The sequence below is a fragment of the Serratia sp. BIGb0234 genome, assembly GCF_024809915.1.
Lineage (GTDB): Bacteria > Pseudomonadota > Gammaproteobacteria > Enterobacterales > Enterobacteriaceae > Serratia > Serratia liquefaciens.
In genome coordinates this window covers 288119-345789 of record NZ_JANUEI010000004.1, presented here as the reverse complement: position 1 = coordinate 345789, position 57671 = coordinate 288119, and the positions used below count along the sequence as shown (strand labels likewise).

Here is a 57671-nt window from a genome sequence, read left to right as displayed (position 1 = left end):
TTGCAGGTCAAGGCGGGCGAAATCGTCGGCGTGGTGGGCGAGTCCGGCTCCGGCAAGTCGGTTACTGCGATGATGACATTACGGCTGTTGGCGGAAGAGGGTTACCGCGTGACCGGCGGTTCGCTGGAGATGCTGGGCACCGACGTGCTTAACGCCAGCGAGCGGCAAATGCGCCAGTTGCGCGGTGCGCGGGTGTCGATGATTTTTCAGGAGCCCATGAGCGCGCTTAATCCAACGCGCAAGATCGGCCGCCAGATGTGCGAGGTGATCCGCCTGCACCAGCGACTTTCCGCCTCGGCGGCTCGCGACAAGGCGATTCAGCTGTTACAGGAAATGCAGATTGCCGATGCACAGCGGGTGATGGAGAGATATCCGTTTGAGCTGTCCGGCGGTATGCGCCAACGGGTGCTGATTGCCATGGCGTTTTCCTGCGAACCGGAACTGATCATCGCTGACGAACCCACCACTGCGCTGGACGTCACGGTCCAGCGTCAGGTGTTGCGTTTGCTACAGCAGAAGGCGCGAGCCAGCGGCACGGCGGTGCTATTTATCACTCACGATATGGCTGTGGTGTCGCAACTGTGCGACCGGGTGTATGTGATGTACGCAGGACACGTGATTGAGAGTGGCGCAACCGCCAATGTGATTGAGCATCCCAGTCATCCGTACTCCATTGGGTTATTGCTGGCGGCGCCGGAGCGTGCCGACCCGCGCAGCCTGCTGCAGGCTATCCCCGGTACGGTGCCCAACCTGAGCGCGTTACCGCCAGGTTGCGCTTTCAGCAACCGTTGCCGCCATGCTGACGCTCAGTGTCGGCATACGCCAAGACTTACGCCATTGGTGGCAGAGCCGAGCCAAAGGGTAGCCTGTTGGCATCCGCAGTCTGTCGATTTGGAGGTGCAAAATGAACGTTGAGGCCCTGCTGGAACTGCGCGACGTGCGATTACGTTTCCCCGCCAGCTATAACTGGCGCGGCAAGCCGCGAGAGTATGTTCATGCGCTCAATGGGTTGGATCTGAACATTATGCGCGGCGAAACCTTGGGCATCGTTGGCGAGTCCGGCTGCGGCAAAAGCACCCTGGCGCAGTTGCTGATGGGGTTGTTGAAGCCCAGCAGCGGCGAGCTGCTGCGGGCGCGCAATGCCGGCTCCTGGTTTGGTAGCGGCATGCAAATGGTGTTTCAGGATCCGCAGTCATCGCTCGATCCGCGCCTGCCGGTATGGCGAATTATCACCGAGCCGGTGTACGTGCAGCAACACAACAGCGTGGCGGAACGACGGGCTCAGGCGGCGGAGTTGGCTCAGCAGGTGGGACTGCGGCCGGAGGCGATTGACCGGTTGCCGCACGAGTTCTCCGGCGGACAGCGACAGCGTATTTCCATTGCACGCGCACTGTCGTCGCAGCCGGACATCATCGTGCTGGACGAACCTACTTCGGCGCTGGATATTTCGGTGCAGGCGCAGATCCTCAATTTACTGGTGGAACTGCAACGCCAGCGCAACCTGACTTATGTGCTGATCTCGCATAACGTCTCGGTGATCCAGCACATGAGCGATCGGGTAGCGGTGATGTATCTGGGGCAGATTGTCGAATTGGGGCCGACCGCACAGGTGTTGCGCCAGCCGCAGCACCCTTACACCCGGTTGCTGCTGGATTCGGTGCCCCGTACCGGCCGTTCACTGAGCGACAGCGCAATTGAAGACCGCAAAGGGGAATTACCGGGCAACCGTCAGTTGCCGCAGGGCTGCTTTTTTCGCGAACGTTGCCCTTACGCCGGCGAGGGGTGCCAGCGACCGCAAAGTTTGAGAGTCAATTTGGGCGGCACGGCGGTGCGTTGCCATAAGGTAGGATGACGGCGATACGCTCAGCGGATAATGCCGCGCGTCGAGCGTGTGAAGAAGTCGAGGAACAGGCGTAGCAATGGGTATTCCACGCTCAGGTGGATAACCTCTTGCCGTACATCCTCCAACGCCATCGACCGGTGATACAGCATGTCGTAGAGAGCGTGAATAACTCGCTGTTGTTGCGGATCGGCGGCCAGAAAAGCCGGCGCTGCCAGATGCAGGCCGTCAGGTTTGGCGCGATGGCCGCCGGCCTGAACAAAGGGCGGCAGATCCTGCACCAGCAGGGCACCGTCGGCAACTTTTGCATGGGCACCGATAATGCAAAATTGGTGTACCGCGCACCGGGCGCCGACCCATGCAGCATCGCCCATCTCAACATGCCCGGCCAGGCCGCTGTGCTCGCCGACGTAAGCACCGTTCCCGATGACGCAGTCGTGGGCAACATGCACATTATCCCGCAGGTGATTGTCGTTACCGATGACGGTGCGCTGGCGCCCCTGTACCGTGCCGCGATGTAGGGTGGCGTAATGGCCTATACGGTTACGATCGCCAATGATTAACGAGGTCGGTTCATCGGCATACTTCAAATCCTGGCCGGCTTCGCCGATCGAAGAAAACGAGCCGAAAACGTTGTCGCGGCCGATACGGGTCAGGCCGTTAATTACCGAGTGCGAGGCAACAGTGGTGCCTTTTCCTATCTCAACCCCGGCGGAGATGACGCAAAAAGGCCCGATACGCACGTGCGCACCGATCATCGCGCCGGGCGCGATCAGGCTGTTGTCTGCAATAAGGGCAGAGGGAGAAATCATCACGTTTCCTGATGGCGGCGCGTGGCTATCCATCAGCCAGGCCAGTCATCGGTTAATTATTAAGCCGGATTCTGGATTAATTGGGGGAAACAGGAACGCGTGGGCAGGAAGTTTGCCTTCCGGTCGGTGTGACAAGGTTTGTCTGCGGCCAGCATAAGCCGGTATTTGCCTCAGACCGCTACCTTATATTTTATTTATTTTGTGAACCTTTGGGTAATAACGGGATGTTACCACCGGCGATTTCAACCCTTTGCTCTGCAGGGCTGAAAATGGTCAGGCTGACAACGGTCAATTCCGTCGCCAGCGAATGCCATAACTCAGGGCAGTGGCCAATCGGTAGGGGTGTTACTGACGACCTCGACATACATGTCCCAGGCGTGGGACCAGAATTGCGTAAAGCCTTCCTGACTGAAGCTAATGCCCATCAGGCCCATCACGAACCAGCAGGTGGTGAACAACCCGAGGCTGCTGAACATAAATGCCATGCCGTTGCGGCTGGTCTTACGGCAAACGACGTTTAGCTGGCTGGCCATAAACATCATAACGGCGCTAAGTAACTCCCAGCGCATCATAATAAAACCTGTGGCAATGGCACTCATCGAACGGGATCCTTGGTGATAAAGCTGCTCCCGGCGAGCGGCCGGAAGGTCAGGGCAATGGGTGAAATAGTGTGATCTGCGTCACATTGTAGCACTGGGGGAAATCGCTGCTCAATCCCTGAGCGGGAGAAAAATCGGCATTTGGTAACATTCCAACATGCTGAAACATTTATGCCATTTCATTAGCAACCTTTTAATGGGGAGCGCAAACCAATAACGCTATGCTTGCCGACTTTTCACTGCCCTGATTTATCTTGGGAAAATGTGACGTCTGACAGGTAACTCGCCACGTATGGCCCTATTAAAAGATAAAATTCGCGACCATTCCGCCGAAGAAATGTTGTTTATACGCCGCGCCGGCGTGGCAATGGTGTTGGTTGTCGCCTGTTTTGGCGTGTTGATCCTCAACCTGTACCGCCTGCAGGTAAAACAGCATGCGTTCTACCAGACGCGATCCAATCAAAACGACATCAAGATGGTGCCGATTGCCCCCAGTCGCGGGCTGATTTTCGACCGCAACGGCATTCCGCTGGTGCGTAACATTACGCTGTATCAGATCCAGATTATCCCCAGCAAAATCGACAATATGACCGCGCTGCTGCAGGCGCTGACGCCGATTGTCGATCTGACCTCCGAAGACATCGCCGCTTTTCGCGATGACATGCACCACAATGGCCGCTACAAGCCGGTTACCTTGAAAAGCGGGCTGACGGAAACCGAGGTGGCGCGCTTCGCGGTCAATCAATACCGTTTTGACGGGGTGACGATTGACACCTATCAGCAGCGGGAATATCCCTACGGTGCCGAACTGGCCCACGTGGTGGGTTACGTGTCGAAAATCAACGATGGCGATTTGAAGCGGCTGGACAAGGCGGGCCTCAGCGAGAACTATGCCGCCGACCACAATATCGGCAAGCAGGGCATCGAGGCTTATTATGAGTCAGAGTTGCATGGCACCACCGGTTATCAGGAAGTCGAAGTGGATAACCACGGTCGCGTGATACGCCTGCTGAAAGAACAACCGCCACAGGCGGGCAAAAACATTTACCTGACGCTCGATCTGCCGCTGCAGCAATATATCGAATCGGTGCTTAAAGGGCAGCGGGCGGCAGTGGTGGTGGAAGACCCGCGCGACGGTGGCATTTTGGCCATGGTCTCCAGCCCCAGTTACGATCCCAACCCTTTTGTGAAGGGCATCAGCTACCCCGCGTATAAAGCTCTGCTGAGCAACCCCGATTTGCCGCTGATTAACCGCGTCACGCAAGGGCTCTACCCACCGGCATCCACGGTTAAGCCTTACATGGCCACGTCCGCGCTGTTTGCCGGAGTGATCACCCCCAACACCACCTTCTTTGGCGCGCCGACCTGGACCTTACCGGGCACCCAGCGCCGTTATCGTGACTGGCTTAAAACCGGGCATGGCATGCTGAACGTGACCAAGGCGATAGAGGAGTCCGCCGATACCTTCTTTTATCAGGTGGCGTTTGAAATGGGCATTGACCGTATTCACAGCTGGCTAAGCCAGTTTGGTTATGGTCAGGCGACCGGGATTGACCTTAACGAAGAGTATCGCGGCGTGCTGCCAAGCCGCGAATGGAAACAGCGGGTGCATAAAAAAGCCTGGTATCAGGGGGACACCATCTCGGTAGGCATCGGCCAGGGATATTGGGTGGCTACGCCGATCCAGATGGTGAAGGCGTTAACGACGCTGATCAACAACGGCAAGGTGAAAACGCCCCATTTGTTGTATTCCATGCGGCAGGGCAACCTGGTGAGTCGCTACCAGCCACCGGTAGAGAGTGCACAGATTGGTGATGCCAAATCGCCGTACTGGGGCATCGTTCGCAATGGCATGTACGGCATGGCCAATCTGCCAAACGGCACCGGTTATAAGCTGTTCCATACTGCGCCGTATCAGATTGCCGCCAAGTCCGGGACTTCACAGGTGTTTGGTCTGAAAGAGAATCAGACTTATAACGCCAAAATGATCCCGGTACGGCTGCGTGACCATATTTTCTATACGTTGTTCGCGCCTTATAAAAATCCGCGGGTGGCGATGGCATTAATTCTGGAAAACGGCGGCGGTGACGGTGTGGTCGCAGGGCCGACGGCGCGGGCGATCCTCGACCATATTTTTGACCCGGCCAACGCCCCGCAGCCTGAGGATAACCAGAAAGTTAAACCGGAGTTAAACGACAGCGCGGATGTGCAACAGTAAACGCGTTTGTTTTTACTTTCTTACAAACTGCAATCTTCTAACTATTTCTATCAGGGTAGACTGAAATAATCACATAACTTTAATAAAAACGCAGGGTTAACAGTGGCGCCATTAACAAAAAAAAGCGGTAAAAATTATTCGACCCTTCGCTTTGGTTGGATTTGCGGCGGGATCCTGGTTTGCTTTTTCCTGCTGGCCTTTCGGGTCGGCTATTTGCAGTTGCTGGAGCATCAGCAGTTGGCGGATCAGGCCGATCAGCGTTCGATTCGCACCCAGGTGCTGCCCACCAACCGGGGGATGATCACCGACCGTAACGGCGAGGCCTTGGCCGTCAGCGTGTCATCGAAAGATATTGTGTTGGATCCCAAGCATATTCTCGACACCCATACCGATATCGGCAATGAACGCTGGCAGAGCCTGGCCAACGTGCTGAAAATGCCGCTAACCGAGGTGCAAAAGCTGATCCAGGCTAATGCCCACAAGCGTTTTGTCTATCTGGCGCGCAAAGTCGAAGATGATAATGCCGATTACATCAGCAAGCTGCGTTTGACCGGCGTCAGTACCCTGCAGGACTTCAGCCGTTTCTACCCGATGAGCCAGGATGCCGCCGGGCTCATCGGCATTGTCGGGCAGGACAATCAGGGTCTTGAAGGTATCGAGTTGGGCTTTAACCACCTGCTGCAAGGCAAGAATGGCCTGCGGGTTTACCAGAAGGACGGCAGCGGGGCGGTGATTGGCGTGATCAAGAACGTCGATCCCGTGCCGCCGCCGAATGTCACGCTGAGTATTGATAAATTCATCCAGTACGTGCTGTACGCGCAAATTCGCGACGGCGTGGTGGCAAACCAGGCCGATTCCGGCTGTGCGGTGCTGGTAAAAGTGAATACCGGTGAAGTGCTGGGGATGGCCAGCTACCCGTCATTCAACCCGAACAACTACGCCAATACCCCGGCCAAAGATATCCGCAACGTGTGCAGCAGCGACAGTTTCGAACCGGGTTCTACCGTGAAGCCGGTGGTGGTGATGGTCGGGCTGGAACACCGGTTGATTAAGCCGGATACCGTACTGGACACCACGCCTTACCGGGTCAATGGTCATTTGATCAAGGACGTAGGCCACTGGTCGAAATTGACCATTACCGGCGTGCTGCAAAAATCCAGCGACATCGCCGTTTCACATATTGCGCTGGCGCTGCCCGCCACCGTACTGCCTGCGGTTTACAAGAGCTTTGGCTTGGGCAGACCGACCGACCTGGGCATCGGCAACGAAAGCAGCGGTTATTTGCCGCAGCACCGCGAACGCTGGGCTGATATCGAACGCGCAACCTTCTCGTTTGGTTATGGTTTGCGTGTGACCCCGTTACAGATGGCGCGTGAATACGCGGCTATCGGCTCCTATGGCGTTTATCGGCCATTGTCGATCACCCGAGTGACGCCACCGGTGATGGGGCAGCGCATTCTGCCGGAAGATACGGTAAAAACCGTGGTGCATATGATGGAAAGCGATGCCTTACCGGGGGGCAGCGGGGTCAGCGCTGCGGTACCAGGTTACCGTTTGGCGATTAAAACCGGTACCGCAGAGAAAATGGGCACCAACGGCAAATACGACGGTGGTTACATTAACTACACCGCCGGCGTGGCGCCCGCCAGCGATCCGCAGGTGGCGCTGGTGGTGATGGTCAACAACCCGAAAGCAGGCAAGCACTTCGGTGGTTCGGTGGCTGGCCCGGTGTTCGGCAAGATCATGGCGCAGGTATTGGAACATATGAATATCTTGCCTGATGCCCAGCCGTTGAACGTCGTTTCGCAGGTTAAAGGCTAACCTGATGTTCCCCCTCTGTGGAGGGGGAACCAGTCACTTTTTCAACGTCGCAAGGTGGGCCTGTGCCCATTCGACATCACGAGTGAAGTTAAGATAAATCTGGCGGTTTTATTAAAAAGGGGAATATTTTTTAAGCGTCGATACTTTGTATGGGCGGGAATATTTATAGATAAGACAATCTGATTAATTCTATAAAATAAAAAGAATCTGACGCACCAATGCGTGGCGAATAAAATAAATTCGGCCGGGTATTTTCAATTGAAAACAACCCGGCCTAAAAATATTAACGGCTGGTTTGGTGGCCGATGATACCGCCCAGCGCTGCGCCGCCCAAGGTACCCAGCGTACTGCCGTCGGTCAATACTGCGCCACCCAGGGCGCCAACGCCGGCACCGATAGCGGTGTTGCGATCGCGGTGAGACATATTCCCACATGCGGTGACAGAAAGTGTTGCCATGATGATAACCATCACGCCTGCGGCACGTTTAAGGTTCATAAGAGTTTCCTGATAAATTGCCTAATTAACAGACAAAGAAAGCACTGATTAATCGGCCGGTAGAAGTTGAGATGAATGTATTCTGCCGAAAGAAAATAGAACAGGTAAATATTCTTAATTTTGTGCCATCGGATTTTATTTAATCGCCATTTTACTTTTGGGTGATGATTAAATCGCCAGCCTGTTATCTCTTGGGGCAGGTTGGATAATCCTTAAAACGCGTTAAAAATCCTAAGGCCCAGGGTTATGGGCTATGACGCGTTCCGGCCTGCATTGGCGTACGGATACCGCTGGGTGTTGGCGCCACTGCTTCTGGTGCTGGTTGTCCCTGACAGAGAGCATTTTTTTGCATTGCGGTAATGCAACTGTGTAAGTTACATTAGCGACATTGAGTTGTGATCTGCATCACAGATTGAAATCAAGCAAAAATAACCTTAAGAAATTCCAGGGAAATTTTCCTTTCTGGGCAGGCTTTTTGCTGCTTAAAAACCAGGAGACAACGATGTTAGAAATACTAGAGAGTTTGGCCACCGTGGTGATCATGGTGCCGGTAATGATTGCCTTGTTGCTTGGCTCGATTTATGGCTTGGGTGAGCTGTTTAATCTGTTTTCTGCCGTTGGCGGGAAAAAGAGCTGACGCTGAAATAATGTTCGAGGGGCGCAATGCCCCCCGATGCAGGCTTAAAGTACCGTTGCCAGGAAATCCCGCGTTCTTTGATGTACCGGCTCATCCAGCACCTGTTTTGCCGTCCCCGTTTCTACCACTTTTCCTTGATCCATAAAGATGATTTGGTCCGCCACTTCGCGGGCAAAACCGATTTCATGCGTCACCACCACCATGGTCATGCCAGAGTGCGCCAGGCCTTTCATCACCTGCAGCACTTCGCCAACCAATTCGGGATCGAGCGCAGAAGTGGGCTCATCGAACAGTAGTACCTCTGGCGTCATCGCCAGGGCGCGGGCGATCGCCACTCGCTGTTGCTGTCCACCAGAAAGCTCGCGTGGCCAGGCGTGAATGCGATGTTCCAGCCCGACGCGGGCCAGCAGCGCTTTTGCCCGTTCCACCACCAGACTTTTCTTTTCCTTTTTGACCAGCAGCGGAGCTTCAGTGACGTTCTCCAGCACTGTGCGGTGCGGGAATAAATTGAACTGTTGGAACACCATACCGATGCTTTTACGCTGTTCGGCCACTTCGCGTTCCTTCAGTTCATACAGCTGGTTGCCTTTTTGACGGTAACCGATGAGTTGCTCGCCCACCCGAATGGTTCCACCGTCGAGTTTTTCCAGGTGATTGATGCAGCGCAGCAAGGTCGACTTCCCCGAACCGGAAGGGCCGAGGATCACCGTTACCGAGCCTGCCGGGATCTGCAGGCTGATATTTTTCAACACTTCGGTGCCGGAAAATGACTTGCGCACCTGGTTGATCTGAATGGCGGCGCTCATGATTGTGCCTCCTGTGACGGACTGGATGCGGCTTTGCGGGGACGGAACAGCCAGTTGCTGCGCACCGCTTGGCTACCTCGACCAAAATAGCGCTCAACATAGTACTGGCCGATCGACAAAATCGAGGTCATCACCAGATACCACAACGTGGCGACCAACAGCAGCGGGATCACCTCGTAGGTGCGCTGATAGATGATCTGCGCCGAATAGAGCACGTCCTGCAGGGCGATCACTGAAACCACCGCAGTGGTTTTAAGCTGCCCGATCACCTCATTGCCGGCAGGGGGCAAAATGGTCCGCATGGCCTGCGGTAAAACTACGCGCCACAGGATTTGTCCACGGCGATACCCCAAGGCCTTGGCGGCCTCCAGCTGGCCACTGCCGACGCTTTGGATACCGGCGCGTACAATCTCCGCCGCATAAGCCGACTGATGCATCACCAGGGCGATCACCGCCGCGCTGAAGGTACTGATGATGGTGTTGGTCGGGGCGCTGGCCACTTCACCCAGGAAGGGGATCCACAGACTGATGCGCGGGTAGAGTGCGGCGATGTTGTACCACAGGAAAAGCTGCACCAGCATCGGCACCGCGCGGAAGAACCAGGTATAAAACCAGCTCACCGCCACCAGCACCGGGTTGGCCGACAGACGCATCAACGCCAGCAGCACGCCCCCGGCGAAGCCGAAGATCACCGAAATCACGGTGAGCTTCAGCGTCATGATCACGCCATTGATAATCGACGCTTCGGTAAAGTTTTCAGCCACCACCGCCCATTCGAAGCGCGGGTTATGCAGCATCGAATTGGCGATAATGCCGACGATCAGCAGCACCAACAGGGCGCTGAACCAGCGCCCATAATGCCGATGACCGACGATGCGCAGTTCGGCATCACCGGTCGCTTGTGGCCCATTCATTTTGCAATCTCTTCATTGATGCCAGCGGTTTTCACCGCGCCGAAGCCGATATCCCAACCGTCGAGGATTTTCTGGTAGCTGCCGTCGGCAATCAGCGAGTTAAGCGCCGCCTGCACCGGTTTCACCAGGTCGGAACCTTTCGGCAAGGCGATGGCGACCGTGGTGCCTTCAATGTTGATGTCGCCTGCCAGCGCCAGCGGTTTAACATGGGTAGCCTGATAACGCAGGCCTTCATACGGACCAAAGAACATCGGCACGCGTCCGCTGATTACGGCCTGAACACCGGCTGGACGATCGGGGAAAATCGGAATGGTGATCGCCGGTTTTCCGCCGCTGACGCAGCTGTCGCTGGCCTGCTGCAAGCGGGTGATTTGTGAAGTGCCCGCCCCGGCGCCGACGGTTTGTCCACAAAGCTGCGCCAGCTCGGTGTAAGGGCCGAGGGCGGCATCTTTACGGGCGATCAGCGCCAGCTTGGACGCGTTGTAATAGCCGACAAAATCGACCTGTTGGAAGCGCTTCTTGTTGGCGTCGATATTGGCCAGGGCAACGTCATAACGGCCGGATTTCAGGCCGGGGATGATATTGTCGAAGCCGCCGGTATCCTTCCAGTGGATTGCCACGCCGAGGCGATCGGCGATGGCGCTCATCACGTCGATTTCACGCCCGGCCAGCGTTTTGTTGTCCGCTTCATAGAAGGTGGTCGGGGGCGTATTGGGGTTGGTGCCCGCCACGATGTAACCGGCTTTTTTTATTGCTTCCGGCAGGCTGTCGTGCAGTGCGGGATCGGCGCTGGCTTTTACCGCGGCGCGGAAGGGCACATCGCCTTCAGCGGCATAACCGACGGCCAGCGGAGCCAAGGTAGCGCCAGCCAGCAGCAGGGAGAGTACGGTGCGTTTGAGGTTGGTTTTCATCATGTTCCCCTGCGAATTAAGCCGATTTTACGTTAGCGAAGTTGATTGCCGGTTGCGGCAGGCCCAGGTTTTCACGCAGGGTTGAATACTGATATTCCTCGCGGAACAGGCCGCGACGGCGTAGCTCCGGGATCACCAGTTCGACGAACAGTTCCAACTGATTCGGCAATACCGCAGGCATGATGTTAAAGCCGTCGGCACCTTGCTGTTCCAGCCACAGCTGGAAGTCATCGGCGATCTCTTCGGCGGTTCCCACCACCACGCGATGCCCGCGCGAACCGGCAGCAACCGCCGCCAGTTCACGCAGCGTCAGGTTTTCGCGTGCCGCCAGATCGGTCAGCAGCTTCACCCGGCTTTGGCCGCCTTCGGTCGCGCCGACGTCCGGTACCGGGCCATCGAGCGGGAAGCCGCTAAGATCGAAGCCGAAGCGGGCGGAAAGCTTTTCGATGCCGTTATCGATATCCACCAGTTGATTGAGCTGATACCAGGTTTCCTGCGCCTCGGCTTTGGTGCGTCCCACGATCGGCATCACGCCCGGCAGGATCAGCAGGTGATCCGGGTTGCGGCCGGCATCGGCGACAAATTTCTTCTGGCTGCGATAGAAGGCCTGGCCTTCTTCCAGCGTGGCGGCGGCGGTAAACACCACCTCGGCGGTTTCTGCGGCCAGCTGTTGTCCGGCCGGCGAAGAACCGGCTTCGATGATCACCGGGCGCCCCTGTGGCGAACGGGCAATGTTCAGCGGGCCTTGCACCGAGAAGTGCTTGCCTTGGTGGTTGGCCGCGTGGATTTTCTCGTCAATGGCATACACGCCACTTTGCTTGTCACGTACGATAGCCCCTTCCTCCCAGCCGTCCCACAGCTTGTAGCTGGCTTCGAGAAACTCTCGTGCCACTTCATAACGCTCGGCGTGCGAAGGCAGATCGTCACGGCTGAAGTTACGTGCCGCGTCACTGGAGAATGACGTCACCACGTTCCAGGCGGCGCGGCCGTGGCTGATGTGATCGATAGAGGCCATGGCGCGCGCCAGGTGGAAAGGCTGGTCGAAAGTGGTGGAGGCGGTGGCCGCCAGGCCGATGTGTCGAGTTCTGACCGCCAGCGCCGCCAGCAGCGTCAGCGGCTCCAGGCGGGACAGGGTGGAAGGCAGACGGTGCACGCTGGTCGCCAGCGCATCGCCGACGAAGAACATATCAAAGGTGCCTTCTTCGGCCTTTTGGGCGATCCAGGTGAACCAGTCAATGTCCGTAGGCGAGCCGCTGGCCCCTTCGGCACGCCAGCCGCCGACGTGATGGCCCAGAGCCTGAACAAACAGGCCGAGACGTAATTGACGCGATGGTGTTGAAGGTGAAGTACTCATAATTATTCCTATATTTATTATTGGTTTAATAATTCGATTAAACGGCTCAGCGCGGCGGGCTGCGTTAGCGCGCAGTCCTCGATCACGCGGTCACCGTTCAAATGCGGCAGCAATAGCAGGATGCTGCGCAGTTTCGCACCGACGTCGGTCTGTCGGGCGGCGGTTTGCTTTCTTGTGACGATGTCACTTAATTGACGGCCGTCGTGCAGCGTTAGCGTGACGCGGTGGAAGCGTAACTCCGCATCCAGCTCGTCTGGCGGTGCCGTCAGGTCGGCATGGCGTTCAACCCGTGCCGCCAGGGCTGAAATATTTGGGTCAACGGGGGCCTCACCGTAGTGCATTAGCGGCACGCTGCCGCTGTACAACGCATCGGCGATGACGTATTCCAGGCTAAAACGCGCCTCAACGCCGTTTGACGGGCGGCGAATATAGGGAGCGGTATCGGCACCGGGTGGAAAACTGACCTGGATCTTGGCGATGGCAGCGGAAATATCCTCGACGGCAATGCCTTGTTCGAGCAGGCGTTCGCGCAGGATAAATGCGGCCTCCGCAGCGCTGTGGGTACCGCCGCAGGTGGGATAGCGTTTAAATTCCAGCCCCGGTTGCAGGATACGCCACGGCGCCCCCCAATCGGCCGTCAACAATTCGGGCCGCTGCCGTCCGTCGCCATGCGAGCTCAACAGGCTGTCTATCACGCCTTCCGGCTGCCCGGCAAAACCCAGCTGCGCCAGCAGCACGGCATTGACTGCCGCCCGAGCGGCGATCCCTGCGTGCAACGGCTTGGCGGCTGACCCGAACTGACTGCGCAGCCCAGCTGCCTGGGTGGCCGCCAGCCCAAGGGCGATCTGCGTTTGGTGCAGCGTGAGGTGTAAATAGCGTGCTGCCGCCGCAGTGGCGGCAACGGCGCCAAGGGTGGCAGTGCTGTGAAATCCCAACTGATAGTGCTGAGTACCGGCAGCCAGCCCCAGTCGCCCGGCTGCCTCTACGCCAATGACATAGGCGGCCAGTAGCGCGTCAACGTCGGGGTTATCGTCGGTCAATGCCAGCAGCGCAGAGAGCACCACCGTGCTGGGGTGCCCGCGCAGCGCGGGGTGATAATCGTCAAAATCCAGCGAATGGCTGATATAGCCGAAATAGAGCGCACGGTTCTCGGCACTGGCAGGCGGGAACACTTTTTTTACCGCTGCCAGGCCGCTGTCGGTGAGTACGCCCTGGGCGATCGGCAACGCGCAGGCAAAATAATCTATCAGCCCCAGGCGGGCGGCCGACAGGGCTGATGCTTCGGGCCGGCTATCCAGCACCAAATGGGCAAATTGAGCGGTTATGAGCGATGACAAGATATAAAACCTGATTTTTTATGCGGTTATGCGCCGGCCTGCGATTCAGATTTCATTGTGTGGCGATTTCATTAGCCCCGAAAGAACGAACGGAAATTTCATATTTCAAAATGGAATATGGTAGATGCCGATCCCGGCAATAAAGCTGGCTCAATACCGCGGGGCATCTGGCTTAGTCATTTTAAGGCAAAGCAAAGTCGCCATTTGGCTTAAGAAAAAAGGGCGCTAAAGCGGGAAAAGTTGTTCACTCAGCAGATCGATAAACACCCGCAGTCGGGGCGTCAGGTGCTTGCTGGAGGGCCAGAGAATTTTAAAGCTGCCAGTGTGCCGGCAATGCGCACCGAGCAGTTGCTGAAGGCGTTGCTCAGCCAGCGACTGCTTTACCGCAAAGTCGGGCAGGCAGGCAATGCCCTGGCCCTGTTCTGCCAAATAGATCAGCGTATCGACGCTGTTGCACACTGCGCTTGCATGCAGACCGTCGCCGAGCATTTTATCCCAGTCCATTACCGGCCAGGCTTCGACTTTGCCGGTGGTGGGGAATTTGTACAGCAAGCAGGCGTGCTGACGCAGATCGTCCGGGCATTGTGGTGTGCCGGCCTGACGCAAATAGGCGGGCGAAGCGACCAGTTGCAGATGAAAACTGCCCAGTAGGCGGCTCATTAATCTTGAGTCTTCCGTTTCCCCAACGCGGATCACCGCGTCGAATCCTTCCTCGATTACCTCAACACGACGGTCGGAAAAGTCCAGTTCAAGTTCAATTTCGGGATATCGACGAATAAACGTCGCCAGCACCGGGTTGAGCAGTCCGCCGACCAGGGGCAAGCTGACGCGAAGTTTGCCACGCGGGGCGCTGCGAGTGTCGCTGAGTTCCTGTTCCGCCGCTGCCATTTCTCCGAGTATCCGCTGGCAACGCTGCAAGAAAAGCCGACCTTCGGCCGTCAAAGTCATGCTGCGGGTACTGCGATGGAACAATCGCACGCCCAGACGGGCCTCCAATCGGGCAACGCTTTTACCGATTGCCGAAGCGGATACGCCCAACAGGCGTCCGGCCTCGACAAAACTGAGCGCTTCTGCCGCCTGAACGAAGGCGGAGACCCCGGCCAGATTATCCATCTCGTGCCCCTTATTGCGGACGTTAATGTCCGTTATGAAGGGAAATCTAGCCTGTTTTTCTTCTTTTCGCCACAACCTATCCTCGGGGTTGAAAGAATTCGCTGTCAACCTGAGGTATGTCTAATGAATAAATACAAACTTGATGCCAAGGCTATTGATAAGGCCATCGCTCTGGCGCTGGAACAAAAACGGCTGGTGGGTGCAGTGGTGTTGGTGGCGTTGGGCGGCGAGCAGGTCTATCGTCGTGCGGCCGGTATGGCGGATCGAGAGGCGTGCAAACCGATGCGCATCGATGCGCTGTTTCGCTTGGCTTCGGTCTCCAAACCGATCCTGTCCACGGCGGCGCTGGTGCTGATGGCTCAAGGGAGTTTACGGCTTGAAGACCCGGTGGTGCGCTGGCTGCCGTCGTTCCGGCCGCGTACGCCGGACGGCCAGCAACCCTTAGTGACCGTACGTCATCTGATGACCCATACCGCAGGGCTGAGTTACCGCTTTTTCCAACCTGAGCATGGATCCTATGCGCAGGCGGGAGTATCCGACGGTATGGATGACGATCCACTCAGCCTGGCGGAAAATGTGCGTCGTATTGCCTTGGCTCCTCTGCAGGCAGCACCAGGAACCGAATGGCGCTACTCGATTGCCACCGATGTGCTGGGTGCGGTGATTGAACAAGCCAGTGGTTTGCCGTTGGCACAAGCGGTGGCACATCTGGTGACCGGACCGATAGCGATGCGAGATACCGGGTTCAGTACCCACGATGCGCAGCGGCTGACAGTGGCTTACGCTAACCATTATCCCGAGCCCCGGCCTCTGCAACAACCGGATCGCATCGAGTTTATTGACGGCACCGCCGGCTTTAAGCTTTCACCTGCCAGGGCGCTGGATGCCAGCGCCTATGCGTCAGGCGGGGCCGGCATGGTAGGTTCGGCGGAAGATTTTCTGCGTTTGCTGGAAACCCTGCGTCGGGGCGGCGCACCATTGCTGCCCGAAGAGTGGGTAACGGCCATGACCAGCAACCAGATCGGCGATTTGCCGATGCCATTCTGGCCGGGGCGCGGTTTTGGGCTGGGGATCACCGTATTGAAAGATCCGCGGGCGGCCCAGACGGCGGAATCGGTAGGTACCTGGCGTATGGGCGGGACGTACGGCCATTCCTGGTTTGTCGATCCGGCCCGGCAGCTCAGCGTAGTGGCTTTTACCAATACCGCGCTGGAGGGGATGGCGGGAGCATTTGTCGGGGAACTCTGCCAGGCGGTATATGACGGATTACCGCTTCTCGCAGGAGACCAATGCTGATGAAGATCCTGTCGCCGATTTTTTTCATTGCCCTGGGGCTGTTCGGTGTGTACTGCATCGAATTTGGCGTGGTGGGCATATTACCGCTGATCATGGAACGTTACGCAATTTCAGCCTCGCAGGCAGGGTGGCTGGTGGGGGTTTTCGCGATAACGATTGCTTTGCTGGGGCCACTGTTGGTGCTGTTGGCCTCACGGTGTAACCGTAAGCGCATGCTGCTGATTTCACTGGCCGTATTTGTCGTGACCAGTGTGCTCTCGGCTTATGCGGCCAGTTTCGGCTCCCTGCTGGTGTTGCGCATTTTGCCGGCGCTGTTCCACCCGATATATTTCGCGCTGGCGATGGTGGCGGCGGCTTCGTTGTATCCCCAACAGCAGGTGACGCGGGCGACGGCTTATGCTTTTGTCGGCACCAGTATGGGCATGGTGCTGGGGATCCCCTTGACGCATTGGATCGCCGGGCAGTTCAGCTATGAGGCCTCTTTCCTGTTTTGTGCCCTGGTTAACCTGCTGGCGGGTATCGGCTTATTTTTCTGCCTGCCTGATAGTGCCCCCCAGCGAATGGGATATGGCAAGCAGTTGGCAATATTGCGCAGCGGTGCGCTGTGGCTGAATATTCTTGCCTGTGTGCTGATCTTCGCTGCGATGTTTTCCGTTTATGCCTATGCCACCGAATACCTGAGTGGTGAAATCGGCATCAGTGGACCAAGGGTTGGCTTGCTACTGGTGATTTTTGGCTTGGGCGGCGTGTCCGGCAATCTGCTGGCGGGGAAATTACTGAACCGTCACCGGTTCGCGGCCACCTTATTGCACCCAGTGGTGCTGGCGCTGGCTTATGGGTTGCTGTATCTGTACGGCAGCACCCATCTGGGCACGATGATCGTTCTTTGCCTGTTTTGGGGGGCGGCGCATACCAGCGGTTTGATAGTGACACAAATGTGGCTGACGGCCGAAGCGCCGCAGGCACCGGAATTCGCCACCGGGCTGTATATTGCCTTTATCAATCTGGGGGTGGCGTTGGGTTCGGTGGTCAGCGGCGGCTTTATTGATGCCGTGGGGCTGCAGGGTATCATGCTCTCCGGTGGGGTGTTCGCGGCGCTGGCGACGGTGACGATCGCGTTTAAAATCAGGCTCTACCCTCGAATCGGCGCCGCAGTGACTCACGGCGTCACTTAATCATTGCCATAACGCGTTGGAACAGGATGCTGTTGGGGTTGGCCAACTCGTTAACCAGCGTGAAATGGTTGTTGTGCCGATCTTCCAGCAGCGCCACATTTAGCCCTTTTTCTCGGCAGGCGGCGAAGTAAGCCAGCGTCTGGTTTCTGAACCCCTGGGTTTCTTTGGCGCCGACGTCGAGCAGGATCTGCGGCGCATGTGCCTTTTACGGCAGCATAAACAGCGGGCTGAGGGTTGCCGCCTGCTCAGGCGACAGGCGCATCCAGTCATTGATGTAGATATCGCACAGCGGTCGTATGTCGTACAGGCCGCTCAGCGCCAGCGCCCCTTTGATCACGTTGACGGGCACCTGATACAGGTGCTGCCAGTCATCGGCGATCAGCATGCCGCACAGGTGGCCGCCGGCCGAGCTGCCGCTGACGAAGATGCGTTCTGGGTCGATGCCGTACTGGCCGGCGTGGTGGTAAAGCCAGGCTATTGCGCTACGAACCTCGCGGACGATTTCTGCCAGCGTGGCTTCAGGTTGCAAGGTGTATTCCAACGTAGCGACCGCTACGCCATGCTGGGTGAAATTTGCCGCCATCGAACAGGCTTCTTCCTTACGCTGGGAGTGCCAATAACCGCCGTGAATAAACACCAACAGCGGTGACGGTTGTCTGGCGGCAGGGAACAAGTCCAGGCGCTCGGCGACGCCCATCCCGTAGTGGATATCGTAAATCCCCGGCGTCTGCGCTTTGGCCTGCGCGGCCAGTTGTTCATATTGCGCCATACAGGCGTCAAAATCCTCTACCGAGGCACGGGCGTTGTACTGCACGGCGCGCATCGACAGATCGTCAAACAGCAGGTCGATTTTCATTATCTATCTCTCCTTGAGGGGGTGCCCTCATCATCTACCTGAAGCCGTTTAGACGTTTGCTTCTTAATGCGGGTACAGGTCCGCCGTGACATGGCGCCTGGTGCACTAATAAACTGCATTTGCTGCGCCTTCCGCCTGTTCTCTGGACGGCATAGGCTACTGACAGGTTCTTTCAGGAGTCAGCAACATGAAGTCAATAACCCAACACGCCAGCCCGCCAGTCAATTTGCGTGGGATCCTTGCCAGCCTTTGTTTATCGATGCTGGTTTCCTCGCTGGGCGCCAGCATTGCCAACGTGGGCTTGCCGACGCTGGCGCAGGCGTTCAACAGCTCTTTTCAGGCGGTACAATGGGTCGTTATCGTCTACCTGCTGGCCGTTACCACGTCGATTATTGCCATGGGCCGCTTGGGGGACAGGATGGGGCGCCGCCGCCTGTTGCTGACGGGGATTGCTCTGTTCACCCTGGCGTCCGGATTGTGTGCTATTGCGCCGGACATCTGGCTATTGTTGGCGGCGCGCGTTGCTCAAGGTTTGGGAGCGGCCGTCATGATGGCAATGACCATGGCGCTGGTTGGTGAGACGGTGGGTAAAGAAAATACCGGCCGTGCCATGGGATTGCTGGGCAGCATGTCGGCCATTGGCACGGCGCTTGGCCCTTCGCTGGGGGGCGCACTGATATTGGGTTTCGGCTGGCGGGCGATATTTCTGGTCAACATACCGGTGGGCGTAGTGGCTTTTCTGCTGGTTTATTGCTCCCTGCCGCAGGAACAGCGGCAACGGCAAAAAGAACGCGGTCGGTTTGACTGGGCAGGGACCTTACTGCTTGGGGTGACGCTGGCCTGCTATGCGCTGTCGATGACGTTGGGACGCGGTGACTTTGGCGTCGTTAACCTGACGTTGTTGTTGGGCGCGGCGCTGGGGATGGGGTTATTTGTCCGGTTGCAAAAGCGCACGGCGCTTCCCCTGATCCAGTTGGCGTTGTTCCGCCAACCGGGTCTGAGCGTCGGGTTGGCGATGAGTGCGCTGGTCATGACCATCATGATGACGACGCTGGTGGTAGGGCCATTTTATCTGACGCATGGGCTGGGTTTGGCGGTTGGGCAAGCGGGACTGGCGATGTCGGCGGGGCCGATAGTGGCCGCGTTGCTCGGGGTACCGGCCGGTCGGTGGGTGGATCGCTTCGGGGCGCAAAGGATCACTTTGATGGGGCTGACGACCATGGCTGTTGGGGCAGGCATCATGTCGATGATGTCGCTGAATCAGGGCGTGTTCGGCTACGTGGCACCGCTGTGCCTGATGACGCTGGGTTATGCGCTCTTTCAGGTCGCCAACAATACGGCCTTGATGAAGCATGCCGCCCCCGAGCAGCGTGGGGTGATCTCGGGCATGATCAACCTCTCGCGCAACCTTGGGTTGATCACCGGCGCTTCGGCCATGGGGGCGTTATTTATGCTGGCAACCCACACCGGCGATATCAAGTTGGCTTCGTCGCACGCCGTTGCAAATGGCATGCAGATAACCTACCTGGTCGCCGGTGCGCTGGCGGCGTTTGCGCTGGTGATGGCTGCCAGAAACGGTGGCGTCCGCCCGCACGAGGATGATTACAGCAGGTCGCCCCGGTAGGCGATATGAATTTTGTTGCCGTCCGGATCGCGTAGATAAGCGCCAAAATATCCCTTGCCGTAATGGGTCCGCTCGCCGGCTTCACCTTCCGATGTGCCGCCCGCAGCCAGCCCGGCGGCATAAGCTTGCCGAACCTGTTGTTCATTCTGGGCGGTGAACGCCACCATACTGCCGTTACCGGCACTGGCCGGCTGTCGGTTATAAGGTTGGTAGGCGTAAAAACGCGGCAATGTCCGGTCAGGCAATACCCAGCAACGAGCCCCGGGGCCGCCATCGGGCGTGACCGGGCGTTGCTTGAGTCCCAGTGGCAGCAAAATCGCATCGTAAAATGCGGCGGCTTTGTCCAGATCGCTGACGCCTACGGTGATATGACTAAACATAGTTTCCCTTATTTGTCCCTGCTTACACGTTCCTTCAGCTTAGGCCTAATAGCCCCAAAAGGAACGACGCGGCGCTGAATTTTCAGCCCAGATATTCAATGATCGACAAACCGCCGTTGTAATCCGTGCTGTAAATGATCCCCTGAGCGTCGACAAATACGTCGCACGACTGAATAACCTGCGGACGATCGGGGCGTGTGTCCATCATCCTCTGCGGCGCAGCGGGAACCAAAGCGCCGGTTTCCTTCGGTTGATAAGGGTTGCTGATGTCGTAAGCGCGAACGCCGGCATTTTGGTAAGTGGCGAAAATCAGCGTCGAACTGATAAAGCTGCCAGGACGGTTCTCATGCAGATTATGGGGGCCGAAGTGTGCGCCTTTGCTGACGTAATCGCGTTCATCCGGCTGTGGGAAGGTCGCGATGCTCACCGGGTTGGTCGGTTGGCGAATATCAAACAGCCAGATCAACTTTTCGCCGTCCTGCTGGTTGTCGAGCACCGCCTCATCCAATACTACCAGCAGGTCCCGATCCGGTAGCGGCAGTGCGGTGTGGGTGCCGCCGCCAAACGGCGGGCTCCAGTTGCGATGGGCAATTAACTGCGGTTGACTGCGGTCCTTGATATCCAACAGGGTTAGCCCCCCGTCGCGCCAGCTGGCATAGGCGGTATCGCCGCTGATGATCGCATGGTGCAAAGCGTAGCGCTTGCCCTCCGGCCAGTTGGGCGTTTCACCCCCGGCGCTGTGCATACCCGGTAGCCACCAACGCCCGGCGATTTGCGGATGACAAGGGTCGGCAAGATCGACGGTCAAAAAAATGTAGTCGCTGTAGCCGTCGATCAGCGCCGAAACGTAAGCCCAGCGCCCGCCCACGTACCAGATGCGGTGTACGCCGATCCCTTCCAGCGCCAGAAAACCAATCTCCCGTGGCCGGTCCGGGGCGGAAATATCGAAAATACGCATCCCGGCGCTCCAGCCGCGGAGATCGCTGCTCGATACCGTCTGGCTGATGGCGCGGGTGTAATAGACTTTTTCATCGGCAAAGCGGACGTCGGCAAATAAATCCCGGGCGTTAATCACCAGCAGCAAATCGTCATGCGCCTGTAAATGCACATTCCAGGTGCCGGGTGGCGCAGGGACAAAGCCGGCGGGTTTCGGATCCTTCGCATCGCGTACGTCGACGATGGAAAAGCCCTGCGAAACCATGTGGCCGATATAGGCATAGCCCCGATGAACCATCACCTGTACGCCGTCCGGCCTGCCGCCCTGATCGCTGTGACCGATCAGCCGCATATTGCGGCTGTATTCGGGCTGCACAAGGGGTTGCGTTGCCATCACCGCTCCTTATTTCTTAGCCTGTTGCGCTTCAAGCGTGGCGAACCAGGGGGCGATGAAATCGTCTGATTTACCCCAGTTCGGGATCACTTTCGCCAGCGAGGCGACGTTGGTGGCCGCCGGATGGCTGAGCAACAGGGCCTGCGGGATTGCCGCAGCTTTAAATTCATAGGTTGCCGGGGTTTTCTCGCCGCCAATTTTATTGGCCACCAGGCGCAGGTTAACGGCGCCGATCAGCTTGGGATCCACCGCCACGCTGAGCTTCCAGGCGCTGTCTTTAGCGCGCATCAGCGCCAGATCCTGGTTGGAGATATCGATACTGTAGAGTTTGATTTCGGTACGGCCATTCTCCTGCAAGGCCTTGTAGGCCCCCTGGCTAAACGCATCCCAGGTGCCCCAAATGGCATCGATTTTGCCTTTTGGGTATTTGGCCAGGATCGCGCCAATTTTGTTGGCCGTATCGCCCTGAACGTCGGAGGACACCGCACCGATGGATTCCAGCTCTTTGATGCCGGGCTGTTGTTTAAGCAGTTTCTGGTACTGCGCCTGACGTCGCTCCATGGGCGGGAACCCCGCGACCCATAGCTTGATGATATTCGCCTGACCGTTGAAATCTTTTACCAGTTGGCCAAACGAAAGATCGGTCAACGAAGCGTCGTCCTGCTGGGTAATGGTCACGCCCGGGATTTCGCCCTGCACGGCGGTATCAAAGGCGGCCACCGCGATGCCGCTGTCGGCGATGCGTTTGAGCAGGGCGGTTGAGTAAGGATCGCGCCCCTGAGACAGAATAATGCCGTCGTACTTCTGGCTGATGGCCTGATTGACGAAGTCCTGGAATTTGGCGTCGTCGCCGTTGGTCAGGAAGGTATTGACCTGAAAGCCGAGCTTGCGGCCTTCCTGCACCGCCCCGGATACGAACTGCGTGGTATTGTCGTCAGAACCCAAATTGCGGATCACCGCAATGCGGATCGGTCCCTGATGATTCGCTATCGCTGCCGGGATTGGGGCGGCAGTGGGGGCGGATAGTGCCGGAAACACGGCGAACAGGCTGAGCGCCAGAAGTGAGGTGTTGAACAATTTCATTGAGTTTTACCCTGCATGGTTAAGCATCATTAAAAAGCGAGAGGACAATTCATCGTCACCATTGGGATGGCTTTTTATTGAAAGGATGAATTGAGGCAGCCAGTTTCCATGGCCGACCGGCGGATGACAATGAACGAAAAAACATAAGCTAATGCAAAAGAGTATTAGTGATTGGCGTCCTCACCCCTATGATGGCAATAGCTGATAAAATAAGGACTTGAGCATGAGTGATAACTCCATCCGCGTGGTCGCCGGCCCCGCCAACTATTTTGCATTCCCCGGAGCCATTGACCAACTGGCGCAGTTTTATTCCCCGCAACAGCTGAGCAAGGCGCTCTGGGTGTACGGTGAGCGCGCATTGGCGGCGGCAAAACCCTGGTTACCGGCGGTATTCGACGATGCCGATGCTCGTCGGGTGCTGTTTAACAGCCACTGCAGCGAGAGCACCGTGCAAGATATCGTGCGCCAGGCAGGCGCGGAACGGCAACTGGTGATCGGTGTTGGCGGCGGTGCGGTGTTGGACACGGCCAAAGTGGTGGCCCGCCGCTTAGGGCTGCCGCTGGTGGCGATCCCGACCATTGCCGCCACCTGTGCCGCCTGGACGCCGCTCTCGGTGTGGTACAACGACCAGGGGCAAGCATTGCGCTATGAGATTTTCCATGATGCCAACCATCTGGTGTTGGTCGAGCCGGAAATTATCCTGCGTGCTCCGAAGGAATACTTGCTGGCTGGGATCGGTGACACCCTGGCGAAATGGTATGAAGCGGTGGTGCTGAGCCCGCAGCCGGAACGTTTGCCGTTAACCGTGCAACTGGGCCTCAATACCGCACTGACGCTGCGCGACGTATTGCTCAACCAAAGCGAGGCGGCGTTGCAGGCACAGGCGCAAGGACAATTGAGTCAGGACTTCCTTAATGTGCTGGAGGCGATTATCGCCGGTGGTGGTTTGGTGGGGGGACTGGGCGATCGCTATACCCGCATCGCCGCTGCACATTCGGTGCATAACGGGTTGACCGCGCTACCGCAAACCGATGCCTTCTTGCATGGCACCAAGGTGGCGTACGGCATTCTGGTGCAGAGTGCACTGTTGGGGCAACCGGAAACCGTGGCGCAACTGATTGCGCTTTACCGGCGACTGGATTTACCGGTCAGTCTGGCAGCGCTGCAGGTGGATATCCACGATGAAGCGCAAATCAAACGGCTGATCGAACGCACCCTGCAGCAGGGCGAGTCGATTCACCTGCTGCCGATCACGATCGACGATTCCAGCTTGCGCGCTGCGCTTAGCTTTGTGGAGTCACAGCATCGTTGAGGGGTACGGATGGCGCTGGGTGTGCGTCATCTGACGTCAGGCGTTGTCCACCCGAGGATTGGAGTGGGTCGGCTGGCTGGGATACTCCACCTGGTGCTTGTGCAGATAGTCACGTATCAACTGACGGATCACCTGAGAGGGGGTCACGTCCTGTTGCAGACAGAGTTCTTCCAGGGCTTTTTTCTTGTCTGGGTCGATGAGGACGGTCAGACGCGCCGTTTTCTTTTCCATGGTGATTGCTCCAGAGGATGATAATCAAATGATAATAGCAGGGCGGCAATACCGCCTTAGCTAAAGTGCAGCCGTTCAATTTTGCGTGACAGGTAGCGAAGATCGCAGCTAAAGCTTGGCCCGACCTCAGCGGAAAGGCGGCGCAGCAGGCTGAGTGGCGTTTCGGTATTGGCAAGCGCAGCGTAGATAATCACGTTGCCGCTGGGTGCCACGCAGTACAGAACCGTGTTAAACACCCGGTGTAAGCTGTGATACAGCAGTGAGCCCTCATCCGGCACTTCATGGTAGTTCAGTACTAACCAGCCTGGATCCGAAAGCCGCTCGGCGCACTGCGCCAAAAAGGCCTGTGTGCCCTGTTGCGGATCCATGGTAAAGGCGCTGTAGAGGTCGGAAAAAATCAGGTCATAGCGCCGCTGGGCGGGGGCTCGCAAGAAATCCGCGGCATCGGCGATGTGCATGGTGATGTTATGAACGGCAGGCAAAGTGAAGTATCGGCGGGCGACGGACACCACCGCCTGGCGTAATTCCACCACTTCCAACAGCATATTGGCATCATAGGCGTGCAGCGCTCGCACCAGGCCACCGCCGCCCAGCCCCAGGATCAGTGCCGAGGCGGGGGGCTGCCAGGCTACCGCCATCAGCATGGTTTTGATGTAGTTATGAACCGGCACCTGCGGCGCGCTGATGCACATTTTGCTCTGTTCGCAGATACCGTCAAAACGCAGGGTGCGGTAACCCTTGTGATCGGAGACGATAATTTCGCCGCAGTGATCCAACTCCCGTGCAATCACCTGACCGCGAGGGGAGAAATCCAGGCTATTTAGCAGCTTATCAACCAATGACATAGTAGTTTCGTCGAGCCTCCATCCTAAAAAGGCAGCCTTACTTACGGGCGCACATAAATTCTGCGGTACAGATCCTGCGGCCATTGACCGACGCACGGCCAGAGAATCGGGCAATGCCGGAGCGCTGTCGGACAAATGTCACTTCCATACAGAGTTGGTCACCGGGCCGTGCCGAACGATAGAAACGGGCGCGATGGATGGCCGCAAAATAGTAATGCTCGCCTGGCAGCAACGGGCTGAGAAAATAATGTGCCAACAGACCGGTGGTTTGCGCCAACGCTTCCACCATCAATACGCCGGGAAACACCGTCATCTGATGATGGCCGGTCCAGAATGTCGGTTCGTTGGCGGTGATATTTTTGATGGCGCTAAGGCGGCCTTCGGCAATGCAAGTGCCGGCAGGCAGGATGCGGTCAACCAGCAGACAGGGAAAACGGTGTGGCAGGATAGATTGAACATCCTGGTACTGCAGTGGATTACCATTTAGCGGCATGTGTGTTTCGGATCCTGTCAGCGGGCAAAGCTCAGCTTGCGTGGGCCTCTGTGCCGGTCGAAGTGTAATGACATTATAATGTTATTATCATCAGATGCACCAAATGAAAGCCTTCTGGGTTGAAAAAAAGCGAATAACGTCAGCCGATTCAAACGCCAGTAATTACAACTTGTTGAAGATATTGCGTGTTTCGAGGGGGAGGAAGTTAGCCGCCAGCAGGAGAGCGGCGGCTAAGGGGGATCAGTTTTTGTAGCGCGTCAGCTTATCGAGGTAGCCCATCACAAAAGCCGAAAGGACAAAGGTCAGGTGGATGATCACATACCACATCAGCTTGTTGTCCGGCACGTTTTTGGCGTCCATAAACACCCGCAGCAGGTGAATGGAGGAAATGGCGACAATTGAAGCGGCCACCTTGTTCTTTAGAGAGGTGGCATCCATCTTGCCCAGCCAGCTCAGTTTCTCTTTGTTTTCGCTGATATCCAGCTGCGAAACAAAATTTTCATAGCCCGAGAACATCACCATCACCAGCAGGCCGCCAACCAGCGCCATATCGACCAGCGAGAGCAGCGTCAGAACCAGATCCGCTTCGGCTATGGAGAAAATGTTCGGCAGAACATGGAATATCTCCTGGAAAAATTTAATCGACAGCGCCAGCAAGGCCAGGGACAGGCCGAAGTAAACCGGGGCAAGTAGCCAACGGGAGGCATACATGGCATTTTCTAGAAAGCGTTCCATAGTCATCTGAGTTCGTTACAAAAAGTGGGATACAGTATAACGCAAGAGGCCCGTCAAAAGGCAAGAGAGCCCGCGAGGATTGAAAGGGGATTTCACCGGAATGAGGGAATGCCATGCGAAAGAAATAAGCCCCTTTAATCAATGCGTGTTTTTAAGCTATTTACTCCGCAAAAAAATATTTTATCAATATATATTGAGCTATCCGAAAATCAGACTAGCCTTTAAATGCTGCATGATGACATTGCAGTGGGTTTTTATATCGCGAGCGAATTATATATAACGGAAATGAATTAACCTAATGGAGATGGATATGGATAATTCCCTAAATGGAAAAACCAACGGTTGGGATAGTGTTAATGATTTGCTGAATTACCATAATAGAGGCAATGGTTTAACCATTAATAATAAGCCTTCTTTTGATATAGCAGCGGCAGGCAAGCAAATAGCGCGCAGTGAACAAACCTGGAATGGAACTCACGTCATCGGCCAAGGCGCCACCGTCACTTACTCCTTCCCGGATTGGGATTATAATCAGAGCAATTTAAATGGTCGCTTTGCCAGCCAAGACACCGGCCTTAGCGCCTTTACCGCCGATCAAAAAGCGCAGGCCAAGCTTTCCCTGCAGTCTTGGGCCGATGTGGCGAACCTTAATTTCGTCGAGGTAGCCCCAGGGCAAAAGTCCAACATTACCTTTGGTAATTATGAGGGCGACGGTCAGGCTTATGCGATTAAACCTTTTACCGGCGCAGGTACGGATTATCGCGGGCATAATACCGACGGTCAAAGCTGGTTCAATATTAATTACGACTATGCAGATCCCCGTGATGGTGTTTATGCCAATTTACATCCTGAATTGGGCAACTATGGCCGCCTGAGCATCACCCATGAATTGGGGCACACTTTGGGGTTGGATCACCCAGGGGTTTACAATGCCGGACAAAGCCCGAGTTATGCCAAGGCTACCTACGCCGAAGATACTCGCCAGTTCAGCGTGATGAGCTATTGGGATGAATCTGTCACCGGCGGCGATCACGGCGGTTATTATTCCGCGGCTCCGCTGGTCGATGATATTGCTGCCATTCAGTATTTATATGGTGCCAATACCACCACGCGCACCGGTGACACGGTATATGGATTCAACTCTAACTCCGGCAGAGATTTCTACACCGCGACGGACAGCAGCCAGAAACTGATTTTCTCCGTCTGGGACGCGGGCGGTAACGACACCCTCGATTTCTCAGGGTACTCGCAAGACCAGCGTATTAATCTGACCGAAGGCTCGTTCTCTGACGTTGGCGGGTTGAAGGGCAATATTTCCATCGCCGTAGGCGCTGTCATCGAAAACGCCATTGGCGGTTCGGGGAATGATGTCATTGTCGGCAACGACGCCGCCAATATTCTTCAGGGCGGCGCGGGGAACGACGTTATTTACGGTGGCGGTGGGCAGGATCAGTTATCCGGTGGCAGCGGCAGTGATATTTTTGTTTTCTCCGCCGTGAGCGATTCACCGTTCAAATCGCCGGATAAGATCCTAGACTTTGAAACCGGTATCGACAAGATTGACCTGTCTTTCTTTAATCAGGGCGATAACGGTACAGACTTTATTCATTTCGTTGACAGCTTCAGCGGTCAGGCAGGTGAGGCCACGTTGACGTATAATTCACAAAGTGATTTTAGTGAATTGGCATTGAATATAAGTGGTCATGCGACACCGGACTTCCTGGTGAATATCGTAGGCCAGGCAAATACCGCCACTGATTTTATTGTTTAATTCTGTCACGGTGGGCTATGCCCACCGTTTTATTACGGTTTTATTCCCCTGCGTCCCACAATGTCTCTTCGCCACGTCGGCTGCCGACGCCGCTTTGTAAGGATTTCGTAAGCGGTTTGGAAGTATCTCATCAATGTATTTAATAAGGTTATAACGACGTTGCTTATGGTAAGCATTGTCATTATTATCAATTTACTGAGTCTGCGAAGAAAGACCTTTATTTTAGCATTATTAATTTCTTTTAATCCCTTTTAACTCGGTTAAACCCGAGTGGCGAAGCAACTGCGAGCGAATACTAATAATTAATGCAGGGCTAACACATGTGCAGAACTTTTAATTGCCGGGGAATTATCGGGCATTCCGCCTTATGGGGTGCGTTAATCGCCAGTGCCTTTAACGCCAATGCGGAAGTTAAGAAAACCTCATTAGAAAAGACCACGCAAAGTGAAGAAGAAATAACGGTAGTGGCGCCGGTTATTGAAAACAAATCGGGGACAATCACCACTATTACCGCGCAAGACATGCAGAAAAAAGGGGGCAATGATTTCGGCTCGATTATGCGCTACGAACCCTTGATCAGTGCCACCGGTGTCAGCGGGGGCTCATCATCGGGGAAAAGCGGTTTCGATCGCAGCGGGTATACCGGTTATAACATCCGTGGCCTGGAGAGCAATCGCGTCGGATTGGACGTCGACGGCATTCCACAGCCTGATGCCACCGGACGCAGCTACGTCAGCCGCGCCGGGCTCAATACCTTTGGCATCGGCAGGGACTATATCGACCCTTACATGTACGGCCAGGTGGAGATCGAATCGGGCGCAACCTCGATTGAACGCAGTAATACTTCTATTGGCGGCGCCGTTTCGTTTTTACCGAAATCAGCCGATCAGTACCTTTCCCCCACCAAACAGACCTACTTTGGTTACCAGAGCGATTACGATTCATCCAATCGCAGCTGGCACAATGGCATTACCGCCGCTGCGGGCGATGAACAACTGCGCGGGGTGTTTGTTTACAGTCGCCGTGACGGCCAGGAAACGCGCAATAACAGCGGCACCCACCAGGCCTATCCGGCCAACTGGCACACCAATGCGCTGATGGCCTCCGGTATCTGGCAACCGAACGACGAACACAAACTCACGGGCACGGTGGATTACTATGACAAAACCAACCACACCCATTACGACAGTTGGAACTCGGCCGGCAGCGCCATTCTGGGGACCGCCCAACAGCAAAGCAATACGCGCCGTTGGGGAGTGAGCCTGAAAGATGAATGGACGCCGTACAACGATTTTGTCGATACCCTGACCTCAAAAGTCTATTACCAACAGACTCAGGCGCATGACAACACCTATATGCCCACCAGCACTGGCAGCATGGAACGGGTTTATTCCGACTACAACGTCAACACCTATGGTTTTGAAACCCAGATAGCCAAAACATGGGGACGGCACACGCTGAGCGGGGGACTCAATGCAAGGTTGACCGATACCGAGCGACCGTTCCGTGAAGAGCCTGCACCCAGTGCATTTACCGCCATCATGCAGCCGGAGTCCGACAGTCGCAGCTATGTGCTGGGCGGTTATGTGCAGGACAGGATCCAGTTTGATCTCGACGGGCACGGCTTTGCCGTGGTGCCGGGCGTGCGCGTGGCTCACCAAAGCACCAAGCCGCAGAATCTGAGCAGCCTGACTACCGGCAGCACGGTGCTGACGGAGTCCGAGTTGGAAACGCTGTACGGCAAAAGCAACACCGATACCCAGGTCCTGCCGTCACTCAGCTTCCAGTACAATCTGACGCCGACGTTGATGACTTATCTCCAGTACAAACGCGGTGCGCAGTTCCCGAACGCCAGCCAACTTTATGGCTCATGGAACCTCGGCTCCAGCTACGCAGGCACCGCGCAGTATGCGTTGATCGGCAACGCCGATCTGAATACCGAGACCAGCAACAACCTGGAATGGGGCGTGAAGGGAGAGGTTGTCGAAGGCGTGACCCTGCGCACCTCGCTGTTCTACAACACCTATAAAAACTTCATTGCCTATACCCGCTACCAGCGCGCCAGCAGTCCGGACAAGTTTGCTAACGTGCCGTCCAATATCTACACCATTTATCAGGCGGAAAACCGCGACAAGGCCTACATCTACGGGGGTGAAATCAGCACCCGGCTGAATTTTGGCACCTGGTTTGAGCAGGTTAACGGCCTGAGCGCGAACTTTGCCCTGGGGTATAACCAGGGCAAGTCCAAGTCCAGTTACTCCGGCGATAAATATGTTGATATCGACAGCGTTGCGCCAATGAAGGCCATTGTCGGCGTGGCGTGGGACGATCCGGCAAAACGCTACGGCGCTGCGGTGACGGCGACCTTCGTTAAAGGCAAGCAGGCAACGGCCACCAACCGTGAAAGCTACAACAACGCCAGCGGCAGTACGCTCACCGACGCAACCACGGAATATTTGCGCGTGCCGGGTTATGGCCTGGTGGATATGTCCGCGTACTGGCAGGTGGCTCGCAATGTGAAGCTGAGTGGCGGTGTGTATAACATCACCGACAGAAAATACCGTGACTACCTGAGCAGCCGCGAACTCACGGACTCGACTCAACAGGATGCTTACGATAATGCGTTGGCCGTTATGCCGGGAAGAACTTTCCAGTTAGGCGTAAACGTGGATTTCTAAGCTCATCCGGTGGATGAACCCATAACGTTCCTTATGCCGCCCTTCGCCAGTGAAAGGCGGCTTGGTCATCCATCGCCCGCTGAAGGAGACACCCCATGAAACTGTGGATTATCGGCTTGCTGGCACTGCCGTTTTCGCTCTTCGCCACCGAACGCGTGATCTCGATTGGCGGAGACGTCACGGAGATTGTTTATGCGCTTGGCGCCCAGCAAACGTTGGTCGCACGCGACAGCACCAGCCTGCAACCGCCGCAAGCCACGGCGCTGCCCAATGTCGGTTATATGCGACAGCTCAATGCCGAAGGGATGCTGGCGATGAAACCCACGCTGGTGATCGCCAGCATGCTGTCACAACCCTCGTTGGCGTTGCAGCAGGTCGAACAGGCCGGGGTAAAAGTCGTCACCGTGACAGGCAAACCCGAACTGAACGCGATCGACGAAAAAATAACCGCGATCGCCGCTATCCTGGGCCGCGAAAAAGAAGGGAAAGCCCTGCAGGCAGAGTTGGATCGCCAGCTCGCCGCGGTGCCGACGAACCCTCTGCCGGTCAGGGTGCTGTTTATCATGGCGCACACTGGGATCACGGCCATGGGGGCCGGCAGCGACACCGCCGCCGATGGCGCCATTCGCAGCGCCGGGCTGCAAAATGCCATGGGCGGCGTAGCACGTTATCAATCGTTAACCCAGGAGGGCCTGGTGGCCGCTGCGCCCCAGCTGCTGGTGATAGGCAAAGGCAGTTTGCGACGGATGGGCGGTGAGGCGAATATCTGGGCGCTGCCGGGATTGGCTTTTACCCCGGCGGGTCAACAACGGCGCCTGTTGGTGATTGATGATAATGCGCTGCTGAGTTTTGGCCTGGGCATGCCGGCGGCCATTGGCCAACTGCGTCAGGCGGCTCAAGCCGTAACCCCTTAAGCTTTCGTGCCTTTATTGTCTACGTGCCCTAATGAGCGCTCGGGGAAACAACGATCGCGCAAGCGCTGTTTCAATGCCGCCGCATCCGGAAAGCCGCCCTCGATTTTACGATCCCAAAGTACCACGCCGTCGACGGTGATTTCATAAATGCCGCCGGTACCGGGTACCAGGGTGACGGCGGCTAAATCGGTGCTGAAGGTGTGGAGCAACTCTTGCGCCATCCACGCCGCACGCAGCAGCCAGTTGCATTGCGAACAATAGTGAATGGTGACGGCAGGGGATGTTTTCATGGGCAGAACCATAGCGGCGAGAGAGAGCCTGCATCATCGAACGCCGCCGTCGTGCTGTCAAGCCGACTTCCTCAGGGACGCAGCAAGGTCAAATCAATCTGCCACCTGTTGATTTTATTGTACAAGGTGGTGCGTGAAAGCCCGAGCAGACGAGCCGCCTGTCGCAGATTACCGTTACTGGATTCAATGATCTGAATGATATGGGTGCGTTCATTGTCCTCCAGGCGGCTTGAGGGGACGGCTTCCTGTTCAGGAAAAGCCTGGGCGATCTCCCTGGGCAAATCATCCACGTCGATCAGCAACCCTTCGCACAGGTTCACCATCCGCTCCACCAGGTTTTCCAATTCGCGCACGTTGCCGGGCCAGTGCCAGGCGTTAAGGCAAACCATGGCCTGCGGTGAGACCTGCGGCGGGATCTTCTTCATCCGCGTACTCAGCTTGTGAATAAAGCCGTTGACCAGTCCGGCGATATCTTCCCGACGTTCACGCAGGGGCGGAACGGGGAGGGAAAGGACGTTCAGGCGGTAATAAAGGTCACGACGAAACGCGCCGTTCTCCACGGCCTGCAGCAAATCGCAATGGGTAGCCGCAATAATTCGCACATTCACTTTGACCGGATGCGCCGCGCCAATCCGCAACACTTCGCCTTCCTGCAATACGCGCAGCAGGCTGGTTTGTGCATCCAACGGCATTTCACCGATTTCGTCGAGCAACAGCGTGCCGCCGTCCGCCAGTTCGAATTTGCCTGCCGAACCGCCGCGACGCGATCCGGTAAAGGCGCCATCGACGTAGCCAAACAGCTCGCTTTGCACCAGATCGCGCGGCAGGGCGCCGCAGTTGACCGCGACAAAGGGTTCGTTGCAGCGCTCACCGCCGTTGTGGATTGCCTGAGCGAACAGCTCCTTGCCGGTGCCGCTTTCCCCCGTCAGCAAGACCGTGCTGTCACTGCGACTGCAGGTGCGCGCCTGCATGATCGCCTCCCGCATGCGGCGGGAATGACCGAAAATCATCTCGAAGGTGTAGCTGGCGCTCACGCCCATGACTCGTCGGGTGATGGCCCGGATGCGCTGATTTTCGCGCAGGGAGAGCACCCGGCCATTATCCGGCGCAGGCATCAGCGAAATCACGCAGGAGAGGGCCGGCTTGCCGACGGGCATAAACACCATTTCACGATCGTTGCAAAACGGCATGGTTAACAACGATCCGGATTGGGGGCACAACAGCTCATCGATCGGCGTATCACCGGGTTCCAGCCCGCCAAAAATTTGGCGAGCATAGCGGTTGACCGTTTTCAGCCGGCCGTGCCTATCGCAGACCATCACGCCTTCATTCAGGGTTTCCAAAATGGACTGCTGCTCGGCCAACAGCCGGTGCAGCTTGAGTTGTTGACCGATGGCCTCCGCAGCCGCTTGCACGGTACCCAGAGTGTGGGCATTGAAATTGTCCGGCGTGGCGGTGAGCGTCAGCACGCCAATCATGACACCTTCGGCGTTGCGCACCGGCGCGGCGGCGCATTGGCGATGCCGTTGCCGCAGGCCCATCTTCCAGTTTTCACCGCTGAGCACATATACCAGCCGCTGTTCAAGCAGGCAGCGTGCGGTGCAGTTAGTGCCCTGAACCTCTTCACGCAAGATGCTGCCGATCGGCGTCATGTCCGCGCCACAGTAGTGAAGGGTGACGCCATGGGCATCGGTCAGGTTGATGTGACCGTCGGGATTATAGGCCAGCAAATTTTCCATGATGCTGCGCGCCACGGCAATCAGCTCGGCATTGTGTGCCAGAATCGCCAGCAGTTGGTCAGGCGGTGGCGCGTGATAGACAAACTCATCGGGATCGATGCCGTATTCACGCGAGCGTCGCCAGGATTGCAGGATCGACTTGCGTATCCAACCGGGCTGGCCGCCTTCATTAAACGCCTGCCACCCTTGCCAAAACAGGCTGTCCCATTCACCGGATTCCGCCCCTTCAGGCAGGCTGAAGATCGGATCGCTCTCGTCTTTGATCGGCATCAGGCCGGCGGCTGTCTGCATGGTGCGCTCCGCTGTTTGGAATGTAATGTTCATTTTATTGACATGTGAAATTGACATGTCAATTTAGTTGTCACTTTGTTATGCCTATCTGTGCAACGTCTCACAAATTCCGCGTGTTTTGAGCTGGCATCCCCTTTGCAATACCCAGGGTGAACTCCGTTGCCCAATAGGGCGTTACCTCACATAAGGAATCACTATGAGTCATTCATCCCAACCCCTGCGTGTTGGTCTGATCGGTGCTGGCAGAATGGGCACTTTCCATGCGGAGTCGTTGGCACGGCGCGTGCCGGGTGCGGTGCTGGCGGCGGTGGCCGATCCTCTGCCGGGTACGGCGCAACGGCTGGCGGAACGTTTGGACGTTGAAGCCTACAGCGATTTGCAGGCGATGCTGGACAACCCGGCTATTGATGCGGTGGTAATAGCATCTCCGGCCCGCACCCATGCGGAGTGGGTGATTGCAGCGGCACAGGCCGGTAAGCATGTGTTCTGCGAAAAGCCGATGGCTATCACGCTGGATGAGGCAGACAGCGCAATTGCCGCCGCAAAACGGGCGGGCGTGGTTCTGCAGGTCGGATTTAATCGCCGTTTTGTCAGCGGATTTGCCGCCGCTATCGCCGCCGTAAAGGCGGGTGAGAATGGCACTACGCAGTTATCCCGTTCGGTGACGCGCGATCCCTTGCTACGGGATCCGGCGCCCATCCCGGCGTGGACCATCTTTCTTGAAACCTTGATTCATGATTTCGACACCTTGCTGCATTTCAACCCTGGCGCCAGGCCGGTAGAGGTTTATGCGTTGGCGGACGCCCTGGTGCGGCCGGACTTCAAAGACAAAGGGCTGTTGGACACCGCCGTGGTCACCATTCGCTTTGACAACGGGGCTATCGCCACCGCCGAAGCCAATTTCCAGGCGGTGTACGGTTACGACGTACGCGGCGAGGTGTTTGGCAGCAAAGGCATGTTGCAGGCGGGCAATATCAACCTGAACAACTGCGTGCGTTATCACGCCGGAGGCATCGCCATAGAAACCTCGCGGCAGGACACCGATCTGCTGCGTGACGCTTACGTGGCGGAGTTGACCGAATTCGCCCAGAGCATCCGGCAGGGTTGCAGCCCGCGTGCTACCGGACAAGATGCGCGCAATGCGCTGGCGATAGCCTTGGCCTGTATCGAGTCGGTGCAGCAGGGCAAACCGGTCAAATTAGGGGGGCAATAATGGCCAGTTATCAGCTCTCTGTATGCGCAGAAATGGTATTTCTCGATCTGCCGTTTATCGAACGCGTGGCGCGTATCGATGCGCTGGGTTTTGGCGTTGAAATGTGGAACTGGGCCAATAAGGACCTTGATGCTTTAGCCGCCAGCGGGGCGCGCTTTACATCAATGACCGGCTATCTGACCGGCAACCTGACCGACGACGAAGACATTGCCCAACTGTTGCACAGCGCAGAGCAGTCATTGGCCGTTGCCCAACGCTTGAACTGCCCGAGCCTGAATCTTCACGGTACCGGGCTGGATCCTCAGGGATTACCGGTGAAACCGGTGGCGGTGGTAACCGGTGCGATGTGGCTCAAGGCGGCCGATACGCTAAGCCGGCTGGCGCACATGGCGGAGCAGACCGGGAAAGTCTTCACGCTGGAAAACCTCAATTTGCCACGCGACCACCCTGGCACACCCTTCGCCAAAGCCTGCGACACCCTGGCTCTGGTGGTGGCGGTAAACCGCCCGGGCCTGAAGATGAATCTCGATCTTTACCATGCGCAGATTGGCGAAGGGGATCTTATCGAACTGATCCGTCGCTGTGGCCCGGCAATAGGGGAAATCCAGGTGGCGGACGTGCCGGGGCGGCAACAGCCTGGTACCGGTGAAATCAATTACCGCGCCATCGCACGCACGTTAGAAGACATCGATTATCAGGGCGTGGTGGCGATGGAAGGGTGGGCATCCGGTGACAGCACCGAGGCGCTGTTACAGTTCCGCGACCATTTTACCCGATAGCCTGAACACATCCGGGCAGGGCCGCTGCCCGGCATTCAAAATGATGCGTTGATTTTAATAATAAATAAACCTCAACCTACAGGATGTCATCATGAAAACCAAAACCTTGCTACTGATACTGCTGAGCATCGTCATGAGCTTCAGCGCCCAGGCGAAAACCTACAAGGTCGGCGTGGCGCTGGCCAATTTCGACCTTAACTTTGTCTCTATTTTGCGTTCACAGATGGTGAGCGAACTTAAGCAGTTGGGTATGGACGGCCAGTTTGTCGATGCCAAAGGAGACGTGGCGTTGCAGGTGCAGCAGGTGGACGATTTTATCAACCTCGGGGTGGACGCCATTATCCTCAACCCGGTTGACACTCAGGGGGTGAAACCGATGATGGACGCCGCCGAACGCGCCAATATTCCGTTGATTTTCGTCAACCGCAAACCGGAGGTGAAACTGGGCAAGGACATGGCCTACGTAGGCTCTGACTCTGCGGTGGGCGGTGAAATGCAGATGGAAGCCTTGGCGAAAAAGATGAACTACCGTGGGAACGTGGCGATCCTGATGGGGGCGTTGTCCAATGAAGAAGCACGCGAGCGCACCCGCGCCGTGGAAGCGGTGATCGCCAAATACAAAGACATGAAGGTGCTGGAGAAGCAGACCGCCAAATGGCAGCGCAACGAGGCGGTGGACGTGGTGTCCGGTTGGCTGCTGAACGGCCGGCCGATTGACGCGATTGCCGCTAACAACGATGAAATGGCGATTGGTGCCATCATGGCGCTGAATCAGGCCAAAAACAAAACCATTCTGGTGGCGGGCATCGACGGCACGCCGGACGGTCAGCAGTTCATTAAAAACGGCGGCATGACGTTGACCATTTTCCAGGATGCCAAAGGGCAGGCCATCGGGGCGGTGCAGGTAACCAAGGCGCTGTTGGAAAAACAAAAGGTCGAGCCTTATAACTGGGTACCTTACAAAACCATCACACAGCAGAATTTGGCAGAATTCCAGGCGGTTAATCAGAAGTAGATATAGTGCCCTTTGTGGCCGTGAGGCGATGGCATCATAGCCGCAGTCATGTACGAAGACCGTTGGATCTCGGTGCAGAAAACGATGCGGAGGCGACAAGGGATTAAAAGGAATAGCCGCAGTGACTGCGGCTATCGTTGATGTACTTTTCAGGCCGTTACGCGCGGGGCGGTTTTTCCGAACAACCTCATTGCCAGACCGCCAGCAGCCGTCAGCGTAGCCAACGTCACTACGCCAGGCCAGCCGGCAGCTTCCAGGATCTTGCTGCCCAGCGCGGCCCCGCCTGCCATGCCGATAAACACCAGCGTAAACATGATGGCGTTGAGGCGGCTGCGGGCGGCCGGATTGATAGCGTAAATAATGGTTTGATGGGCGACCAGCGTGGCCTGAATGCCGAGATCAAAACCTACCGCGCTCAGGGCAATCAACGCCAATTGCGCGGGGAGCGACAGCAACGGCAGCAGGAACATCAGGGCAAAAGAAACCACCACCATGGCAGCGCCAATCTTAGTGACATAGTCCGGCCCGTGACGATCGGCCAGCATGCCTGCCAAGGGGGCAGCCAATGCGCCTGCCGCACCGGCCAAACCAAAAGCCCCGGCGACGGCGCTACCCAACTGATACCGTTCCGCCAACATCACTGCCAGCGTAGACCAGAAAGCGCTGAACGCGATCGACAGCAAGCCTTGCGCCAGCGCTGCACGCCGCAGCTCCGGGTAAGCGGCCCACAATTGGCCCAATGAACGCAACAACGCCGGGTAGCTGAGGGAAGTATTGGGTTTTAAACGGGGCAATACGGCCCCGATGGCGAAACTGATCGCCAACACCGCCGCGGCCGCCAGCAGGTAAACGCTGCGCCAGCCGAAATATTCTGCCACCACGCCGCTGAACACCCGTGAAAGCAAAATCCCCGCCAGTAGCCCGGTCATCACGGTTCCCACCGTTTTGCCCCGATTGGCGTCGGTTGCCAGCGTTGCAGCCGCCGGGATAATGTCCTGCGCCACCGTAGCGGCCAGGCCGATCGCCAGGCTGCTGAGCAGCAACAGCGGGAATGAGGATGAAAAACCACAGAACAACAGGGTTACAGCCAGCAGCAAGCCTTTTATACGGATGATCTGGCGACGATCGTGACGATCGCCCAGCGGGGCCAACAGCAGGATCCCAAGCGCGTAGCCTGCCTGGGTGAGCGTAGGGACCCAGCCGGCGTCACTTACTCCGGCATGGAACGCATCCGCCATAATCCCCAGCATCGGCTGGCTATAGTAAATGGACGCCACGCTAAGACCGGCACCGGTCGCCAGCAGAAAGACAACTTTGGCGGAAAGCGCATTGGCCGGTGTGGTGCCGGTATGATTGGCTGGTGAAATCAGGGTCATGGTAATTATCCCGTAGAGGTAAAGTGCGCTTATTTTTGCCAGTATTTGCCGCAAACTGTAGCCCCCGAACGGGTAGAACTGTTATACGTAATACGTATGAATAAAAACTCATTTCCCAATGGCGATCGCATAGCCATGATGCAAACGCTGGTGCGCATCGTAGACAGCGGCAGTCTTTCTGCCGCTGCGGCGCAAATGCAGACCTCACAACCCACCGTTAGCCGGCGCCTGCAGGTGCTGGAACAACTGCTGGGCGTTAAATTAATCCAGCGTACCACCCACAGTATGAAGCTGACGGATGACGGAGAGCGCTGTTATCAGCATGCGCGCAAGCTGATAGAGCAGTGGCAAATCATGGAGGATGAGCTGCGCGGCGTGCGCGATGAGCCGGTCGGCGTATTACGGGTACGAGCGCCGCATGCCTTCGGTCAGGATCAGCTAATCGGGCCTCTGGGTGACTATTTGCAACGCTATCGCCAGACCAGCGTGGAATGGACGCTTAACGACCACTCTCCGGATTTTATCCCCGAAGGCGTGGACTGCGCGATCCACGTGGGGGCCGTAACCGATCCTTCGGTGGTGGCGGTATTGCTGGCGGAAGTGCCGCGCATTGTGGTGGCAGCACCGAGCTTATTAGCAGGTCATGATCCTCTGAAGCAGATCGGTGATTTAGCGCAGTTGCCCTGGCTGGCGTTGAATAGCTTTTACCGTAACGAAGTCACCCTGACTCACAGGGATAGCGGTGAAGCCTATCGTTTTGACATTGCTCCCAGATTAAGCACCGACAGTCTTTATGCGGTGCGTAAAGCCGCGTTGAACGGCGTGGGGGTGGCGATGTTGTCCTCCTGGGTGGTCAAACAGGATTTGGAGCAGGGCGCTCTGATTCCTTTAATGCCAACCTGGCGTGCCGCGCCCTTGCCGATTTATCTGCTTTATCCGTACGCCAGCTATTATCCCGCCCGGCTGCGTAAATTCCTCGAGCTGATGAAAGAGGTGATGCCGCGTATCACCGGCGCAAATGCGCCAACGACCTAAAAACGCGTACAGCGGAATTTGTCGTTAGCGGAGCGATATACAGCGCAAATCTAGAGTGTCGGCGCGCGGATTCAACCTGATTGGCGGCGGTATCTGTTTGATAATCGAAGCAACAGTGACCGTCCCTTTCAATCGAGAGAATCGCCATGCACTTTACTCAAGCCATTGCCAGACTCCCTGCCGACAGCTGCGGCAGCGGACAAACTACCGCCCAATTGGGCGCGCCCGATATCGCGGCCACCGGCCGTCAGTTTTTGGCCTATGTGGACACCTTGCTCCGTCTGGGGCTAAAAGTGACCGTGTTACCGGCAGCACCCGCATTCCCGGATGCACACTTTGTTGAAGACACGGCGGTGGTGATGCCTGAGCTGGCGGTGATCAGCCATCCGGGCGCACCCAGCCGTCAGGGCGAGGTGGCCACCATTGCGCCATTGTTTGAAGGCGAACGGCCAGTGGTGCGCATGAGCGAGCGCGGTCATCTGGACGGGGGGGATGTGCTGCTGGTCGATCGCCAGTTTTTCGTCGGCCTGACGGCCCGTACCGATGAGGCTGGTATTGGCGAGTTCGCCGCGGCGGTGGAACCCTATGGCTATCGGGTGACGGCGATTGAAGTCAGCGCCGGTCTGCACCTGAAGTCCATTGTTAATTACGTTGGCCGCAATACCTTGTTGCTGACCGAAGACTATCAGCACCATCCTGCCTTTAGCGGTTTCAGTTCGATCGTCATTCCCGAAGCGGAGTCCTATGCCGGCAATACGCTGTGGATCAACGATACGCTGATTACGCCGCAGGGTTATCCGTACACGCTTGCGCAAATCGAAAAGCTGGGCATGCCCATCGTTCAGCTCGACACCAGTGAATTTAAAAAAATGGACGGCGGCCTGACCTGCCTGTCACTTCGTTTCTAATCTTTTCTTTTACCGGGGATCTCAGCGATGAAAAAAACATTAGCGGTTTTACTGACCAGCCTGGCGTTGGGCGGTCCTGCGGCGGCTCAGGCCTTCGACACCATCAGTTTTGGTGTTGACGGTGGTTATCCGCCGTTTGACGTGCTCGCGCCCAACGGTGAGATCACCGGTTTTGATATCGATATCGCCAATGCGCTGTGTACGCAGCTGCATGCCAAATGCGTGTTCGTCAAACAACCCTTCGAAAGCATGATTGCCGCGCTCAATGCCCATAAGTTCGATGCCATTATCGCTTCGCTGACCATCACCGATGAGCGCAAAAAGGAAGTGGATTTCACCGATCGCTATTACCGCAGTTCCGCCCAGTTGGTGGCGCGTAAAGGCAGCGCTTTACTGCCTGACGTTGCCAGCCTGAAAGGCAAAACCGTCGGCGTGCAGACCGGCTCGATACATGAAGCCTACGCGAAACAACATTGGGGCGGAAAAGGGGTGAAAATTGTTTCTTACGCCAACCAGGATAATGTCTATCTGGATCTGATGTCCGGCCGCATTAATGCGTCGTTGCAGGACAATACTCAGGCCGCCAGCAGCTTTATCGATACGCCGCGCGGACAGAAATTTGCCTTTGCCGGCCCGGTGATTGAAGACAGCAGCATTTCCTCCGACGTCGGCATCGCGGTAGGCAAAGACAACCCGGCGCTGCGCGATGCGCTAAACGGTGCGATCAAGGCCATTCGTGCCGATGGTACTTACGAAGCCATCCAGAAAAAATATTTCAGCTTCGATATTTACGGTAACTAAACCGGCGCGCTAATGCCGGCTGGCCCGGCAATCTGTCAAGTATGGGAGGCCGGGTATGGTCACAGAGTATTTACCGTTGCTGGCGCAGGGGGCGGCGCTGTCGCTGTGCGTCATGCTGGTGTCACTGGCGGTGGCGCTGGCGCTTGGACTGGTCAATGCGCTGATCAAACTCTTTGGTCCGCGCTGGCTGCGCTGGGTTTCAACCGGCTACACCACGCTGGTGCGCGGTATCCCCGAACTGGTGATTATGCTGCTGTTGTTCTTTGGCGGTGAGATGCTGGTTAACGGAGCCTTGGGGCTGCTGGGGCTGGGGCCGCTGCGGTTCAACACCTTTATCTCTGGGGTGTTGGCGATTGGCTTCGTGTTTGGCGCTTACTATACCGAAACCTTCCGTGGCGCGTTTCTTACCGTGGAGCGTGGCCAACTTGAGGCCGCGATGGCCTATGGGATGAGCCCAAGCCAGGTATTTCGCCGTGTTTTGTTACCCCAAATGCTGAGCTTTGCCATCCCCGGCATCAACAACAACTGGCTTGGGCTGATGAAGGCCTCGGCGCTGGTGTCGATCCTCGGGCTGGAGGATATGGTCTGGCTGGCCGAGCAGGCCGGGCGTGCAACGCAAAAGCCTTTCCTGTTTTATTTCCTGGTGGCGCTGATTTATATGGCGATCACGGCGATTTCCAGTTGGGGCTTTAGCCGGTTGTCGCGGCGATACGCCTTGGCTTCCTCAAATGCAGGAGCCCGCTGATGAACCTGCAAAATATGCTGGAAGCCGCACCGAGTTTTCTGTGGAGTGACGGGTCCGACGTCACCGGGCTAGCGATGACTGCCAAACTCTTCTTGCTGTCGGTCGTCCCCGGTTTAGTGCTGGCGATGCTGATGGCGATCGGTCAGGTTTACGGCCCGCGTCCGCTGTCTTATCTGATCCGCAGCGTGACCTACTTTTTCCGCAGTACGCCGCTGTACCTGCAATTGATGCTGATTTATTACGGCCTGTCGCAGTTTGACGTGGTGCAGTTGGGTTGGCAGAACGACCAACCTTTCTGGCTGCTGTTTCGCGACGCGACCTTCTGCGCCACGCTGGCGCTGGTACTCAATACCAGTGCCTACGTCGCGCAGTTGCTGGCCGGCATGATGGAGACCTTCCCGCGCCAGGAGTGGATTGCCGGTGAAGCCTATGGCATGAGCCAGCGGCAGATCATTCGCCGGCTGGTGCTGCCGGCCACGCTACGACGCGGCATTCCAGCACTCAACAATGAAATGGTGTTTTTGCTGCATGCCACTTCGCTGGCCAGCACGGTAACGCTATTGGATATCACCGGTGTGGCACGGGCACTTTATGCCGCCACCTATTCGCCATTTATCCCGTTTTTGATGGCTGCGGCGCTCTACCTGCTGTGCACCTTCCTGCTGATATTCCTGTTTTCGCGGGCAGAGCGACGCTGGTTGGGCTTTATACGTCGTGATTGAGACCGTTCAGGAACGTTTGATGGATTGCAGTTCGGTCAGGGTGACGATTTTATCCACCCGGAATTTCTTGCTGGTCAGCCAGCTGTCGGCCAGCAACCGGTAGTTTTCCATGCTGCGACAGCCAATGCGCACCAGAAAATCGAAGTTGCCGCTGACCAGCCAGCAATCCAGCACCTCCGGGGTATTACGCATCTCCTGCTCAAACGCCGGTTGGGAATGACCGTGGTCGGCCAGCGCGATCTGAGCCTGGATCACGAACGCATGCTCCGGCTCCGGCAGCTCGATGATGGCACTGTAGCCGCGGATGATGCCGTCGCGCTCCAGCCCACGCACACGTTCCAGACAGGGGCGAGCGGTCAGATTGACCTGCTCGGACAGCTTTTGATAGGAAATGCGGCCATCCCGGCACAGTATTTCAAGGATTTTTTTGTCGATGCGATCAAGCCGGGCTTTCTTTTCCACAGATAGGGCGTCCAATGAAAAGTAAACATCATAAGTTACCTGAACATGCCCTGGGGGGGCAGCGCCAATTCACCAGTTTTCATTTCGGTCAGCCGGGCAAAGGCGAAAAAATTTACCTGCAGGCCGGTCTGCATGCCGACGAACTGCCCGGCATGCTGGTGCTGCATTATCTTAAAAGATTACTCAGCCAGGCGGAACGGCGTGATGAGCTGCAAAGCGAAATAATTCTGGTGCCGCTGGCCAATCCTCCAGGGCTGGCGCAGGTGCTGCTCAACGGCGGCGTAGGGCGCTTCGACCTGGTTAGCGGTCGCAACTTCAACCGCGATTTTCCCGACCTGGCGCGTCTGCTGCAAAACCACGATTTTACCGCCTCGGAACCTCTTCAGCCGCAAGTCCGGGCCGCCATGCGTACCGTTTTGCAAGCCATGACCGAGGGCAGTGAAGTCACGGCGCTGCGGCGGCAATTGCTGCTACTGGCCTGTGATGCCGATGTAGTGCTGGATCTGCACTGTGACGATCGGGCGATCTTGCATATGTACGCCGATCCGGCCTGGGAACGGCAGGCCGAAATTCTGGCGCGCTTTATGAACATAGCGGCGGTACTGCTTTCGCAAGACAGCGGTGGCGGCTCATTTGATGAAGCCTGCGGTTTGCCCTGGCTTCGGCTGGCGCAACAGCATCCTGACCTAAGCCAGCTCAAACCGGGCTGCATGGCGGTTACGCTGGAGTTACGCGGACAGCGGGATGTCAGCCATGAATTGGCCAGCGGTGACGCAGAACGCTTGTACCGTTATTTACAGCACCGAGGCGCCGTTGCCGGACCCTCTCCGGCGATACCGCAATGTGAAGTGGCGATGCTGCCGTTCGCCGCCGGGGAGATCGTTACCGCATCCGCCAGCGGTATTCTGCTGTTGTTGCGCCAGCCGGGGGAATGGGTGGAAGCCGACGAGGCGGTGGCCGAAATTATCGACCCGATCACCGATACGGTAAAAGCGGTGCGTGCCAAGGCAGGCGGGCTGATTTATGCCTGTCGGCAAGCGCCTTTTGTCACCCTGGGAGCCGAAGTGATGAAGATTGCCGGTAAAACTGCCTATGCGGGTGGTGGTGAGTTGGCGTCCTGAGTCGATTTATTCGTGAATTGGTATCGTCGCCAGCGGTGACTTTGTGACGTTAAAAAACAATAATACCTATATTCAATCGATTCTGCGGCAAGAGGCGTTAAAGCAAGCCAGCTGAGGCAGAGCACGAGCAAGTCCGCAGCCACCGGTCTCAGGCAGTGAGCATGCTGGCGGGAAAGATGGCTTGCGGACCGCGGTCCATGTTAAATTTGTGCCAGGTAACTCTGTATCCCTGATGACAAAGAGAATTTAACATGAAGATCGGCCATTTTTATCCCATCACGAAGGATGTTGCCCCCAAGGCCTGCAACGTGGCTCTGCGACTGCGGGCCATTGAATATCAGCGATAACCGATCCGCCCCGAAGAAGTCAGACGCTATGCGCACCACCAAACCACGCCGCCCGCATGGCCGATGGGTCTACTACATTCTGCATGAAGATATTCTGTGGCCCTGCCCGGTAAAATGGGAGTGGGAAAGCAGTTACCATGCCTGGTTGCCTTTTTACTATTCGCCAACGCTGGAGTTCGTTGCCGGTAACCCTGCCAAAGCGACAAAAATCACTAAAACCAAGCGTTAATCATTATTTTCGTTTCACGACCGCAATCGTGCTGGTTGATATTAAATATTTGTTTTTAAACAAAACCCCACATTTCTTGCCCTCAGGGTTATGAGTAACTACATTAACAACTGTACTTCAACTCACCTGAGGAGAGATATCCTATGAAAGCAGCCGTAGTGACTAAAGACCACAGTGTCGATATTCAGGATAAACAGCTTCGTCCACTGAAACACGGTGAGGCCGCGCTGAAAATGGAGTGTTGCGGCGTTTGCCATACCGATCTTCACGTCAAAAATGGCGATTTTGGCGAAGTGCCCGGCATCACCCTGGGGCACGAAGGGATTGGGGTAGTCACCGCCGTAGGTGAAGGTGTCACCTCGTTGAAAGTCGGAGATCGCACCAGCGTCGCCTGGTTTTATCAGGGATGTGGTCATTGCGAATATTGCGTTAATGGTAACGAAACGCTGTGCCGCTCGGTGAAAAATGCCGGTTACAGCGTCGACGGCGGTATGGCGGAAGAGTGCATCGTAGTGGCGGACTATGCGGTCAAGGTGCCGGATGGCCTGGACTCCTTTGCAGCCAGCAGCATTACCTGTGCCGGCGTCACCACCTATAAGGCGGTGAAAATTTCCGACATCAAACCGGGGCAGTGGATCGCGATTTACGGCCTGGGCGGCTTGGGCAACCTGGCATTGCAGTATGCCAAGAATGTGTTCAACGCCAAAGTGATCGCCATTGACGTCAATCAGGGGCAGTTGGATTTCGCCAAAGAAATCGGCGCCGATCTGGTCATCAACTCCAAAACTGAAAACGCCGAAGAAATCATTCAGCAAAAAGTCGGTGGCGCGCATGCTGCCGTAGTCACCGCGGTGGCGCGTTCAGCCTTTAATTCTGCGGTCAATGCGGTTCGCGCAGGGGGCAAAGTGGTCGCCGTGGGGCTACCGCCAGAGAGTATGGATCTGAGCATTCCACGCTTGGTATTGGACGGTATTCAGGTTGTGGGCTCGTTGGTGGGAACCCGTGAAGACCTTAAAGAAGCTTTCCAGTTTGCCGCCGAAGGCAAAGTGACGCCGAAAGTGACCAAGCGTCCGTTGGGCGACATCAACGCGATCTTCGAAGAGATGAAGTCGGGCACTATCCGTGGCCGCATGGTTATCGATCTCTCCGCATCATAATCCCGCGCAAATAACTAAGGCCACCGAGGTGGCCTTAGTTTGCAGTAACGCTAAAAATCAAAACAGCCCGAGCGGTTTACTGTCGTAACTGACCAACAGGTTTTTGACCTGCTGGTAATGCGACAGCGCTACCTTGTGGGTCTCGCGGCCGACGCCGGAGTTCTTGTAGCCGCCGAAGGCAGCATGCGCCGGATACAGGTGATAACAGTTGGTCCACACGCGTCCGGCCTTGATTGCGCGCCCCATGCGATAGGCGCGATTTACGTCGCGGGTCCACAAACCGGCACCCAGCCCAAACTCACTGTCGTTGGCCAATGCCAGTGCTTCGGCTTCGTCTTTGAAGGTGGTCACGCCGATCACCGGTCCGAAGATCTCTTCACGGAAGAAACGCATGCTGTTATTGCCGGTGATTAAGGTGGGCTGCAGATAAAAACCGCTTTGCAGAGTTTGCTCATGGCTGGCGCGCTCGCCGCCGGCAATGATTTTGCCGCCTTCGTTTTTAGCGATCTCGATGTAAGACAGGATCTTGTCGAACTGCTGCTGAGACGCCTGAGCACCGATCATGGTGTCGGTGTCAAAGGGGTCACCCTGGCGAATGGTGGTGATGCGCGCCAGCACTTTTTCCATAAATTGCGGGTAAATCGATTCCTGAATCAGGGCGCGCGAAGGGCAGGTACAGACTTCACCCTGGTTGAAGAAGCCAAGAATCAGCCCCTCAACCGCCTTGTCGATGAATTCGGGTTCCGCCTGCATGATGTCTTCAAAGAAGATGTTAGGCGATTTACCGCCCAGCTCCACGGTACTGGGAATGATATTTTCCGCCGCGCAGGCCAGAATATGGCGGCCTACCGGGGTTGAACCGGTAAAGGCGATTTTGTCGATACGCTTGCTGGTTGCCAATGCCTCACCGGCTTCTTTACCGAAACCGTGAACCACATTGAGCACGCCCGGCGGCAGCAAGTCACCAATCATTTCCAGCAGCACGCAGATGCTGAGCGGGGTTTGCTCCGCCGGTTTAAGCACCACGCAGTTGCCGGCGGCCAGCGCCGGGGCTAGTTTCCATGCGGCCATCAACAGCGGGAAGTTCCAGGGAATAATCTGCCCAACCACGCCCAGAGGCTCATAGATATGGTAGGCCACGGTGTTTTGATCGATCTCAGCGGCGGTGCCTTCCTGCGCCCGCAAACAGCCGGCGAAATAGCGGAAGTGGTCGATCGCCAGCGGAATGTCCGCGTTCAGCGTTTCGCGGATCGGTTTGCCGTTATCCCAGCTTTCGGTCAGTGCCAGCAATTCGAGCTTTGACTCCATACGATCTGCGATCGCCAGCAGCACATTAGACCTTTCCTGAACGCTGGCTTTCCCCCAGGTTTCGGCTGCCGCATGCGCCGCATCCAGCGCTTGTTCGATATCTTTCGCGTCGGAGCGCGGGAATTCGGCGACAGTCTGACCTGTCATCGGGGAGGTGTCGGTGAAGTAGTTGCCTGAAACGGGTTCGACAAATTTGCCGCCAATGTAGTTGCCGTAGCGCTGTTTGAAAGAAACCAACGAACCAGGCAAACCGGGATGAACGTATTTCATGTAACACCTCTCATGGGAACGGAGACTGTAAGGGTGGTGCCTGATTGCCGGCACTCTACAGACACTTAAGCATTGCCCATGCCACATTGATGGAAAGCTGTGCCACATAAATAAATAATATAAAAATATCAACTAATTAAAAAAGAATAATAGCTATCAATGCCAATAAAGCCCCTGGCTTACTATTCATTTCTATTGTTTTTTGTGTTCCATGTCGCAACGCATGAGACACATTCATGATACAAAAATGCAACACTTTAATTGGCGGGAGTTGGGTATGCTGCATAAAGACCAGACCACCCAGACCGGGTGTATCTCTGACGACGATCGCCTGTCACTCTCCGGCCCACTTTCCGAATCCTGGTTACGCAGCCGGCACTATGGCCTTAATCGAAGCGACGACCATGTTCCTTTTATCCGGCCGACCCTGTTGAAAGAAGTGCGGGGGCAAAACGGTTGGGTTGGGCAGCTCGCGCGGCCGCTGATCGAGCGCTTGGGTGGTGAGATCAACCGCCAACCCTCCATTGTGGTGGTGTCCGACGCCGGTGGACTGGTGCTGGAAACCTGTGGCAACACGCACTTTTTGCGTAAGGCATCGCGGGTTTCTCTGGCTCCGGGCAATCTGTGGGGCGAGCAGGAGCGTGGCACCAATGCCATCGGTACCGCTTTGGCAATGGGGGCGCTGTGCGAAGTCAATGGCGACGAGCACTTTCTCAATCAGAATGCCGGGCTTTACTGCTCCGCAGCGCCGATTTATCGCCCCGACGGCCTGATCGCCGGCGTATTGGATATCTCGACGCCGGCCCAACATCCTTACAGCGAAGCAGGTTCGTTGATTCTGCAGGCTGTCCGGCACATTGAACATCAATGGGTGAAAAGCTGTGTCACCGACCAACATTGGACACTGCGCCTGCACAGCGATGCGCGGGTTCTCGGCAGCGCCCATGAGATGATATTGGTGTTTCGCGATGAAATCCTCACCGCGGCCAACCGATTAGCGATGCAAGAATTCAATCTCAGCGTGGCGGCCTTTGGGTCGATGGACTTTGCCACGCTGTTTCCGGAAATGTCCCTTCAGACACTGAATGCGCCGCGACAGACTCTGGCGGTGAATAATCGTCACTATTATTCACTGTTGCAGATGCCGGAACGCCCATCGCAGTGCGTCAGGCCGCAGCTGCAGCCTTATGATCGTGACGGAGCAGACCGACAGAAAGCCCTGCGTATTCTTAATGCTGGGCTGGCGCTATGCATTAGCGGGGAAACCGGCTGCGGTAAAGAGTATTTCAGCCAGCGTTTGTTCGAGGAAAGCCACCGGCGACAGGGCAATTTTGTGGCTATCAACTGTGCAGCCCTGCCGGAAAGTCTGATCGAGTCCGAACTTTTTGGCTATGCGCCAGGGGCGTTTACCGGCGCCAGCACCAAAGGGTACGTCGGCAAGATCAGAGAGGCCGACGGCGGGGTGCTGTTCCTCGATGAGATTGGCGATATGCCATTGAGTTTGCAGACCCGGTTATTGCGGGTGCTGCAGGAAAAGACGGTCACGCCGCTCGGCAGCCGCGTCAGCTATGCGGTCGATTTCTCGCTTATCTGTGCCACCCATCAGGATCTGGAACAGCGGGTCGCGGCAGGGGCATTCCGCGAAGATTTGCTGTATCGCATTCAGGAATTCAGCCTGCGCATCTTGCCGCTGCGGCAGCGCGCACACGTTGATCGTTTTATCCTCAATCTCTGGAGCGAATTGGGGGGGGATGCGCGGGGCATCAGACTGGCGCCGGACGCTATCACCGCCTTGGCCGGTTATTCCTGGCCCGGTAATGTGCGGCAGTTGTTGAGCACCTTGAAAGTGCTGCTGGCTTTGGCCGATGACGGTAACCTGATCAGGCTTGAGGATCTGCCGGAGCAGTTTCATCTGCTTGCTCGCCCCGTAGCGCCGCAGAGCGTATCAGTAGACATGTTGACGGCTATTCGAAACGCCAAGGGCAATATCAGCCTGGCGGCAAAACGATTAGGGATCTCGCGCAGCACGCTTTACCGCAAGATGGAGAAACATCGCGCCGAGAGCTGACAAAGCGGGGGCCCATTCAGGGCCCCGCGTGGTTATTATTTATCGCCCAATCCCTGTGGGTTGATTTCGGATCGTTCGATTTTCTCGTCGCTTTCCGCCCAGCGATCCAACACTTTCAGATAACTGCCGTTGGCAATAGCGCTATTGAGCGACGCCTGCACCGCTTCCACCAAGCCATTGCCTTTCTTCAGCGTAACGGCAATGTTGGCGCTGCGCGGCCAGCCGCCCGGCACGATGCCGACCAACCGGGTTTTACCGGTCAATTTTGCCTGATAAGCGCCGGACACGTTCGGCCCGAAGGTCGCATCCGCACGGCCGGACTGGATGGCCAGCGTCGACGCCGCCTTGTCAGTGACATAAATCGGCTGAAGGGCCGGTAACCCTTTGGCCTGGTTCTCTTTATCCCAGGCCAGCAGCACAGCTTCCTGATTGGTGCCGGAGTCTACGATGATCTTTTTGCCGGCAATGTCCGGCGCCGATTTGATCGAGGTGATCTTACTGTCGGATTTCACGTAGAAGCCCAACGTATCCTGGCGATAGGTGGCGAAGTCGAATTTGGTTTTACGTTCCTGAGTGACGGTAATGTTGTAAACCGCGGCGTCGTATTTACCCGAGGTGACGCCTAACGGCCAGTCTTCCCATGAGGTCGGAACCAGTTTCAGTTTCAACCCCAGGCCGTCGGCAACCAGCCTGGCAATATCCGACTCGCTGCCAATCACCGTTTTATTGTCGCGCGCGTACAGACCGAACGGTGGGCCGCTGCCCAAGATCGCGACGGCTACGGTCAGCGTCCCCGGTTCAACGAATTTGAACCCGGCGGGGATTTTGGCCGCAGCCTCGGGATCCTTCTGGGTATGAATAGGGGTTTCGTTGGCGATCAGGTCCAGCCCCGGTGCGGCATGGGCCAGGGCGGAAAGGCTCAGAAGAGCCGCCGCTGCGGTGAGTTTTGCGCGATATATCATTATTATTACCTGCATTATTATGTTGTTGAGGCGGTCAACTCACTATCCTTCAAGCCGCTAAATCTGTGAACGAACAAAATTGGCTAACTAATTTTACAAACGGTCAGGTTGCAAAGAAGGGGGAGCGCTCGGTGAGCGTGAGGGGCTTAAACGTCGAGATTTTTACGCATGAAAGCATTTTGCAGCACGATGCCGCGCAGGACCGGACTTTTCCGCTCAACGACCTGAAATCCCTGGCGCATAAAGAAGGGTTCTGCGGTTTTACTGACGTCTGAGGTCAGCTCTTTAAGCCCTAACAGTCTGGCCTCTTCATGGATTCGATTCATCAATAAGGTCCCAATGCCTTGTCGGGGACAGGCGCCGGATACATAGAAATGGTCGATATAGCCGTCAGGCTGGAGATCGGCATAGCCGACAATCTGTTTATCAATCTCAACGACAAAGGGATGCAAATCTCTCATGCGAGCCGCCCAAAGCTGGGGATCAGTATCGGCGGGAGCCCAGGCATTGACCTGCTCAGTGGTGTAGTCGCGTGATGCGACCTCATGCACCGCAGAGAAAAAAACGCGAAACAGCGCAATTTCATCGCCTTTGATGAACTGTCGAATCATCATGCCTTTCCTTAAGAAGTCCCGGAAAGTATTGTACCGGTTCAGGTGTTTGAAGGGACGTTTTCTCGTAGCATATTGATGACTTGGGTCGCTTCGACGGCCTGGCTGAACAGAAACCCTTGCCCCAGGTGATAGCCGGAATCACGCAGCGTTTGCCGCTGCAGCTCGGATTCAATGCCTTCCGCAATAATATCAATGGATAATTTCTGCCCCAAAATCCCCATGCTTTCCACGATGCCCAAAATCGCCGGTTCATTATTCATGCGGCGGATGAAATCCCGATCCAACTTGATGCAGTCCAGAGGGTAGTCCATCAGGTGCGTAAAGGAGGAATGGCCGGTGCCAAAGTCATCAAGCGCGATCCTGATCCCCATTTCCTTAAGCATTTGCAAGGCTCGCAGCACATACTTCGACCCGTGTTTGTTGAAGGCATGCTCAGTGACCTCCAGCTCGATAAGATGGTGGGGGATGCGAAACATTTGCAGACGCCGCAGGAAAGTTTCGGCGTAGTTATCACGTAAAAATTCGATAGGTGCGGCGTTCAAAGACACCGGCAACACCTCCACGCCAGACGCGATCCAAGTGGCGATATCGGCAAAAACCTTCATCTGCATGGTTTCGCTGATCTTGGTTGCCAATTCGTAATCGTTGAATGCTTCGACGACGGTATCTGGCATCTTCATACCATGATGCGGACAATACCAGCGCAGCAGCGCCTCAAAGCCCACAATGGCACCGGTTGCCAGGCTGACCTTGGGTTGGTAGCTGGGGCGGATTTGATTATCGCGAACTATCTGCCGTGCGTGATTAAGCTGCGCCGCACGCTCTTTGGCCTTATCCATCATCTGTGGATTAAACATGTACACGCCGCCCCGGCCGCCGTCCTTGAGTTCGTATAACGCGGTATCGGCGCATTTCATCAATTCCGAGGCGTCGCGGGCATCCTGAGGATAGAGGGCGCAGCCGATACTCATGCCGCAATGCAACGCCTTGCCGCCATGGGTAATGGGTGACTCAAGCTGCAACAGAAAGGTATTGGCGATTTTGTAAATATCCTGCTCGTTTTCGACGTCGCCGATCACAATCGCAAACTCATCGCCGCCCAGGCGGGAAACGAACGAGTTCGGATTTAAATAAGCCGTCAGCCGGCGGGACAACACGCGCAGCAGATGATCGCCGGCAGCGTGCCCTAGGGTGTCGTTAACCAGCTTAAAATGGTCCAGGTCCAGCAAAATCAACCCGAGCGATTTATTGCTGCTTAGGGCTCGCTTCATTTCCTGCTTTAATCTTTTCTTGAATAAGCGTCTGTTGGGCAAACCGGTCAGTTCGTCATACTGACTGGCGATCAGCAAACGTTTTTCGGCTATTCGCTGAGAGCTAACGTCGCGCGAGACGCACAATATATTTTCTATTCGATCCTCGTTATCGAAGACCGGACTGAGAATATTGTCCCAGTGCTGCAGCTTGCCGTCAGGCGTGGCGCTAAGGCCGGCGAAGCGGGCGTTTTTACCGGTTAGCACTTTACGCAGCGCTTTTTTGCCGCGCGAGCGCACTTCGGGTTGCAGCAGATTCAGCCAGGGCATGCCAAATTGCGGTTGGTGCTCATCGATGCCCAGCGCGACGCTGCCGGCTCTGTTGATGTGCAGCAGCGTCCCGTCATTATTGATGACCTTGATGCAGTCGACGCTGGCATCAAGCATGTTTTTCTGCGCGGCCAGCGTGGTGGTAATTCGCTGTTTTTCCAATACGGAATCATGGATATCGGTGCCGCTCAGATACCAATCTGTTTCTTCGCTATCAGGCTTTTTCTTCGCGCCGAAAGACAGTAAAAACCAGCGGTACTCGCCGTTGTACTGTCGCAGGCGAACTTCATTAACGAAAGAGGTCGCCATGCCAATCGCCTGCTGCCATAGCGGTTCGATAAGAGGATATTCGGCAGGGTGCAGGGCTTTCAACCAGCAAGCGCCTGGGTTATCAAATGAGGAGAGGCCGGTATATTGACACCAAAGCTTATTGAAATGTCCCTCGAGGCTATTACCCATGCCAATGAGATTAGGTAAACCATTAAAAATTTCATTAGCCATATCCACAGGCGGTTTTTCATCACTGCGCTCGGGTAGAACACTCATTCGTCATTTCCTCTGAAAACCACCTGTCTTTTATGCTAGCCAATAAAAAGCCTGCGGGTGGAAATATTCAATAGCCGTTTCTGCGCAATAAAAAGCCGCCAGAGAGAATGAGATATAAAGTCGGTTAACACATTAGGAATACTCTCGTATTTCCGTCTTCTAATGGGCCAGTTTAATGAGTTCTAGGCTATTAAACACGTCCCCGGGAATATAAAAAAGCCCCCGCGGTGAGGCGGGGGCTGCGATCATAACCTGTGGTTAGATTTATTTATCAAGTGCATAGGCAATGACGTAATCGCCACGGGCCGGCGACTGACGAGCACCACCGGCGGAAATCACGATGTACTGTTTGCCGGTTGTCGGTGAAACATAACTCATTGGCGTGCCGCCGCTGCCGACAGGCAAGCGCGCTTTCCACACTTCTTTACCGGTGGAGGAGTCAAAGGCCCGCAGGTAGTAATCCTGAGTACCGGCAATGAATACCAGGCCGCCCTGCGTCGCCAGCGTGCCGCCGAGCGTCGGCATGCCCACCGGCATTGGCGCGCGCATTTTGATACCGAAAGGCCCGGTATCCTGAACCGTACCGGCCGGCACTTGCCACACCACTTTCTGCGTTTTCAGGTCGATCGCCGACAGGGTACCAAACGGTGGTTTCTGGCAAGGAATGCCCAGAGGTGACATGAAACGATTTTTGTTAACGCCGTAAGGCGTGCCTTTTAACGGCACCGCACCCATACCGGCATTGACCGATTCACCACCATTGCTGGCCGGGGTATTGGCATCGGTTTTTTGCGGGATCATCTGTACCCACAGGCCCAAACGCATGTCGTTGGCGAAGATGTAATGATTATTCGGATCGGTCGACAGGCCACCCCAGTTCATGCCGCCCAGAGAGCCTGGGAAACTGAGTGAAATATCGGTGTCCGGTGCGGTAAACAGGCCGTCATAGCGCATGGATTTAAAGCTGATGCGACACATCAGCTGATCAAACGGCGTAGCACCCCACATGTCGGACTCAGTCAGTTTTTCAGCGCCAATTTGTGGCATGCCGACAGAGAAAGGTTGAGTGGCGGAGTATTGCTCACCGGGGATGGTGCGGGTTTTCACCGGCAGCTCTTTCACTTCGGTCAAAGGCTTACCGGTATGGCGATCCAACACGAAGATCTGACCGGTTTTGGCACCAATGACCAGGGCCGGTTTGGTGGTACCGTCCTTCATTGGGAAGTCGATCAGGCTAGGCTGCATCGGCAGGTCGAAATCCCACAGGTCGTTATGAACGGTCTGATAAACCCATTTCTCTTTACCGGTGGTGGCGTCCAACGCCAGGATGGAAGCGCCGTATTTGTGATCCAACGCGTTACGGTTAGCGCCCCACAGATCCACCGAGGAGCTGCCCATTGGCAGGAACACGGTGTTCATCGCCGGGTCGTAGGACATCGGTGCCCAGGAATTTGGGGTGCTGCGTACAAAGGTCTGGCCGGGTTTTAAGGCCGAGTTTGGATCCTGATTACCCGGGTCGAACGCCCAGCGCATCGCGCCGGTGATCACGTCGAAACCGCGCAGCACGCCGCCAGGCATATCCGTTTGTACGTTATCGGCTACGCGGCCGCCGACGACAACGGTGGTGCCCGCCAGGGTGGGTGCGGAAGTCAGCTGATATTTCGGATCGGCCGCATCGCCCAGACCGACTTTCAGATCAACCACGCCCTGGTTGCCAAAGTTCTGACAGAATTCACCGTTATCAGCGTTGATTGCCACCAGGCGCGCATCGATGGTATTCATCAGAATACGGCGCTGGCAACTGTCGCCCGCAGCCAGGGTGACCGGTGTCGCGGGCGTAGAGCCGGGTACGGTCGGTTGTTGCAGGGGCTTGGCAACATCAAAGTAGGCCAGGCCGCGGCAACGGTTCCAGACCTGGGATTTCGCGTTGATTTCACGTTTCCAGATCTCTTTACCGCTGTCGGCATCGACGGCAATCACGTTGTTATGCGGCGTACACAGGAAGATACGGTTGCCGATTTGCAACGGCGTTTGCTGATCTTCAGCGCCGTTGCCATCCGGACTCAACGGAGTATCGCCGGTGTGGAAGGTCCAGGCGACCTTCAGGTCTTTCACGTTGTCGCGAGTGATTTGGTCCAGCGCCACGAAGCGGCTGCCACCCGGGGTATTGCCGTAGTTATCCCAATCTTTTTGTTGTTTGCTTTTGTCCACTGGGATCAGCGGCAACGGCTCACCGCTGAAAGCCACGGTAGGGTGTGGCTGGAACATCTGCACAAAGGTGCCGACCATGCCAACGGCCAATACCGCACTTAGCAGGTAAGACAATTTTGCCAACGGCGTTTTGCCTTCTGGCTTACGCAGTGCCGGCCAGCTCAGGAAGGCCAACAGCATCAAACCGGCAGGGACCATCAGCCGCGAAACCAATGGCCAGAAATCGAAACCGGCATCAACCACCGACCAAACCAGCGTGCCGACAAACACCAGCAGGAACAGCGGCACGGCCGAAGATTTGCGACGGAAGAATTGCACGGCGGAAAGCAGGGTAACGATACCGGCAATCAGGAAGTAGCTGCTGCCCCCCAGCGAAACCAGCTTACCGCCAGCAATGGCGAAGAATAAGCCGACAGCGGTAAGGATTATCCCTAATAAACAACACCATAGTTTAAGTTTTATACCCGGACGGGCATTTGATTCAGGCATGTCTGAAAGACTCCAAGATAATGTTTTTCTTCATGTTTACCTCGAATGATCGCGTCCGTACCGTTCCCTGGTGGGGTGAAAGCAGAGCGTAAATCAAACGATGGAATGTCGATATTGTACCATTTGATTCATTATAAAGTTAAGGATATGTTGCTTGCTAACTAAATTCTTAGCCCGAATTGCAACAACTGCAGGGCAGCGTGCTCCATCCTGGAGAGAACGCGGCTTAGGCGTCCAGCAACTCCCCAAGCCCGCAAGGTACCCCCGCGCAAAATTTGTGATGCCTGGTTATTTAAAGGAAGGTAGCAGCAACATACGCCAGCCGTATCTGCTGAACTGCCGCAGTTATTATTTATTGCGTGAAGATAGGATGAGGCACCGCCTTACACAGAAGTAATGGCGAAAGCCTTTAATAGCCCCCTCATCACTGTTGAAGGGGACGGACATACGCTCGCGCTTTCTGGATTAAAGCTGTGCGTTAATGATGCGGTTATTGACTAATTTATAAACCCTGAGGCGTTTGCTGGAAGTAAAAAGGACGAGTGTTATACAGAGAGAATATACCCAGTCGCTTTTATATTTTTTGCCCAGCCTACGGTGAAGGATTATCAGGTTACTTTTCAGTTTCTTTAGTTACATAAGGTTATAGAAATTAATTCATTACGTTAACATTAGTATTCCACTATGCAGTGCTTCGATTGATTGGGCGTCATCGTTTTACTGTACTGCATAGTGGGCACTATTAAAGCATTATTAATCTTAAAGCGGAAAATCCCAAAAAACGCCGTCCTCTGCTAAATTTCCCGCTATCAATCACCTGTGAATTTTATCGTCCCACCTCGTCGTTATCTGGCTTATTCAACATTCGCATTCAGGTAGGTTGTCAGCTGTTCCTGACAGAAATCGAGATACGCCCGCACCAGTCGCGAGGGATGTCGTTGTGATGGATAGAGCAAGCTAAGCGTTTGTTCTGGCAACGGGTGAGAAGGTAAGACTGCGCACAAACGGCCGGCGGCGATCTCCTTGTTCGCCATAAAGGGCGGTAACTCAGTGACCGCCTGACCCGCGACGGCTCTGCTGCGTAAAAGTGCGTAATCGTTCGCCACCAGTACCGCCTTCGGCTCAAACACCTGATGGCCCAGCCGCCAGAGGCCACGGGCGCTGGAGTCCGCCGCCCAGCTCGCACAAGGGTAGTGATGCAAATCCTCCACGCTGGCAGGTTGGCCAAACTGCGCCAGTAATGACGGCGCAGCGACCAGCAGATGCCGATACTTCAGCATTTGCCGTGCCACCATAGACTCATGCACGATGGTGCCGACGCGGAGCGAAACGTCAATGCCATCCTGTACCAGATCGATCCGCCGTTCCGTTGAAAATACGCTAACGCTGATTTCGGGAAACCGTTGTTGGAAAGCCCCCAGCAAGTCCCACCAGGGATCAAAGTTGGGGGGCATCGACAGACGCAGGCGGCCTTTAAGCCGGGTTTCATCATTCATCACGGCCTGCTGAGCTTCATTCAGGGCTTCCACCCCGCGGCTGGCATGTTCATATAAACGGCTGCCGGCTTCAGTCAGCTTGATACCGCGCGGTGAACGCTCCAGCAACTGCACGTCAAGTTCGCGCTCCAGCTCACGTATGCGCCGGCTCAGGGTAGGGAGCGGCACATGGGTCTTGTCGGCGGCGGCCGAAAGACTGCCTGCTTGTACTACTGAGACAAACATTTTGGTTGCGTTGAAGTCCATACGACACCCCTATCATTTATGAGATTGACGTTACCATTTTCGTGTATTCCCCATCAATATTGGAATCTAT

At 56.1% G+C, this 57671-nt stretch carries 51 protein-coding genes and 1 pseudogene (1 of these 52 cut by a window edge); 25 read left to right on the top strand and 27 right to left on the bottom strand.

Annotation, left to right across the window (positions count from 1 at the left end; translation table 11 throughout):
• Positions 1-915, top strand: partial view of an ABC transporter ATP-binding protein gene (locus tag M2407_RS17785; RefSeq protein ID WP_259218768.1) — the 3' portion only. The gene continues 90 nt to the left of window position 1, outside the view; only the last 915 of its 1005 coding nucleotides appear in the window; its start codon lies off the left edge, out of view; its stop codon occupies positions 913-915.
• Positions 905-1852, top strand: a complete 948-nt coding sequence (locus tag M2407_RS17780) for an ABC transporter ATP-binding protein (RefSeq protein WP_020826828.1) — start codon at positions 905-907, stop codon at positions 1850-1852. Before M2407_RS17785 ends, M2407_RS17780 begins: the two co-directional genes overlap by 11 nt.
• An 11-nt stretch (positions 1853-1863) precedes the next feature.
• On the opposite strand, the gene lpxA is transcribed toward M2407_RS17780, so the two are convergent.
• Both lpxA and M2407_RS17770 read right to left on the bottom strand, forming a co-directional pair.
• Positions 1864-2652 carry an acyl-ACP--UDP-N-acetylglucosamine O-acyltransferase gene (gene lpxA, locus M2407_RS17775; RefSeq protein WP_122079283.1) on the bottom strand — a complete coding sequence of 263 codons (789 nt, stop codon included), beginning with the start codon at positions 2650-2652 and terminating at the stop codon, positions 1864-1866.
• Positions 2653-2969: 317 nt separating this feature from the next.
• Entirely contained in the window at positions 2970-3251 is a 282-nt protein-coding gene (locus M2407_RS17770; RefSeq protein WP_020826830.1) for a YjcB family protein, read from the bottom strand.
• Positions 3252-3543: 292 nt separating this feature from the next.
• Here M2407_RS17770 and mrdA point away from each other — a divergent pair, with 292 nt between their 5' ends.
• Together mrdA and M2407_RS17760 are read left to right on the top strand one after the other, a co-directional pair.
• Positions 3544-5469 carry a penicillin-binding protein 2 gene (gene mrdA, locus M2407_RS17765; RefSeq protein WP_259218765.1) on the top strand — a complete coding sequence of 642 codons (1926 nt, stop codon included), beginning with the start codon at positions 3544-3546 and terminating at the stop codon, positions 5467-5469.
• 102 nt (positions 5470-5571) lie between these two features.
• Positions 5572-7290: a penicillin-binding transpeptidase domain-containing protein gene (locus M2407_RS17760; RefSeq protein WP_046373588.1), complete on the top strand. Its 1719-nt coding sequence runs from the start codon at positions 5572-5574 to the stop codon at positions 7288-7290.
• Positions 7291-7573: 283 nt separating this feature from the next.
• Here the strand turns inward: M2407_RS17760 and osmB are convergent, their stop codons facing one another.
• On the bottom strand, positions 7574-7786 hold the full coding sequence (gene osmB, locus M2407_RS17755; protein WP_020826833.1) for an osmotically-inducible lipoprotein OsmB: 213 nt from the start codon (positions 7784-7786) through the stop codon (positions 7574-7576).
• A 502-nt stretch (positions 7787-8288) separates the two neighbouring features.
• Between osmB and M2407_RS17750 the strand changes: the two genes are divergently transcribed.
• On the top strand, positions 8289-8423 hold the full coding sequence (locus M2407_RS17750; RefSeq protein WP_020826834.1) for an AcrZ family multidrug efflux pump-associated protein: 135 nt from the start codon (positions 8289-8291) through the stop codon (positions 8421-8423).
• 44 nt (positions 8424-8467) lie between these two features.
• Here the strand turns inward: M2407_RS17750 and M2407_RS17745 are convergent, their stop codons facing one another.
• The 6 genes from M2407_RS17745 to M2407_RS17720 all read right to left on the bottom strand — a co-directional run bounded on the left by M2407_RS17745 (position 8468) and on the right by M2407_RS17720 (position 14858).
• On the bottom strand, positions 8468-9229 hold the full coding sequence (locus tag M2407_RS17745) for an amino acid ABC transporter ATP-binding protein (protein WP_020826835.1): 762 nt from the start codon (positions 9227-9229) through the stop codon (positions 8468-8470).
• Positions 9226-10143 (bottom strand): amino acid ABC transporter permease, encoded by a 918-nt coding sequence (locus tag M2407_RS17740; RefSeq protein WP_020826836.1) that lies wholly within the window; start codon positions 10141-10143, stop codon positions 9226-9228. The genes M2407_RS17745 and M2407_RS17740 overlap by 4 nt, the downstream gene beginning before the upstream one ends.
• Complete coding sequence (locus M2407_RS17735) at positions 10140-11054, bottom strand: ABC transporter substrate-binding protein (RefSeq protein WP_048758998.1); 915 nt, start codon at positions 11052-11054, stop codon at positions 10140-10142. Before M2407_RS17735 ends, M2407_RS17740 begins: the two co-directional genes overlap by 4 nt.
• A gap of 16 nt (positions 11055-11070) precedes the next feature.
• On the bottom strand, positions 11071-12408 hold the full coding sequence (locus tag M2407_RS17730; protein WP_259218761.1) for an LLM class flavin-dependent oxidoreductase: 1338 nt from the start codon (positions 12406-12408) through the stop codon (positions 11071-11073).
• Positions 12409-12425: 17 nt separating this feature from the next.
• On the bottom strand, positions 12426-13745 hold the full coding sequence (locus tag M2407_RS17725) for an MmgE/PrpD family protein (protein WP_116690502.1): 1320 nt from the start codon (positions 13743-13745) through the stop codon (positions 12426-12428).
• A gap of 225 nt (positions 13746-13970) precedes the next feature.
• Entirely contained in the window at positions 13971-14858 is an 888-nt protein-coding gene (locus M2407_RS17720; RefSeq protein WP_259218760.1) for a LysR family transcriptional regulator, read from the bottom strand.
• A gap of 123 nt (positions 14859-14981) precedes the next feature.
• On the opposite strand from M2407_RS17720, the gene M2407_RS17715 reads away from it, so the two are divergent.
• Entirely contained in the window at positions 14982-16154 is a 1173-nt protein-coding gene (locus M2407_RS17715; protein ID WP_259218759.1) for a serine hydrolase, read from the top strand.
• Positions 16154-17329 carry an MFS transporter gene (locus M2407_RS17710; RefSeq protein WP_259218824.1) on the top strand — a complete coding sequence of 392 codons (1176 nt, stop codon included), beginning with the start codon at positions 16154-16156 and terminating at the stop codon, positions 17327-17329. The genes M2407_RS17715 and M2407_RS17710 overlap by 1 nt, the downstream gene beginning before the upstream one ends.
• Before the next feature lie 205 nt (positions 17330-17534).
• Here the strand turns inward: M2407_RS17710 and M2407_RS17705 are convergent, their stop codons facing one another.
• Positions 17535-18185 (bottom strand): alpha/beta hydrolase, encoded by a 651-nt coding sequence (locus M2407_RS17705; protein WP_259218758.1) that lies wholly within the window; start codon positions 18183-18185, stop codon positions 17535-17537.
• A 187-nt stretch (positions 18186-18372) separates the two neighbouring features.
• Between M2407_RS17705 and M2407_RS17700 the strand changes: the two genes are divergently transcribed.
• Positions 18373-19809 (top strand): MFS transporter, encoded by a 1437-nt coding sequence (locus M2407_RS17700; protein WP_201896412.1) that lies wholly within the window; start codon positions 18373-18375, stop codon positions 19807-19809.
• Here M2407_RS17700 and M2407_RS17695 read toward each other — a convergent pair.
• From M2407_RS17695 to M2407_RS17685, 3 genes are all read right to left on the bottom strand, one after another.
• Entirely contained in the window at positions 19788-20189 is a 402-nt protein-coding gene (locus M2407_RS17695; RefSeq protein WP_020826842.1) for a VOC family protein, read from the bottom strand. The genes M2407_RS17700 and M2407_RS17695 overlap by 22 nt on opposite strands.
• Positions 20190-20271: 82 nt before the next feature.
• A complete protein-coding gene (locus M2407_RS17690) occupies positions 20272-21519 on the bottom strand; it encodes an LVIVD repeat-containing protein (RefSeq protein WP_020826843.1) in 1248 nt (415 codons plus the stop codon).
• A gap of 9 nt (positions 21520-21528) precedes the next feature.
• A complete protein-coding gene (locus M2407_RS17685) occupies positions 21529-22602 on the bottom strand; it encodes a sugar ABC transporter substrate-binding protein (RefSeq protein WP_020826844.1) in 1074 nt (357 codons plus the stop codon).
• A gap of 223 nt (positions 22603-22825) precedes the next feature.
• Here M2407_RS17685 and M2407_RS17680 point away from each other — a divergent pair, with 223 nt between their 5' ends.
• Positions 22826-23914, top strand: a complete 1089-nt coding sequence (locus M2407_RS17680; protein WP_259218754.1) for an oxidoreductase — start codon at positions 22826-22828, stop codon at positions 23912-23914.
• A gap of 36 nt (positions 23915-23950) precedes the next feature.
• On the opposite strand, the gene M2407_RS17675 is transcribed toward M2407_RS17680, so the two are convergent.
• From M2407_RS17675 to M2407_RS17660, 4 genes are all read right to left on the bottom strand, one after another.
• Positions 23951-24145 carry a ribbon-helix-helix protein, CopG family gene (locus M2407_RS17675; RefSeq protein WP_012145111.1) on the bottom strand — a complete coding sequence of 65 codons (195 nt, stop codon included), beginning with the start codon at positions 24143-24145 and terminating at the stop codon, positions 23951-23953.
• Positions 24146-24201: 56 nt separating this feature from the next.
• Entirely contained in the window at positions 24202-24990 is a 789-nt protein-coding gene (locus tag M2407_RS17670; RefSeq protein WP_116690495.1) for a spermidine synthase, read from the bottom strand.
• Positions 24991-25027: 37 nt separating this feature from the next.
• Positions 25028-25483, bottom strand: a complete 456-nt coding sequence (gene fabZ, locus M2407_RS17665) for a 3-hydroxyacyl-ACP dehydratase FabZ (protein WP_020826847.1) — start codon at positions 25481-25483, stop codon at positions 25028-25030.
• Between the two features lie 240 nt (positions 25484-25723).
• Positions 25724-26218, bottom strand: a complete 495-nt coding sequence (locus M2407_RS17660) for a TIGR00645 family protein (protein WP_041414553.1) — start codon at positions 26216-26218, stop codon at positions 25724-25726.
• Positions 26219-26528: 310 nt separating this feature from the next.
• Between M2407_RS17660 and M2407_RS17655 the strand changes: the two genes are divergently transcribed.
• From M2407_RS17655 to M2407_RS17645, 3 genes are all read left to right on the top strand, one after another.
• A complete protein-coding gene (locus tag M2407_RS17655) occupies positions 26529-27989 on the top strand; it encodes a serralysin family metalloprotease (protein WP_061069158.1) in 1461 nt (486 codons plus the stop codon).
• Between the two features lie 320 nt (positions 27990-28309).
• Positions 28310-30667 (top strand): TonB-dependent receptor domain-containing protein, encoded by a 2358-nt coding sequence (locus M2407_RS17650; protein WP_259218753.1) that lies wholly within the window; start codon positions 28310-28312, stop codon positions 30665-30667.
• Between the two features lie 95 nt (positions 30668-30762).
• Positions 30763-31581: a hemin ABC transporter substrate-binding protein gene (locus M2407_RS17645; RefSeq protein WP_259218752.1), complete on the top strand. Its 819-nt coding sequence runs from the start codon at positions 30763-30765 to the stop codon at positions 31579-31581.
• On the opposite strand, the gene M2407_RS17640 is transcribed toward M2407_RS17645, so the two are convergent.
• Both M2407_RS17640 and M2407_RS17635 read right to left on the bottom strand, forming a co-directional pair.
• Entirely contained in the window at positions 31578-31871 is a 294-nt protein-coding gene (locus M2407_RS17640; RefSeq protein WP_048758976.1) for a SelT/SelW/SelH family protein, read from the bottom strand. The two genes, M2407_RS17645 and M2407_RS17640, sit on opposite strands and share 4 nt — an antisense overlap.
• Positions 31872-31942: 71 nt before the next feature.
• Positions 31943-33901, bottom strand: coding sequence for a sigma-54-dependent Fis family transcriptional regulator (locus M2407_RS17635; RefSeq protein WP_259218751.1), 1959 nt, complete (start codon positions 33899-33901; stop codon positions 31943-31945).
• A gap of 196 nt (positions 33902-34097) precedes the next feature.
• Between M2407_RS17635 and M2407_RS17630 the strand changes: the two genes are divergently transcribed.
• The 3 genes from M2407_RS17630 to M2407_RS17620 all read left to right on the top strand — a co-directional run bounded on the left by M2407_RS17630 (position 34098) and on the right by M2407_RS17620 (position 36908).
• Positions 34098-35114 carry a Gfo/Idh/MocA family oxidoreductase gene (locus M2407_RS17630; protein ID WP_259218748.1) on the top strand — a complete coding sequence of 339 codons (1017 nt, stop codon included), beginning with the start codon at positions 34098-34100 and terminating at the stop codon, positions 35112-35114.
• Entirely contained in the window at positions 35114-35893 is a 780-nt protein-coding gene (locus M2407_RS17625; protein ID WP_259218746.1) for a TIM barrel protein, read from the top strand. Before M2407_RS17630 ends, M2407_RS17625 begins: the two co-directional genes overlap by 1 nt.
• Before the next feature lie 91 nt (positions 35894-35984).
• Positions 35985-36908 (top strand): substrate-binding domain-containing protein, encoded by a 924-nt coding sequence (locus M2407_RS17620; protein WP_259218745.1) that lies wholly within the window; start codon positions 35985-35987, stop codon positions 36906-36908.
• Positions 36909-37057: 149 nt separating this feature from the next.
• Here M2407_RS17620 and M2407_RS17615 read toward each other — a convergent pair whose 3' ends face one another.
• On the bottom strand, positions 37058-38284 hold the full coding sequence (locus tag M2407_RS17615; protein ID WP_259218744.1) for an MFS transporter: 1227 nt from the start codon (positions 38282-38284) through the stop codon (positions 37058-37060).
• A gap of 96 nt (positions 38285-38380) precedes the next feature.
• Between M2407_RS17615 and M2407_RS17610 the strand changes: the two genes are divergently transcribed.
• The 5 genes from M2407_RS17610 (at position 38381) to M2407_RS17590 (ending at position 42495) form a co-directional block, all read left to right on the top strand.
• On the top strand, positions 38381-39319 hold the full coding sequence (locus M2407_RS17610; protein ID WP_041414557.1) for a LysR family transcriptional regulator: 939 nt from the start codon (positions 38381-38383) through the stop codon (positions 39317-39319).
• Between the two features lie 146 nt (positions 39320-39465).
• Positions 39466-40227 carry a dimethylarginine dimethylaminohydrolase family protein gene (locus tag M2407_RS17605; RefSeq protein ID WP_020826859.1) on the top strand — a complete coding sequence of 254 codons (762 nt, stop codon included), beginning with the start codon at positions 39466-39468 and terminating at the stop codon, positions 40225-40227.
• 27 nt (positions 40228-40254) lie between these two features.
• The gene (locus M2407_RS17600; RefSeq protein WP_020826860.1) at positions 40255-41028 is read left to right on the top strand and encodes an ABC transporter substrate-binding protein; all 774 of its coding nucleotides are present in this window, start codon (positions 40255-40257) and stop codon (positions 41026-41028) included.
• Between the two features lie 55 nt (positions 41029-41083).
• Positions 41084-41773 (top strand): ABC transporter permease, encoded by a 690-nt coding sequence (locus M2407_RS17595; protein WP_259218743.1) that lies wholly within the window; start codon positions 41084-41086, stop codon positions 41771-41773.
• On the top strand, positions 41773-42495 hold the full coding sequence (locus M2407_RS17590) for an ABC transporter permease (RefSeq protein WP_046373569.1): 723 nt from the start codon (positions 41773-41775) through the stop codon (positions 42493-42495). Before M2407_RS17595 ends, M2407_RS17590 begins: the two co-directional genes overlap by 1 nt.
• Positions 42496-42501: 6 nt before the next feature.
• Here M2407_RS17590 and M2407_RS17585 read toward each other — a convergent pair whose 3' ends face one another.
• The gene (locus M2407_RS17585; RefSeq protein WP_020826863.1) at positions 42502-42957 is read right to left on the bottom strand and encodes an Lrp/AsnC family transcriptional regulator; all 456 of its coding nucleotides are present in this window, start codon (positions 42955-42957) and stop codon (positions 42502-42504) included.
• Between the two features lie 14 nt (positions 42958-42971).
• Between M2407_RS17585 and M2407_RS17580 the strand changes: the two genes are divergently transcribed.
• From M2407_RS17580 to adhP, 3 genes are all read left to right on the top strand, one after another.
• The gene (locus M2407_RS17580) at positions 42972-44078 is read left to right on the top strand and encodes a succinylglutamate desuccinylase/aspartoacylase family protein (RefSeq protein ID WP_128864908.1); all 1107 of its coding nucleotides are present in this window, start codon (positions 42972-42974) and stop codon (positions 44076-44078) included.
• A gap of 375 nt (positions 44079-44453) precedes the next feature.
• Positions 44454-44654, top strand: coding sequence for a hypothetical protein (locus M2407_RS17575; protein WP_020826868.1), 201 nt, complete (start codon positions 44454-44456; stop codon positions 44652-44654).
• Between the two features lie 143 nt (positions 44655-44797).
• Entirely contained in the window at positions 44798-45811 is a 1014-nt protein-coding gene (adhP, locus tag M2407_RS17570; protein ID WP_020826869.1) for an alcohol dehydrogenase AdhP, read from the top strand.
• Positions 45812-45868: 57 nt separating this feature from the next.
• Here adhP and M2407_RS17565 read toward each other — a convergent pair whose 3' ends face one another.
• Positions 45869-47389: an aldehyde dehydrogenase family protein gene (locus M2407_RS17565; protein ID WP_020826870.1), complete on the bottom strand. Its 1521-nt coding sequence runs from the start codon at positions 47387-47389 to the stop codon at positions 45869-45871.
• A 277-nt stretch (positions 47390-47666) separates the two neighbouring features.
• Between M2407_RS17565 and M2407_RS17560 the strand changes: the two genes are divergently transcribed.
• Positions 47667-49457, top strand: a complete 1791-nt coding sequence (locus M2407_RS17560) for a sigma-54-dependent Fis family transcriptional regulator (protein WP_142815220.1) — start codon at positions 47667-47669, stop codon at positions 49455-49457.
• 35 nt (positions 49458-49492) lie between these two features.
• Here the strand turns inward: M2407_RS17560 and M2407_RS17555 are convergent, their stop codons facing one another.
• The 4 genes from M2407_RS17555 to M2407_RS17540 all read right to left on the bottom strand — a co-directional run bounded on the left by M2407_RS17555 (position 49493) and on the right by M2407_RS17540 (position 55859).
• Entirely contained in the window at positions 49493-50419 is a 927-nt protein-coding gene (locus M2407_RS17555) for an ABC transporter substrate-binding protein (protein ID WP_142815219.1), read from the bottom strand.
• 146 nt (positions 50420-50565) lie between these two features.
• Entirely contained in the window at positions 50566-51033 is a 468-nt protein-coding gene (locus tag M2407_RS17550) for a GNAT family N-acetyltransferase (RefSeq protein ID WP_046373567.1), read from the bottom strand.
• A 38-nt stretch (positions 51034-51071) separates the two neighbouring features.
• Positions 51072-53159: an EAL domain-containing protein gene (locus tag M2407_RS17545; RefSeq protein WP_259218741.1), complete on the bottom strand. Its 2088-nt coding sequence runs from the start codon at positions 53157-53159 to the stop codon at positions 51072-51074.
• A gap of 264 nt (positions 53160-53423) precedes the next feature.
• Entirely contained in the window at positions 53424-55859 is a 2436-nt protein-coding gene (locus tag M2407_RS17540; protein WP_259218740.1) for a glucose/quinate/shikimate family membrane-bound PQQ-dependent dehydrogenase, read from the bottom strand.
• A gap of 396 nt (positions 55860-56255) precedes the next feature.
• Between M2407_RS17540 and M2407_RS17535 the strand changes: the two are divergent.
• Positions 56256-56360, top strand: a pseudogene (locus tag M2407_RS17535) (hypothetical protein); the annotation flags it as partial.
• 353 nt (positions 56361-56713) lie between these two features.
• Here M2407_RS17535 and M2407_RS17530 read toward each other — a convergent pair.
• The gene (locus M2407_RS17530) at positions 56714-57601 is read right to left on the bottom strand and encodes a LysR family transcriptional regulator (RefSeq protein ID WP_048758952.1); all 888 of its coding nucleotides are present in this window, start codon (positions 57599-57601) and stop codon (positions 56714-56716) included.
• Between the last annotated feature and the right edge of the window lie 70 nt (positions 57602-57671).

Bases quoted from the DNA above. Each gene is read 5' to 3' on its own strand.
- M2407_RS17565 (WP_020826870.1), bottom strand. From the start codon at position 47,389: ATGAAATACGTTCATCCCGGTTTGCCTGGTTCGTTGGTTTCTTTCAAA.
- M2407_RS17630 (WP_259218748.1), top strand. From the start codon at position 34,098: ATGAGTCATTCATCCCAACCCCTGCGTGTTGGTCTGATCGGTGCTGGC.
- lpxA (WP_122079283.1), bottom strand. From the start codon at position 2,652: ATGATTTCTCCCTCTGCCCTTATTGCAGACAACAGCCTGATCGCGCCC.
- M2407_RS17730 (WP_259218761.1), bottom strand. From the start codon at position 12,408: ATGAGTACTTCACCTTCAACACCATCGCGTCAATTACGTCTCGGCCTG.
- M2407_RS17610 (WP_041414557.1), top strand. From the start codon at position 38,381: ATGAATAAAAACTCATTTCCCAATGGCGATCGCATAGCCATGATGCAA.
- M2407_RS17635 (WP_259218751.1), bottom strand. From the start codon at position 33,901: ATGCAGACAGCCGCCGGCCTGATGCCGATCAAAGACGAGAGCGATCCG.
- M2407_RS17590 (WP_046373569.1), top strand. From the start codon at position 41,773: ATGAACCTGCAAAATATGCTGGAAGCCGCACCGAGTTTTCTGTGGAGT.
- M2407_RS17600 (WP_020826860.1), top strand. From the start codon at position 40,255: ATGAAAAAAACATTAGCGGTTTTACTGACCAGCCTGGCGTTGGGCGGT.
- M2407_RS17750 (WP_020826834.1), top strand. From the start codon at position 8,289: ATGTTAGAAATACTAGAGAGTTTGGCCACCGTGGTGATCATGGTGCCG.
- M2407_RS17720 (WP_259218760.1), bottom strand. From the start codon at position 14,858: ATGGATAATCTGGCCGGGGTCTCCGCCTTCGTTCAGGCGGCAGAAGCG.
- M2407_RS17780 (WP_020826828.1), top strand. From the start codon at position 905: ATGAACGTTGAGGCCCTGCTGGAACTGCGCGACGTGCGATTACGTTTC.
- M2407_RS17710 (WP_259218824.1), top strand. From the start codon at position 16,154: ATGAAGATCCTGTCGCCGATTTTTTTCATTGCCCTGGGGCTGTTCGGT.
- M2407_RS17550 (WP_046373567.1), bottom strand. From the start codon at position 51,033: ATGATGATTCGACAGTTCATCAAAGGCGATGAAATTGCGCTGTTTCGC.
- M2407_RS17580 (WP_128864908.1), top strand. From the start codon at position 42,972: ATGAAAAGTAAACATCATAAGTTACCTGAACATGCCCTGGGGGGGCAG.
- M2407_RS17540 (WP_259218740.1), bottom strand. From the start codon at position 55,859: ATGCCTGAATCAAATGCCCGTCCGGGTATAAAACTTAAACTATGGTGT.
- M2407_RS17735 (WP_048758998.1), bottom strand. From the start codon at position 11,054: ATGAAAACCAACCTCAAACGCACCGTACTCTCCCTGCTGCTGGCTGGC.
- M2407_RS17555 (WP_142815219.1), bottom strand. From the start codon at position 50,419: ATGATATATCGCGCAAAACTCACCGCAGCGGCGGCTCTTCTGAGCCTT.
- M2407_RS17605 (WP_020826859.1), top strand. From the start codon at position 39,466: ATGCACTTTACTCAAGCCATTGCCAGACTCCCTGCCGACAGCTGCGGC.
- M2407_RS17545 (WP_259218741.1), bottom strand. From the start codon at position 53,159: ATGAGTGTTCTACCCGAGCGCAGTGATGAAAAACCGCCTGTGGATATG.
- M2407_RS17625 (WP_259218746.1), top strand. From the start codon at position 35,114: ATGGCCAGTTATCAGCTCTCTGTATGCGCAGAAATGGTATTTCTCGAT.
- osmB (WP_020826833.1), bottom strand. From the start codon at position 7,786: ATGAACCTTAAACGTGCCGCAGGCGTGATGGTTATCATCATGGCAACA.
- M2407_RS17700 (WP_201896412.1), top strand. From the start codon at position 18,373: ATGAAGTCAATAACCCAACACGCCAGCCCGCCAGTCAATTTGCGTGGG.
- M2407_RS17670 (WP_116690495.1), bottom strand. From the start codon at position 24,990: ATGTCATTGGTTGATAAGCTGCTAAATAGCCTGGATTTCTCCCCTCGC.
- M2407_RS17655 (WP_061069158.1), top strand. From the start codon at position 26,529: ATGGATAATTCCCTAAATGGAAAAACCAACGGTTGGGATAGTGTTAAT.
- fabZ (WP_020826847.1), bottom strand. From the start codon at position 25,483: ATGCCGCTAAATGGTAATCCACTGCAGTACCAGGATGTTCAATCTATC.
- M2407_RS17650 (WP_259218753.1), top strand. From the start codon at position 28,310: ATGTGCAGAACTTTTAATTGCCGGGGAATTATCGGGCATTCCGCCTTA.
- M2407_RS17740 (WP_020826836.1), bottom strand. From the start codon at position 10,143: ATGAATGGGCCACAAGCGACCGGTGATGCCGAACTGCGCATCGTCGGT.
- M2407_RS17530 (WP_048758952.1), bottom strand. From the start codon at position 57,601: ATGGACTTCAACGCAACCAAAATGTTTGTCTCAGTAGTACAAGCAGGC.
- M2407_RS17560 (WP_142815220.1), top strand. From the start codon at position 47,667: ATGCTGCATAAAGACCAGACCACCCAGACCGGGTGTATCTCTGACGAC.
- M2407_RS17680 (WP_259218754.1), top strand. From the start codon at position 22,826: ATGAGTGATAACTCCATCCGCGTGGTCGCCGGCCCCGCCAACTATTTT.
- M2407_RS17660 (WP_041414553.1), bottom strand. From the start codon at position 26,218: ATGGAACGCTTTCTAGAAAATGCCATGTATGCCTCCCGTTGGCTACTT.
- M2407_RS17595 (WP_259218743.1), top strand. From the start codon at position 41,084: ATGGTCACAGAGTATTTACCGTTGCTGGCGCAGGGGGCGGCGCTGTCG.
- M2407_RS17645 (WP_259218752.1), top strand. From the start codon at position 30,763: ATGAAACTGTGGATTATCGGCTTGCTGGCACTGCCGTTTTCGCTCTTC.
- M2407_RS17575 (WP_020826868.1), top strand. From the start codon at position 44,454: ATGCGCACCACCAAACCACGCCGCCCGCATGGCCGATGGGTCTACTAC.
- adhP (WP_020826869.1), top strand. From the start codon at position 44,798: ATGAAAGCAGCCGTAGTGACTAAAGACCACAGTGTCGATATTCAGGAT.
- M2407_RS17745 (WP_020826835.1), bottom strand. From the start codon at position 9,229: ATGAGCGCCGCCATTCAGATCAACCAGGTGCGCAAGTCATTTTCCGGC.
- M2407_RS17615 (WP_259218744.1), bottom strand. From the start codon at position 38,284: ATGACCCTGATTTCACCAGCCAATCATACCGGCACCACACCGGCCAAT.
- M2407_RS17715 (WP_259218759.1), top strand. From the start codon at position 14,982: ATGAATAAATACAAACTTGATGCCAAGGCTATTGATAAGGCCATCGCT.
- M2407_RS17690 (WP_020826843.1), bottom strand. From the start codon at position 21,519: ATGGCAACGCAACCCCTTGTGCAGCCCGAATACAGCCGCAATATGCGG.
- M2407_RS17695 (WP_020826842.1), bottom strand. From the start codon at position 20,189: ATGTTTAGTCATATCACCGTAGGCGTCAGCGATCTGGACAAAGCCGCC.
- M2407_RS17675 (WP_012145111.1), bottom strand. From the start codon at position 24,145: ATGGAAAAGAAAACGGCGCGTCTGACCGTCCTCATCGACCCAGACAAG.
- M2407_RS17685 (WP_020826844.1), bottom strand. From the start codon at position 22,602: ATGAAATTGTTCAACACCTCACTTCTGGCGCTCAGCCTGTTCGCCGTG.
- mrdA (WP_259218765.1), top strand. From the start codon at position 3,544: ATGGCCCTATTAAAAGATAAAATTCGCGACCATTCCGCCGAAGAAATG.
- M2407_RS17705 (WP_259218758.1), bottom strand. From the start codon at position 18,185: ATGAAAATCGACCTGCTGTTTGACGATCTGTCGATGCGCGCCGTGCAG.
- M2407_RS17640 (WP_048758976.1), bottom strand. From the start codon at position 31,871: ATGAAAACATCCCCTGCCGTCACCATTCACTATTGTTCGCAATGCAAC.
- M2407_RS17770 (WP_020826830.1), bottom strand. From the start codon at position 3,251: ATGAGTGCCATTGCCACAGGTTTTATTATGATGCGCTGGGAGTTACTT.
- M2407_RS17620 (WP_259218745.1), top strand. From the start codon at position 35,985: ATGAAAACCAAAACCTTGCTACTGATACTGCTGAGCATCGTCATGAGC.